45 protein-coding genes (2 of these 45 cut by a window edge) are annotated in these 57,671 nt (G+C 59.7%); 18 read left to right on the forward strand and 27 right to left on the reverse strand.

The genetic code is table 11. From position 1 onward, the window contains the following. Positions 1-723 carry the beginning of an urease subunit alpha gene (ureC, locus tag NW816_RS05070; protein ID WP_414351194.1) on the reverse strand. 996 nt of this gene lie to the left of the window's left edge, so only the first 723 of its 1,719 coding nucleotides appear in the window; it begins with the start codon at positions 721-723; the stop codon falls past the left edge of the window. A 327-nt stretch (positions 724-1,050) separates the two neighbouring features. Between ureC and psaA the strand changes: the two genes are divergently transcribed. From psaA to NW816_RS05090, 4 genes are all read left to right on the forward strand, one after another. Then, on the forward strand, positions 1,051-3,318 hold the full coding sequence (gene psaA, locus NW816_RS05075; RefSeq protein ID WP_414408447.1) for a photosystem I core protein PsaA: 2,268 nt from the start codon (positions 1,051-1,053) through the stop codon (positions 3,316-3,318). A gap of 21 nt (positions 3,319-3,339) precedes the next feature. After that, entirely contained in the window at positions 3,340-5,574 is a 2,235-nt protein-coding gene (psaB, locus tag NW816_RS05080) for a photosystem I core protein PsaB (protein ID WP_414408448.1), read from the forward strand. Positions 5,575-5,681: 107 nt separating this feature from the next. Continuing rightward, positions 5,682-6,263 carry a Uma2 family endonuclease gene (locus NW816_RS05085; RefSeq protein WP_414408449.1) on the forward strand — a complete coding sequence of 194 codons (582 nt, stop codon included), beginning with the start codon at positions 5,682-5,684 and terminating at the stop codon, positions 6,261-6,263. 81 nt (positions 6,264-6,344) lie between these two features. Beyond that, positions 6,345-7,901 carry a phytoene desaturase family protein gene (locus NW816_RS05090; protein WP_414408450.1) on the forward strand — a complete coding sequence of 519 codons (1,557 nt, stop codon included), beginning with the start codon at positions 6,345-6,347 and terminating at the stop codon, positions 7,899-7,901. A gap of 59 nt (positions 7,902-7,960) precedes the next feature. On the opposite strand, the gene NW816_RS05095 is transcribed toward NW816_RS05090, so the two are convergent. Further along, positions 7,961-9,295 carry a hypothetical protein gene (locus tag NW816_RS05095; protein ID WP_414408451.1) on the reverse strand — a complete coding sequence of 445 codons (1,335 nt, stop codon included), beginning with the start codon at positions 9,293-9,295 and terminating at the stop codon, positions 7,961-7,963. 404 nt (positions 9,296-9,699) lie between these two features. On the opposite strand from NW816_RS05095, the gene NW816_RS05100 reads away from it, so the two are divergent. Next, the gene (locus NW816_RS05100; protein WP_414408452.1) at positions 9,700-10,335 is read left to right on the forward strand and encodes a hypothetical protein; all 636 of its coding nucleotides are present in this window, start codon (positions 9,700-9,702) and stop codon (positions 10,333-10,335) included. Between the two features lie 66 nt (positions 10,336-10,401). Next, positions 10,402-11,496 (forward strand): hypothetical protein, encoded by a 1,095-nt coding sequence (locus tag NW816_RS05105; protein WP_414408453.1) that lies wholly within the window; start codon positions 10,402-10,404, stop codon positions 11,494-11,496. A 194-nt stretch (positions 11,497-11,690) separates the two neighbouring features. Here NW816_RS05105 and NW816_RS05110 read toward each other — a convergent pair whose 3' ends face one another. After that, complete coding sequence (locus NW816_RS05110) at positions 11,691-13,094, reverse strand: phosphoglucomutase/phosphomannomutase family protein (protein WP_414408454.1); 1,404 nt, start codon at positions 13,092-13,094, stop codon at positions 11,691-11,693. A 197-nt stretch (positions 13,095-13,291) separates the two neighbouring features. On the opposite strand from NW816_RS05110, the gene NW816_RS05115 reads away from it, so the two are divergent. Beyond that, on the forward strand, positions 13,292-15,817 hold the full coding sequence (locus NW816_RS05115) for a DNA gyrase/topoisomerase IV subunit A (RefSeq protein ID WP_414408455.1): 2,526 nt from the start codon (positions 13,292-13,294) through the stop codon (positions 15,815-15,817). A gap of 22 nt (positions 15,818-15,839) precedes the next feature. Here NW816_RS05115 and NW816_RS05120 read toward each other — a convergent pair whose 3' ends face one another. Next, positions 15,840-16,427: a hypothetical protein gene (locus tag NW816_RS05120; protein WP_414355549.1), complete on the reverse strand. Its 588-nt coding sequence runs from the start codon at positions 16,425-16,427 to the stop codon at positions 15,840-15,842. Between the two features lie 235 nt (positions 16,428-16,662). Here NW816_RS05120 and NW816_RS05125 point away from each other — a divergent pair, with 235 nt between their 5' ends. From NW816_RS05125 to NW816_RS05135, 3 genes are all read left to right on the forward strand, one after another. Further along, positions 16,663-17,538 (forward strand): SDR family NAD(P)-dependent oxidoreductase, encoded by an 876-nt coding sequence (locus NW816_RS05125; protein ID WP_414408456.1) that lies wholly within the window; start codon positions 16,663-16,665, stop codon positions 17,536-17,538. Between the two features lie 155 nt (positions 17,539-17,693). Then, positions 17,694-19,604, forward strand: a complete 1,911-nt coding sequence (gene ftsH, locus NW816_RS05130) for an ATP-dependent zinc metalloprotease FtsH (RefSeq protein ID WP_414408457.1) — start codon at positions 17,694-17,696, stop codon at positions 19,602-19,604. A gap of 105 nt (positions 19,605-19,709) precedes the next feature. Further along, positions 19,710-20,531 (forward strand): class I SAM-dependent methyltransferase, encoded by an 822-nt coding sequence (locus tag NW816_RS05135; protein ID WP_414408458.1) that lies wholly within the window; start codon positions 19,710-19,712, stop codon positions 20,529-20,531. 122 nt (positions 20,532-20,653) lie between these two features. Here NW816_RS05135 and NW816_RS05140 read toward each other — a convergent pair whose 3' ends face one another. Next, positions 20,654-21,337: a hypothetical protein gene (locus NW816_RS05140; RefSeq protein WP_414355545.1), complete on the reverse strand. Its 684-nt coding sequence runs from the start codon at positions 21,335-21,337 to the stop codon at positions 20,654-20,656. 155 nt (positions 21,338-21,492) lie between these two features. Further along, on the reverse strand, positions 21,493-22,896 hold the full coding sequence (gene dnaA / locus NW816_RS05145; protein WP_414408459.1) for a chromosomal replication initiator protein DnaA: 1,404 nt from the start codon (positions 22,894-22,896) through the stop codon (positions 21,493-21,495). Between the two features lie 225 nt (positions 22,897-23,121). Here dnaA and rpmH point away from each other — a divergent pair, with 225 nt between their 5' ends. The 5 genes from rpmH to NW816_RS05170 all read left to right on the forward strand — a co-directional run bounded on the left by rpmH (position 23,122) and on the right by NW816_RS05170 (position 28,834). Further along, complete coding sequence (gene rpmH / locus NW816_RS05150; RefSeq protein ID WP_011434477.1) at positions 23,122-23,262, forward strand: 50S ribosomal protein L34; 141 nt, start codon at positions 23,122-23,124, stop codon at positions 23,260-23,262. Between the two features lie 93 nt (positions 23,263-23,355). Next, positions 23,356-23,757 carry a ribonuclease P protein component gene (gene rnpA / locus NW816_RS05155; protein WP_414355543.1) on the forward strand — a complete coding sequence of 134 codons (402 nt, stop codon included), beginning with the start codon at positions 23,356-23,358 and terminating at the stop codon, positions 23,755-23,757. 83 nt (positions 23,758-23,840) lie between these two features. Further along, positions 23,841-27,401: a chromosome segregation protein SMC gene (gene smc / locus NW816_RS05160; protein ID WP_414408460.1), complete on the forward strand. Its 3,561-nt coding sequence runs from the start codon at positions 23,841-23,843 to the stop codon at positions 27,399-27,401. An 88-nt stretch (positions 27,402-27,489) separates the two neighbouring features. After that, positions 27,490-28,071 (forward strand): Uma2 family endonuclease, encoded by a 582-nt coding sequence (locus NW816_RS05165; RefSeq protein WP_414408461.1) that lies wholly within the window; start codon positions 27,490-27,492, stop codon positions 28,069-28,071. 181 nt (positions 28,072-28,252) lie between these two features. Beyond that, positions 28,253-28,834, forward strand: coding sequence for a Uma2 family endonuclease (locus tag NW816_RS05170; RefSeq protein WP_414382545.1), 582 nt, complete (start codon positions 28,253-28,255; stop codon positions 28,832-28,834). Positions 28,835-28,994: 160 nt separating this feature from the next. Here NW816_RS05170 and rsgA read toward each other — a convergent pair whose 3' ends face one another. The 11 genes from rsgA to NW816_RS05225 form a co-directional block, all read right to left on the reverse strand. Further along, complete coding sequence (gene rsgA / locus NW816_RS05175) at positions 28,995-30,038, reverse strand: ribosome small subunit-dependent GTPase A (RefSeq protein ID WP_414408462.1); 1,044 nt, start codon at positions 30,036-30,038, stop codon at positions 28,995-28,997. Then, complete coding sequence (locus NW816_RS05180) at positions 30,035-30,304, reverse strand: sulfurtransferase TusA family protein (protein ID WP_414349857.1); 270 nt, start codon at positions 30,302-30,304, stop codon at positions 30,035-30,037. Before NW816_RS05180 ends, rsgA begins: the two co-directional genes overlap by 4 nt. Continuing rightward, complete coding sequence (gene dnaJ, locus NW816_RS05185) at positions 30,301-31,485, reverse strand: molecular chaperone DnaJ (protein WP_414384069.1); 1,185 nt, start codon at positions 31,483-31,485, stop codon at positions 30,301-30,303. Before dnaJ ends, NW816_RS05180 begins: the two co-directional genes overlap by 4 nt. Before the next feature lie 130 nt (positions 31,486-31,615). Then, positions 31,616-33,424, reverse strand: a complete 1,809-nt coding sequence (gene dnaK / locus NW816_RS05190) for a molecular chaperone DnaK (RefSeq protein ID WP_414408463.1) — start codon at positions 33,422-33,424, stop codon at positions 31,616-31,618. A gap of 179 nt (positions 33,425-33,603) precedes the next feature. Further along, positions 33,604-34,341 (reverse strand): nucleotide exchange factor GrpE, encoded by a 738-nt coding sequence (grpE, locus tag NW816_RS05195; protein ID WP_414408464.1) that lies wholly within the window; start codon positions 34,339-34,341, stop codon positions 33,604-33,606. A 156-nt stretch (positions 34,342-34,497) separates the two neighbouring features. After that, positions 34,498-36,159, reverse strand: a complete 1,662-nt coding sequence (locus NW816_RS05200) for a bifunctional metallophosphatase/5'-nucleotidase (RefSeq protein ID WP_414408465.1) — start codon at positions 36,157-36,159, stop codon at positions 34,498-34,500. A gap of 41 nt (positions 36,160-36,200) precedes the next feature. Then, entirely contained in the window at positions 36,201-37,421 is a 1,221-nt protein-coding gene (locus NW816_RS05205) for a DUF445 domain-containing protein (protein ID WP_414408466.1), read from the reverse strand. Between the two features lie 88 nt (positions 37,422-37,509). Then, the gene (locus NW816_RS05210) at positions 37,510-38,430 is read right to left on the reverse strand and encodes a hypothetical protein (RefSeq protein ID WP_414408467.1); all 921 of its coding nucleotides are present in this window, start codon (positions 38,428-38,430) and stop codon (positions 37,510-37,512) included. A gap of 130 nt (positions 38,431-38,560) precedes the next feature. After that, on the reverse strand, positions 38,561-40,171 hold the full coding sequence (locus tag NW816_RS05215) for an S-layer homology domain-containing protein (protein WP_414408468.1): 1,611 nt from the start codon (positions 40,169-40,171) through the stop codon (positions 38,561-38,563). Positions 40,172-40,345: 174 nt separating this feature from the next. Continuing rightward, the gene (locus NW816_RS05220; RefSeq protein WP_414408469.1) at positions 40,346-41,386 is read right to left on the reverse strand and encodes an NADP(H)-dependent aldo-keto reductase; all 1,041 of its coding nucleotides are present in this window, start codon (positions 41,384-41,386) and stop codon (positions 40,346-40,348) included. An 84-nt stretch (positions 41,387-41,470) separates the two neighbouring features. Beyond that, positions 41,471-43,225, reverse strand: coding sequence for a hypothetical protein (locus NW816_RS05225; RefSeq protein ID WP_414408470.1), 1,755 nt, complete (start codon positions 43,223-43,225; stop codon positions 41,471-41,473). Between the two features lie 442 nt (positions 43,226-43,667). On the opposite strand from NW816_RS05225, the gene NW816_RS05230 reads away from it, so the two are divergent. Next, entirely contained in the window at positions 43,668-44,789 is a 1,122-nt protein-coding gene (locus tag NW816_RS05230) for a PP2C family protein-serine/threonine phosphatase (protein ID WP_414408471.1), read from the forward strand. A 171-nt stretch (positions 44,790-44,960) separates the two neighbouring features. Here the strand turns inward: NW816_RS05230 and NW816_RS05235 are convergent, their stop codons facing one another. The 4 genes from NW816_RS05235 to NW816_RS05250 are packed head-to-tail and all read right to left on the reverse strand — an operon-like array spanning position 44,961 to position 48,750. Next, the gene (locus tag NW816_RS05235) at positions 44,961-45,293 is read right to left on the reverse strand and encodes a BolA family protein (protein ID WP_414408472.1); all 333 of its coding nucleotides are present in this window, start codon (positions 45,291-45,293) and stop codon (positions 44,961-44,963) included. A gap of 28 nt (positions 45,294-45,321) precedes the next feature. Continuing rightward, on the reverse strand, positions 45,322-46,338 hold the full coding sequence (locus NW816_RS05240; RefSeq protein ID WP_414408473.1) for a DNA adenine methylase: 1,017 nt from the start codon (positions 46,336-46,338) through the stop codon (positions 45,322-45,324). After that, positions 46,290-48,320 (reverse strand): peptidase M3, encoded by a 2,031-nt coding sequence (locus NW816_RS05245; RefSeq protein ID WP_414408474.1) that lies wholly within the window; start codon positions 48,318-48,320, stop codon positions 46,290-46,292. The genes NW816_RS05240 and NW816_RS05245 overlap by 49 nt, the downstream gene beginning before the upstream one ends. After that, entirely contained in the window at positions 48,301-48,750 is a 450-nt protein-coding gene (locus NW816_RS05250; protein WP_414355528.1) for a response regulator, read from the reverse strand. Before NW816_RS05250 ends, NW816_RS05245 begins: the two co-directional genes overlap by 20 nt. A 370-nt stretch (positions 48,751-49,120) precedes the next feature. Between NW816_RS05250 and NW816_RS05255 the strand changes: the two genes are divergently transcribed. Then, positions 49,121-50,671, forward strand: a complete 1,551-nt coding sequence (locus tag NW816_RS05255; protein WP_414408475.1) for a YifB family Mg chelatase-like AAA ATPase — start codon at positions 49,121-49,123, stop codon at positions 50,669-50,671. An 87-nt stretch (positions 50,672-50,758) separates the two neighbouring features. Here the strand turns inward: NW816_RS05255 and recF are convergent, their stop codons facing one another. The 4 genes from recF to rppA form a co-directional block, all read right to left on the reverse strand. After that, positions 50,759-51,925 carry a DNA replication/repair protein RecF gene (recF, locus tag NW816_RS05260; protein WP_414408491.1) on the reverse strand — a complete coding sequence of 389 codons (1,167 nt, stop codon included), beginning with the start codon at positions 51,923-51,925 and terminating at the stop codon, positions 50,759-50,761. 164 nt (positions 51,926-52,089) lie between these two features. After that, the gene (locus NW816_RS05265; RefSeq protein ID WP_414355525.1) at positions 52,090-52,782 is read right to left on the reverse strand and encodes a DNA-binding protein; all 693 of its coding nucleotides are present in this window, start codon (positions 52,780-52,782) and stop codon (positions 52,090-52,092) included. Between the two features lie 49 nt (positions 52,783-52,831). Continuing rightward, positions 52,832-54,172, reverse strand: a complete 1,341-nt coding sequence (locus NW816_RS05270; RefSeq protein WP_414408476.1) for a sensor histidine kinase — start codon at positions 54,170-54,172, stop codon at positions 52,832-52,834. Positions 54,173-54,320: 148 nt separating this feature from the next. Beyond that, complete coding sequence (rppA, locus tag NW816_RS05275; protein ID WP_414355523.1) at positions 54,321-55,010, reverse strand: two-component system response regulator RppA; 690 nt, start codon at positions 55,008-55,010, stop codon at positions 54,321-54,323. Positions 55,011-55,102: 92 nt separating this feature from the next. On the opposite strand from rppA, the gene NW816_RS05280 reads away from it, so the two are divergent. Continuing rightward, on the forward strand, positions 55,103-55,486 hold the full coding sequence (locus NW816_RS05280) for a hypothetical protein (RefSeq protein WP_414408477.1): 384 nt from the start codon (positions 55,103-55,105) through the stop codon (positions 55,484-55,486). A 19-nt stretch (positions 55,487-55,505) separates the two neighbouring features. Here the strand turns inward: NW816_RS05280 and NW816_RS05285 are convergent, their stop codons facing one another. Next, positions 55,506-56,393, reverse strand: a complete 888-nt coding sequence (locus tag NW816_RS05285; protein ID WP_011434267.1) for an ABC transporter substrate-binding protein — start codon at positions 56,391-56,393, stop codon at positions 55,506-55,508. 32 nt (positions 56,394-56,425) lie between these two features. Further along, positions 56,426-57,671, reverse strand: partial view of an energy transducer TonB gene (locus NW816_RS05290; RefSeq protein WP_414408478.1) — the 3' portion only. Its footprint extends 74 nt past the window's final position; only the last 1,246 of its 1,320 coding nucleotides appear in the window; its start codon lies beyond the right edge, outside the window — the gene reads right to left on this strand; the stop codon is at positions 56,426-56,428.

Raw genomic sequence — 57,671 nt, forward strand, 5'->3', positions numbered from 1 at the left:
CGAGACTTGCAAACAGCTGTCGATCACCGCCGGCGTGGATCCCCAATCTTCATGGATCTTGAGGCCGCAGGCCCCCGCTTCCACCTGTTCCCGCAAAGCTGCGGGAAAAGCCGCGTTTCCCTTGCCAAAGAAGCCCAAATTGACGGGGAACCCCTCCGCCGCCTGCAACATCTTGCCCAAGTTCCAAGCTCCAGGGGTGCAGGTGGTGGCGTTGCTGCCTGTGGCCGGCCCAGTTCCGCCCCCCAAAAGGGTGGTCACTCCCGAGGCGATGGCAAACTCGCACAGCTGCGGACAGATGAAATGCACATGGGCATCGATCCCGCCCGCTGTCAGGATCAGGTTTTCCCCGGCAATCACCTCAGTGCTGGGGCCAACCACCATGCCCGGCGTCACCCCCGCTTGGATGTTGGGGTTGCCGGCTTTGCCAATGCCGACAATGTAGCCATCGCGAATGCCCACATCCGCCTTGACAATGCCCCACCAGTCCAGGATCAGGGCGTTGGTGATCACCAGATCCAAGGCCCCGTTGGCGCGGGTGGCCGTCGGCGATTGCCCCATGCCATCGCGGATGGTTTTGCCGCCCCCAAACTTAATCTCCTCGCCGTAGGTGGTGAAATCCTCCTCCACCTCGATGATCAGTTCGGTATCCGCCAGGCGCACCCGATCCCCTACGGTGGGGCCGTAGTTGCTGACGTATTGGCGACGGGGAATCTCTAGGGTCATAGGGTGGTATCTGCAAAAGGGCTGCCAGGGTTCTACCACATATCCCCACCCAGGGGATCCCTTGCTGCTTGTTGTCTGGTTTCAACCCTTCATTAGAACCCATTGGGTCGACTGAAAATTCGTTACATATATTTACATCTATGATCGAAAAAACAATTGCCAATCGACTCCAGCCTCGATGGGACAAGGGATCCCTCGTTTAATTATTGTGAAGCAACTGAGGGCTCACAAACCCTGACCTATAATGCCAGGTAAGTCCTGCCCTGGGGGAATCTTCTGCCAAGGGGTAGGGATGCTTCGTTCCTTGTCGCAAGAGAGGAGTTCTTGATGACAACTACGCCAAAGGAGCGAGAGCCGAAGGTCAAGGTGTCGGTTGATGTGGATCCGGTTCCCACCTCATTTGAGAAATGGGCTAAGCCGGGCCACTTCGATCGCAGCCTATCCCGTGGCCCCAAGACCACGACCTGGATCTGGAACCTCCATGCTCTTGCTCATGACTTCGACAGTCACACCAGCGACTTAGAAGACGTCTCTCGTAAGATCTTTTCCGCTCACTTCGGCCACTTGGCAGTGGTTTTCGTCTGGCTGAGCGGCATGTACTACCACGGAGCTCAGTTCTCCAACTATTCTGCTTGGCTGGCGGATCCGATCAACGTCAAGCCCAGCGCCCAAGTGGTCTGGCCCATCTTCGGCCAAGAGATCCTGAATGGGGATGTGGGCGGCGGCTTCGAAGGGATCCGCATTACTTCTGGTCTATTTCACCTCTGGCGAGCTGCCGGCATCACCAATGAGTTTCAACTCCTCTGCACCGCCATCGGTGGCTTGGTGATGGCCGGGTTGTGCCTGTTCGCCGGCTGGTTCCACTACCACAAGCGGGCTCCCAAGCTGGAGTGGTTCCAAAATGTGGAATCGATGCTCAACCACCACCTGGCGGGCCTGCTGGGGCTGGGTTCTTTGGCCTGGGCCGGTCACCAAATCCACGTGTCCATTCCCATCAACAAGATGTTGGATGCGGGCGTGCCGGCGGATCAGGTGCCCTTGCCCCACGAGTTCATCCTCAACCCCGCCTTGATGAAGGAGATGTTCCCCAGCGTGGATTGGGGCATCTTCAGCGGGGTGGTGCCCTTCTTTACCTTGGATTGGGGCAAGTACGCGGAGTTTCTCACCTTCAAGGGTGGCCTGGATCCGCAGAACGGTGCCCTCTGGCTGACCGACCAAGCCCACCACCACTTGGCCATTGCCGTGCTCTTCATCGTGGCCGGCCACATGTACCGCACCAACTGGGGCATTGGCCACTCCATTAAAGAGATCCTGGAAGCCCACAAAGGCCCCTTCACCGGCGAAGGCCACAAAGGTCTGTACGAAGTGCTCACCACCTCCTGGCATGCCCAACTGGCCATCAACTTGGCCATGGTGGGATCCCTGAGCATCATCGTGGCCCAGCACATGTACGCCATGAACCCCTACCCCTACATGGGCATCGACTACGCCACCCAGATCTCCCTGTTTACCCACCACATGTGGATAGGCGGCTTCTTCGTGGTGGGGGGTGCTGCCCACGGGGCCATTTACATGGTGCGGGACTACGACCCGGCGGTGAACCGCAACAACGTGTTGGATCGGGTATTGCGCCACCGCGACGCCATCATCAGCCACCTCAACTGGGTGTGTCTGTTCTTGGGCTTCCACGCCTTTGGCTTCTACGTCCACAACGACACGATGCAAGCCCTGGGCCGTCCGCAGGACATGTTCTCGGACACCGGCATCCAACTGCAGCCCATCTTTGCCCAGTGGATCCAGTCGCTGCACACTTCGGCCATTGCCAGCACAGCTCCCTATGTGGGCGCGTCGGTTAGCCCCATCTTCGGCGGCGACGTGGTGGCCGTGGGCGGCAAGGTCTCCATGATGCCCATGGTGCTGGGCACGGCGGACTTCATGGTGCACCACATCCACGCCATGACCATCCACATTACGGTGCTGATCCTGCTCAAGGGGGTGTTGTTTGCCCGCTCTTCCCGGTTGATCCCGGACAAAGGCAAATTGGGCTTCCGCTTCCCCTGCGATGGCCCGGGCCGCGGCGGCACCTGCCAGGTCTCCGGCTGGGATCACGTGTTCCTGGGGCTGTTCTGGATGTACAACTGCATCTCCATCGTGATCTTCCACTTCAGCTGGAAGATGCAGAGCGACATCTGGGGCACCGTCAACGCCGATGGCACGATTGAGCACATCACCGGCGGCAACTTTGCCACCAGCGCCATTAACATCAACGGCTGGTTGCGGGACTTCCTGTGGGCGCAATCGGTGCAGGTGATCAACTCCTACGGCTCGGCGCTGTCGGCCTATGGGCTGCTCTTCTTGGGCGCTCACTTCGTCTGGGCCTTCAGCTTAATGTTCCTGTTCAGCGGTCGCGGCTATTGGCAGGAGCTCATTGAGTCAATCGTTTGGGCCCACAACAAGCTGAAAGTCGCTCCGGCCATTCAACCCCGCGCCCTGAGCATCATTCAGGGTCGGGCGGTCGGTGTGGCCCACTACCTGCTGGGCGGAATCGTCACCACGTGGGCGTTCTTCCTGGCACGGTTCGGCGCACTCGGCTAAGGCAAGGAGGAAGAGAGAATCATGACAACTGCAACTCGTTTTCCCCAATTCAGCCAAGACCTGGCCAGCGATCCCACCACTCGACGTCTGTGGTATGGCATTGCCACTGCCCACGACTTCGAGACCCACGATGGCATGACGGAGGAGCGGCTTTACCAAAAGCTGTTCGCCACCCACTTTGGCCATCTGGCCATCATCTTCCTGTGGGCCTCTGGCAACGTCTTCCACATCGCCTGGCAGGGCAACTACGAGCAATGGGTGGCCAACCCCACCGGTGTGACGCCCATCGCCCACGCCATCTGGGATCCCCAGTTCGGCAAGGCAGCGGTGGAAGCCTTCACCCAGCCCGGTGGCGGCGGCCCCGTCAATGCGGCCTACTCTGGCCTGTACTACTGGTTCAACACCATCGGCCTGCGCACCAACGGCGATCTCTACGCCGGTGCCATCGGCCTGTTGTTGTTGGCGGCGGTGTTTCTGTTTGCCGGCTGGCTGCACCTACAGCCCCGTTTTCGCCCCAGCCTGAGCTGGTTCAAGAACGCTGAAGCCCGTCTCAACCACCACCTGGCTGGCCTGTTCGGCGTCAGCTCCCTGGCTTGGACTGGCCACCTGGTGCATGTCGCCATCCCCGAGTCCCGCGGGCAGCACGTGGGTTGGGACAACTTCCTCACCACGCTGCCCCACCCGGCGGGCCTGAAGCCCTTCTTCACCCTCAACTGGGGGGTGTATGCCCAGAACCCGGACACGGCCAACCACGTCTGGGGCACCGCAGAAGGGGCGGGCACGGCCATCCTCACCTTCTTGGGTGGCTTTAACCCCAACACGCAGTCTCTGTGGCTGACGGACATGGCCCACCACCACCTGGCCATCGCGGTGATCTTCATCGTGGCTGGCCACATGTACCGCACCAACTGGGGCATTGGCCACTCTATGCGGGAGATCATGGCGGCTCACAACCCACCCAAGGGCACGCCGTTCGGGGGCTTGTTGGGCCGTGGACATGAGGGCATCTACGACACCTACAACGAGTCTCTACACTTCCAGTTGGGCTGGCACCTGGCCTGCTTGGGAGTGGTGACCTCGCTGGTGGCGCAGCACATGTACTCCCTCAACCCCTACGTGTTCATGTCCATGGATCACACCACGGAGGCGGCTCTCTACACCCATCACCAGTACATTGCTGGGTTCTTGATGGTGGGGGCCTTTGCCCATGGAGCCATTTTCCTGGTGCGGGATTACAATCCCGAAGCCAACAAGGACAACGTGCTGGCTCGGGTGCTGGATCACAAAGAGGCGATCATCTCCCACCTGAGCTGGGTGTCGCTCTTCTTGGGCTTCCACACCTTGGGGCTGTACGTCCATAACGATGTGATGCAGGCCTTCGGCACGCCGGAGAAGCAGATTCTGATCGAGCCGTTGTTTGCCCAGTTCATCCAGGCCTCCCACGGCAAGATGCTCTACGGCATGAACGTGCTGCTGTCGGATCCCAACAGCATCGCCTCTACGGCATGGCCCAACTACGGCAACGTGTGGCTGCCGGGCTGGCTGCAAGCCATCAACGACCCCAATGGGTTCCTCTTCCTGCCCATTGGCCCTGGCGACTTCCTGGTGCACCATGCCATTGCCCTGGGCCTGCACACCACCACCTTGATCCTGGTCAAGGGGGCGTTGGACGCCCGCGGCTCCAAGCTGATGCCGGATAAGAAAGACTTCGGCTACAGCTTCCCCTGCGATGGCCCGGGTCGGGGCGGCACCTGCGACATCTCCGCCTGGGATGCCTTCTACCTGGCCATGTTCTGGATGCTGAACACCATCGGCTGGGTCACCTTCTACTGGCACTGGAAGCACCTGGGGATCTGGAGCGGCAACACCGCCCAGTTCAATGAGAACTCCACCTACCTGATGGGCTGGCTGCGGGACTACCTCTGGGCCAACTCTGCTCAGTTGATCAACGGCTACAACCCCTATGGGATGAATAATCTGGCGGTGTGGGCCTGGATGTTCCTGTTCGGCCACCTGGTGTGGGCGACCGGGTTTATGTTCTTGATCTCCTGGCGCGGCTACTGGCAAGAGCTGATCGAGACCTTGGTGTGGGCGCACGAGCGCACTCCCTTGGCCAAGCTGATCCGCTGGAAGGATAAGCCGGTGGCCATGTCGATTGTCCAAGGTCGTCTGGTGGGTCTGGCCCACTTCACGGTGGGTTACGTGTTGACCTACGCGGCCTTTGTTATCGCCTCGACAGCCTCTCAGTCGGGGTAGCAAGCCCATAACCTGCTGAATAGGGATCCCTTGGCTGGTCCAGGGATCCCTTTTTTGTGGGTTGGTAGAGTGGTGATATGAAGTTTAGGGTCTGATGAGTTTGGTCGATGACTCTAGCCGCCCGATTGGATCCCTATATCAGGCGATATACCTTTGAGGAGTTTCATCGACTGATTGAGTCTGGACAGATTGAAGAGCCCAATCAGTTGGAGCTGATTGACGGGCTCCTGGTTCAAAAGATGACGAAAGGGGAGAGGCACGCCGCCTACTGTAGCCGCCTGTACCGACTGTTGGTGGGCCTTGTGCAGGAGCAAGCTATTGTGCGCACCCAGGATCCGGTGCAACTGCCCCCCAATCACGAGCCGGAGCCCGACTTTGCCATTGTGCGCTTTCAGCAGGATGAGTACCGCTCTCGGCATCCTCAGCCCGAAGACATCTATCTCATCATCGAAGTGGCTGATTCTTCCCTTACCTATGATCGGGAAGTCAAACTCGGACTCTACGCCAAAGCCGGGATCCCCAACTACTGGATCTTGAACTTGCAAGAGAACTGCCTAGAGACGTACAGCTTGCCAATAGAGTCGGGAGTTTACCAGAAAAGAGAGGCTTACACCCCCGAGGAAAAAGTTGGGATCCCAGGGATCCTGGCTGGAGAGTTGAGTCTGGATCGGGTTTTTTCCATCGGTTAAGGCAGGGATCCCTTGCCGGCAGATCGAGTCTTGGCTGGCAGGAGTATTGTGGGTGGAGAAGCGTTTGCAGAAGGATTGTTGATGAGCTACGACGCGGTGGTGATTGGGGCCGGGCATAACGGGCTGGTGAGCGCTTGCTATTTGGCCAAGGCCGGGCAAAAAGTGCTGGTGCTGGAGCGCTATCACACCGTTGGTGGTGCTGCCATTACAGAAGAAATTCACCCGGGCTTTCGCGTGTCGGTGGCTTCCTACTCCTGTAGTTTGCTGCGCCCGGAGATCATCCGCGATCTGCGCCTGCCGGACTATGGCTTTGAGGTCTACGCCAAGCAACCTTCCTACTTCATGCCTTTCCCGGATGGGCAGCACCTCTTTCTGTATGCCGATAACCGTGCCAAGAGCAAGGCGGAAATTGCCAAGTTTTCTCGCAAAGATGCGGAAGCCTACGACCGCTGGGAGGAGTTTTGGGATCGGGTGAACGAGGTGGTGGAGCCAACCTTAATGCAGCCGCCGATTTCACTGGGGCAACTGGCGGATCGCTTTGCAGCTGCTGGCTATGAAGACGATTTCCGCCGCATCATGCTCCTCTCGACCACCGATCTTTTGGATGAGTTCTTCGAGTCGGAGCAGGTCAAGGCGGCGATGGCTCCCCAATCTTTGATTGGCACCTCAGCCGGGCCGATGACTCCAGGTACGCCCTACATCTGGCTGGTCCATGCGGTAGGTCGGGCTATTGGCTCGCGTGGGGTCTGGGGCTATGTGCGCGGTGGGATGGGATCCATTACCCAAGCGATGGCCAAGGCAGCTCTGGACTTAGGGGTGGAGATCCGCACGTCTGCTCCAGTGGCGGAGATCTTGATGGAGAGTGGGCAGGCCGCTGGAGTCGTCCTCGAATCGGGGGAAACCGTGCGGGCGCGGGCGGTTCTCTCCAATGCCCATCCCCAAATCACCTTTTTGCGACTCTGCTCCTCTTTGCCCCCAGACTTGCGTGACCGGCTAGAACGGCACTACCGCACCTCAGGCCCGGTGTACAAGCTCAACTTGGCCCTGGAGGAACTGCCCCGCTACACGGCGGCCCCTGCTGAAGTGCCCCCAGAAGTTGTCAGCTCTGCCACAGTGGATATTGCCCCCTCGGTGGCCTATCTGGAGCGGGCTTGGGATGATTGCAAATACGGGATCCCTTCCCGGGATCCGTTTATCGAGATCTACAGCCAATCCCCCACCGACCCGACGATGGCTCCCCCAGGCAAGCACATTCTCTCCTGCTTCTGCCAGTTTGTGCCTTACCAACCCAAAGGGCGAGACTGGAACGATGGCCTGCGGGAAGAATTTGCCGATCGGGTAATCGACAAAATTGCCCAATTTGCCCCCAACATTAAAAACGCCGTGATCGCACGGCAGATGTTGTCGCCCGTGGATCTGGAGGCCCGCTTCGGCCTTGTGGGGGGCAGCATTTTTCACGGGGAAATGACGCCGGATCAAAGCTACAACCTGCGGCCCATCTCCGGCCTGGCCGACTATCGATCCCCCATTCCCGGCCTTTACCTCTGCGGCTCAGGGGCGCACCCAGGAGGCGGAGTGACCGGGATCCCTGGCCACAACTGCGCACAGGTGGTGCTCAGCGATCTACCCAAGCTCTGACCGACGAAAAGGCCAAGCCAGAGCGGATCCCTGCTCTGGGATCAAACGGGTTGCCTGGGTTACAGCCGCACCTCAGTTCCCTCAAAGAACCCACGGATGATTAAGATAGTTCCAGTTGGGTCTGGAGTAAGAGTGTTAGTAGGGAATTGCTGTTCCAAAAACCACTGGCCGGAAATGCGCTCGGCAGAGGTCGTTGAATCGAAGACAAGGTTCAGATTTCCTCTTTGTGTTCCCCCACCAATATCAAGCCGGTTAAACGGCCCCGCTAATTGTGCTCCAGCCAGGGTGCGGAAGACGAAATCCCCCGTTGCAGGCACGATGCCCTGCAAAACAACTGGAGTATTCTCGCCTTCTTCCCTTTCAGTTCGTAATGAGAAAAAGTAATCAAAGGCTGTTGGGGCACCCGGACGATCAGGAACCGGCAATTGCGGTATCGGTGTGGGGAAAGGTCGTGGCGGCGGGCTGACCTGCACAAAGTTGAGAACTGTGCTGGTGTTGGCCGGATCAAACTCCGCTTGAACACGACCGTTCAGTAAGCGGCGGATGCGAACCAACTGATTGGGCAAGATGTTGGGTCGAGTCGGATCTGGAGCAAACAGCACTGACTGGGTACCCACCTGGGCGGGACGATAGACAATCTCCGCCTGGTTGGGCCGGAAGTTCAGGCGGGCAAAGAGAGCCAAGGCATCCTCAGGAGTGCCATCGCCCGCAACCCCCCGCTGCCGCACCACAAAGCTCGCGGAGAAACTGCCTGTTTGGAGAATAGCGACTACAGGACCTTGGGGTGGAGGAGGGTTGACAAAGGAGCCAGGCGCCAAAATCTCACCACCGGGGCCAGGGCCACCGTTTTCAAACAATACACCCACAGTGGGGACAATCAGGGAAGAATCTCCCTCCAGGACGACTTGATTACCATTTCTACTCACCAAAATGCGGCGCACGGTGAGCGTTAAAACAGTGCCGTCATTTCGGATAGCCCTGAAGGTGGTATTCACCCGAATGCGCTGGTCGTTGGGGAGGCTTGAAACTGCAACCAGCCCGGCGATATTAAATTGCGTAGATAGCCTGCCGTCATTAGGGCCGAAGGCAATGAGATTCACCAGCGGTGTGGTTCGCCCAATTTGGATGGCCAGGGTGCTGGAGCGAAGGGTGGAGTCAATCGTCAAGTCACTGGCTGGGATCTCGTTCACAGGCAAGATGCGGGCTTCAACATTGGCGATGCGAGCTTCACCGCTGCCTTGGAGGGGGTTGGTGCGCACAGGGATCCCGTTGTCAAACCTCGGATTGACATAGTCCAAGCGGAGGCTGGTGGTCTCCAGCACCGAGCCGGGGGTAAAGCGATACTCTTGGGCCGAGACAAAGGCAGCCGGATCTACCTGGACGGGTCCAGGCAAGGTCGGAGACTCATTAACTTCTCCGCAGCCGCCTAGCAGCAAGACTCCACACAAAACCGCCAAGGAGCGACTTTTGAAGTTCATACGGCACTTCCTCACACACCTTAAATCTGGGCAAATCCACACAAAATGGGGAGAAGGCACCCAACCCCTAACGCTACAGGTAAGCTGGCCGCCCCTGCTCGAGGCTATGATACCCCATATCTAGGGGATGGGCCATTTCCAGAACAATTTCTTGCATTTGCTCTGCCGCTCGCTTGACAACGCTCTAGGATGCAGTAGAACTAACAGCAGGCATCCCCCTTGAAATTGTGCAGATGCATAAGACTTGAGCAAGCTCGGTGGATCCCCGCTGGACGCTGCCTAAGACGTTTGCTGTGGTGTGAGTGAGTGGAGATTTTTCGATGAGACGACGTTTTGGCTCAGCCCTTGGCCGTGGCGGCCTCTCTCTTTGGGCAACCTGTGCTTCGGTTGCGCTGATTACCGGCTGCAGTAGCGAGACCACTAGCGGGGTGCCGCCTCTACTGGCTTCTAGCGGTGCCACGCCTCCTCCTGTGGCCGTTGCCCCCACGATTGCCCCCAATCTCACGCCCATCACCTTTCGCCCAGGGCCGGACTTTGCCCCCATCACCCCACCGCCGGTTCAACCCGACCTTCCGGATCCGCCTAGCTTGGCAAACCCTTTTCAGATCGGCCCAGTGAGATCCGCTTTCGTAACCATCACTCTGACAGGCTTGCGTGCTCCAGGAGTGATCAGGAGCGTAGAGGTTCAGTTTTTTAACATCAGTCGCGGCACGGATATTACCAGCATCTTTTTGCCGACGGCAATTGAGCAGTTTAGAAATACGCTGATAGGCAGAGGCAATAGCTACGACGACCGAATCAACGGGATCACGCTTACCAACGGCTTCACCTTCCCGGCGGATCTAGCCGCCTACAACACCAACGTTGCTGCGGGAGAAACGGTTTTGGTAATCGTGGTCATTCGAGATTCATTTGGTCAAGCTCTGAGGCTGGAAGCGAGCGCCCAAGCCACCTAAGCTGGAGCTGAGTAAGGCTGTTTGGGTTTGTGCCACGAGAGAGTTGAATGGCAGGAGGATGAGGGAATGAAAACGGGAAAAGTAGCTGGGGTTTTGGCTTGCTTGTGCTTGGGCTTGCTAACAGCTTGTCAACAAACTAAAGAGGGGAATCCAATCAGCTCGCTGCCAGGGCCGATTATCGGCGTGCAAAACCCAAACACAGAACCCGGAGGAACGGGGGTAGGGCTGCCATCCACTCCTCCGATTGGATCTGTTCCCCCAGGTCAACCCAGCCCTCTTGTGCCCCCTCCTGTGTCGGCGCCGACGATCCCGCCCCTGCCCACTCCCAATCCCTCTCCCAGCATCGTTGGCCTGCCTCCAGGCCCCTTGGCTGCCCCGACGTTTACTAAGAGCTTCAGTCCTTCCACAACTTCAGCAGGTGTTCCTGTTACTTTAAGTTTTTCAATCACCAACAACTCTGGCATCGAACTGACTGGCCTCAACTTTGCAGACAACCTGCCTACAGGGTTGCTTGTTGCCAATCCGCCCAACCTCACCAATACCTGTGACGGCACACCTAATGCGCCTCCAGGCGGGGCCCTAATCACTCTAAGCAATGGAAAACTGGCTGCCAATGCAACTTGTACAGTTACTGTTCAGGTTGTTGCTTCGGCTCCGGGTACCTATACAAATCCGCCAGTAACTCTCACCAGCGCTCAAGCTCCTGCTGTTCAAAGCGCACCTGTTAATCTGTCAGTGAACCCGGTTACTGCTCCAACGTTCACTAAGCAGTTTAGTCCTAGCTTGACCCCAAACGGCAACGTCGTAACTGTTGTCTTCACAATTACGAACACTGCAACTGTTCCCATAACCGGCCTCAGTTTCATCGACATTTTGCCCAGCACTCCGGCTTCAGGGTTACGAATTACGAATCCAGCAGTTACCTCAAACACCTGCGGTGGTATGCTTATGGCACCTAACGGTGGGACCGCGATTTCTCTCACGGGCGGAAGCCTAGCCGCAGGCGCCTCCTGCGTAGTTTCTGTATCGGTCGAGCAAGCTCCGCCCCTGCCTCCACCACCACCACTACCAGTGACCTACACCAACCCACCAGTTACTCTCTTGAGCAATGGCGCGCCGCCAGCGATTTCTGGTTCAGCTACTGTAACTTTTACACCGTAACTTTTAAGTAGAGTTCTTACCCTTGACCCAAGTAAAAGTGAGGCAGATGGGTCAAGCTGTGAGCATTCCTATGCTGCTCAGCAGAGCTTGGGGGGAGAGGCCAACCCTGTAGGCTGCCGCAGTTTGGCAGCCTCTCAGTCTCTGCACTCAAGAGTCAAAGGGATCCAGCTTTGCGCAAAAGATTATCTGGGATATTAAGCTGTTGTGCTGTTCAAGCCGGCTGCCCAATCCAGGAGGGCGTTCACTGCTTCTAGGTCTTTCGCTTCTGAGTACAACCTCAGCAGAGGCTCGGTGCCGCTGCCGCGAATCATCACCCAACTGCCGTCGGCGAGGGTGAATTTGTGGCCATCTTTGTCGAAATGTTTGATCACCTTCTGCCCCAAAATCTCAGCCGGGGGATCCTTTTGCAGCCGCTGGAAGAGCTGGGTTTGTTGATTTTGATCGGCGAGGTGGAGATCGCGGCGCAGGTAAACAGAGGTGAACCCTTCCCGTTCCTGCAAAGCCCGGTAGATGGTGCTGAGATCTTGGCCGGTTTCCGTAACCGCTTCGATGAGATACAGGGCCGAAAGCAGGGCATCCCGCTCGGGAATGTGGCCCAAGTAGCCGATGCCGCCCGATTCCTCTCCACCCAAGAGCACCTCTGTGCTCATCATGCGCTCGGCGATGTACTTAAAGCCCACCGGCATTTCCGTAACCGGTAGGCCATAGTGCTGTGCAACTTTAACAAACAGTTCGGAGCCGCTGATGGTTTTGACAATCTCGCCCCGCAAGCCGCGTCGCCCGGCCAGGTGGTCGATCAAGATGGGGATCAGGATCTGCGGGCTGAGGAAATGGCCTTGCCCATCGAGAGCCGCAATGCGGTCGGCATCCCCATCAAAGACCAAACCCATTTTCAAGGGGGCGGGATCCGCCGCGATGATCTGAGCAGAAGCCTGCAGGTTTTGGGGCAAGGGCTCGGGGGGAAATCCCCCAAACAAGGGATCCCGATGCGCCTGCAACTCAATGACCTTCTCCCCCAAGAGGCGCTTGAGGCCGCCAGCGCCAGAGCCAAACATGACATCCACCCAAATCTTGGCCGGGGATTCCTTGAGCTTTTCCAGATCCACAAAGCGGCTGAGCTGAGCCAGGTAGCCGGGCCAGGGATCCCAGGCGTGAACGGGGGCCTTGTGGGATCCAAGAGGCTGGAGGCTTTGCAGCTCCTGCTCGATGGCGGCGGTAACTTCCGACGGCACGGAGCCACCAAATCCTCCCTTGACCTTGAGGCCGGAATAGTGGGGGGGGTTGTGGCTGGCGGTGATCACCAAAGCGCCGTGGCAGCCCCGCTCCTTGGCACCCCAGCTAAAGGCCGGCGTTGGGGCCACACAGGTGGAGAGGTAAACTGGGATCCCCAGGCGGGCCACCACCTCAGCAACGTGGGCGGCAAAGCGTTCCGAAAGAAAGCGGTTGTCGTAGCCGACCAGGATCCCTTCGCCGGGGTAGGTGCGGGCCAAGACTTGGGCGCTGGCCTGGGCTGCAACGGTCAAGTTTTGGAAAGTAAAGCCATCGGCGATCACGGCTCGCCAGCCGTCGGTGCCAAAACGGATCGGGGTATCGGCCATAGTGGTGTTGCGGTGGGTGCTGCCGCTTCAAGTCATAGCACGAGGCGGGAGTTTCGGGGTTCGGTCTGCTCTCAACTTCTTCGCTTCTTCTCTATCTCTATTGAGATGGGATGTGAGATGGGATGAGATGGGATCCCTCTCGCAGGGGCCGCAGAAGCGGCTAGAGTAACCTGGAAAGCGTTCCGCTCCTGTGTGCCATGACTCAGCAACTGACTCTCGACGGACTGGGATTTGGCTCGGGTGGGGGATCCCGTCTGGGTCGGGTGATTGTGACCGATTTGCAGGGGGAGATGCAGCGCTCCTACCTGGAATACGCCATGAGCGTGATCGTGGGGCGGGCCTTGCCGGATGTGCGGGATGGCCTCAAGCCGGTACACCGCCGCATCCTCTACGCCATGCACGAGCTGGGCCTGACGCCGGATCGCCCCTACCGCAAATGCGCACGGGTGGTGGGGGATGTGCTGGGGAAATATCACCCCCACGGGGATCAGGCAGTTTATGACGCGCTGGTGCGCATGGCACAAGACTTTTCCAGCCGCTATCCCCTGGTGGCGGGACACGGCAACTTCGGCTCTGTGGATGATGACCCACCGGCGGCCATGCGCTACACGGAGTGCCGGCTGGCGGAGCTGAGCCACACAGCGCTTCTGGAGCAGGTATCGGAAGAGATCGTCGATTTCATGCCCAATTTCGACGGATCCCAGGCGGAGCCCACCGTTCTCCCGGCCCGCTTGCCCATTTTGCTGCTCAACGGCTCTTCCGGCATTGCCGTGGGCATGGCCACCAATATCCCACCCCACAACCTGGGGGAAGTGGTGGATGGCCTGTTGGCTTTGATCGACCATCCCGACCTCAGCCCTGAGGAGCTGTTGCGGTGGATCCCAGGGCCGGATTTTCCCACCGGCGGCCAAATCCTAGACAGCCAAGGGATCCGCGAAGCCTACCTCACCGGGCGCGGTTCCATCACCCTGCGGGGGGTAGCCCGATTTGAGGAGATCCAGCCGGGCAAAGGACGCCACCGGCGGCCTGCTCTAGTCATCAGCGAGTTTCCCTACCAGGTGAACAAAGCCGCCTGGATCGAAAAAGTGGCCGAGTTGGCCAACCAAGACCGCATCAGCGGCATCGCCGATCTGAGGGATGAGTCGGATCGCAGCGGCATTCGCGTGGTGGTGGAGCTGAAGCGAGAGGCCAACCCGCAGGCGGTTTTGCAGCAGTTGTATAAGCTCACCCCTTTGCAAAGCAACTTCGGGGCCATCCTGCTGGCTTTGGTGAACGGGGAACCGCGGCAGCTCAGCCTCAAAGAGATCCTGCAGCACTTTTTGCAATTTCGCGAGGCCACCCTCAACCGGATGTTCCGTGCCGAGTTGCAGCAGGTGCAGCGCAAGGCGGAAGAGGTGGCAGGAATGTTGCTGGCGTTGGCGGATCTGGAGGGGGTGATCGAGCTGCTGCGGCAAGCGCCCGATGGCACCACGGCCAAAGCCCAATTGCAAACTCGCCTGGGCTGTACCCCCCAGCAGGCAGAGACGATTTTGGCCATGCCTCTGCGTCGCCTGACGGGATTGGAGCGGGAACGGCTGCACCAGGAACACGCCCAGTTGCAGACCCGCATCGAAGAACTGCAGGGGCTACTCAGCGACCGCCGCAAGCTCTTGAATTATTTGAAAAAAGAGCTGCGACACCTGAAAAAGACCTTCGGGGATCCCCGGCGCACCCAGATCCTCTCGGCCTCGGAGCTGGAAGCGGAAGTGGCCCAAATCCCCAGCGGCGAAGAGACGGAAGAGACCCACTTCTTGCTGCAATTCACCCGCAAGGGCTATGTGCGCCGCCTGCCTCTGCCTAGCCGTCGCTCCCGCAGCAACCCGGCGCAACGGGAACTGGGGGAAGATGTACTGGTCGGCCTGGAATGCGTCACGCTGGAGCAGGAAATCTTGGTGCTCACCGCCGGCGGCAGAGCTTTCACCCTGCCCATCGCAGGGATCCCCCTCAGCACTGGGTCCTCACGGGGGGTGCCTCTGGTTACCCTTCTCCCCAACCCCGAGCCGATGGTTGCCACCTTCACGTTGGCTCCGGATCCGGGCAAGGCAAGTTTGGTGGTGCTCAGCCGGCAGGGGCGGATCAAGCGGCTGGCCCTGGCAGAGTTGATGGGCCTTACCCAACGGGGATCCACCGTCCTCAAACTAAAGGAGGGAGATGAGCTGGGCTGGGCAGCCCTTTGGGATCCCGGCCACCAAGGCTACAGCGTCGTCCTGGCGACTTCAGGAGGACGGGTGCTGCGGCTGGATGTCCAACAGATTCCCCTGATGGGTCGGGCGGCTATGGGATCGCCGGCCCTGCGTTTGGGGCGCGCCGAGCGAATAGTTGGTATGGCGCTGCTGCCCCCGCAAGGGATCCTGGTTCTGGCCAGCCGGTTGGGCCACCTGAAGCGCTTGCCCCTGAGCGAGATCCCCATCCTGGAGCGGGGTCAAGTGGGCGTGCCGGCCTTTCACTTCTCCGACCGAGGGGATGTGCTGGTGGGCTTGGTGGGTCTCCCCCCCGATTTGGAGCAGCATCCCCATCTGCAACTGGATGTGCTCACGGAGTCTGAACAGGTGTACTCCTTCTCTCCTGCCGAGATCCCGCTGCAAAGCCGCTCCGGGGGCGGATCCCTCCTGATCAAAGGGGAGCGGGTCAGGGAGTTGCGCCTGTTCTGGCCGCAGTGGCTGCCGGAAGGCGATGTGGGATAGCTCTTGGGGGAGCAGAAGATCCCTAGGACGAAGAGCCTTCCCCAGGCGAGGCCGAATCGGTCGGCGGGGAGCCGGGATCCGTCTCCGGCGCTTCGGGATGGCGAACGGGCTTGGGAAGGGTTCCACCTGCCTTGAGAACCAAACAGCGCACGGTTTGGTGCAGCTCCTCCAGCAAGATGCTGATGGCAGAGCGGAAGTCCCGGTGGTCATCTCGCATTTGCTCCAGCATGGCGCGGATGACTTCCTGACAATCCTTCAGGATGTGCTGCTGCTGGGCAACAATCTGCACCAGTTCACTTTGTTCCTTGAGCAACTCCCGCAGACAGGAGCGCAGCTCGTCCACCTGGTTCTGCCAAAGAGCCTGTCCTTCCCGCAGCTCCATTACGCTGGTGCGCAAATCGGCGGTCGAGTCTCTCAGGGCTTCGCTGTGGCGGCGCTCGGCTTCCAGTTGCTTTTGCTGCTCCTGCTGCTGCTGCCGCAGCTCAGAGTTGGCCTTGAGGTTGGCTTCCGCTGCCCTGAGCAATTGAGCCAAGCGGGCCTCGGTAACGGCCCAGCGCTCTTCCGGCGACAGAGATCGACCTCGGCCAATTCGTCTGCAGAAGTACTTCACAGTCGCTGCACCCTATACCCCATTCTCTACACTTTAGACTTTGGTCAAAGCGCCGCAAGACCTCAGCCCAAGAGGAAGCTTGTCCATCGGGCTTTGTCCCGGCTGTTTTTTGGGCTCACCCCATCATAGCCATAATACCGGATGCCGAATCCAGAAGTTCGGAAGGCGAGGCTGCCCCTCTCCAGGGATCCCGGTCGTTCTTCTAGGATGGTGGAGAGTTTGGATAAAAGAAACCATGCCTTCACTTGCAAATCAGGTGGTGCTGATTACTGGTGCCTCTGCTGGAATTGGGGAAGCAGTCGCTCTGGAGGCGGCCAAACGCGGGGCTCGCTTGGTGCTGGCGGCCCGCCGGGAAGGGCTGCTGCGAAACGTCAAAGACTTGGTGGAGAGTCGGGGAGCGGAGGCGCTGGTGGTGCCCACCGACATGGCCGATACGGCCCAGGTGGAGGCGCTGGCCCAAAAGGCTCTGGATCATTTTGGCCGGGTGGATATCCTGGTGAACAACGCCGGCTATGGCCAGATGGGGCCGGTGGAAGAGGTGGATGTGGCGGCCATGCGGCGCCAGTTTGAGGTGAATGTGTTTGGCCTGCATGCTCTCACCCGTGCCCTCTTGCCCCAAATGCGGGAACGGGGCAGTGGCCGCATCCTCAACCTCAGCTCGGTGGCCGGCCAGATGTCGATGCCCTTCAGTGGCGTTTACAACGCAACCAAGTTTGCTGTCGAAGCCCTCAGCGACGCCCTGCGGGTGGAAGTGGCCCCCTTCGGCATCAAGGTTATCTTGATCGAGCCGGGGCCGGTGGCCACCGAGTTTGGCCGCGTGGCGGAAGAAACCTTTGCCGCTGTTGTCAACCCCAACGGCCCCTACAAGGCGATCTTGGACAAGACCGCCGATCTGGCCAGCTCGTTCAGCAAAATGGCCTGGCCGGTGGAGAAGGTGGTGGAGCCGATCCTGAGGGCGATGACCGATCCTCACCCTTCCGACCGCTACACCGCTTTCACGGGGGGTAAGGTGGCGTTGGGGCTGATGCGGCTCATGCCCGCTGCTCTGGCTGACTCCATGTGGCGGCGCGTCTATGGGCTGGATGGTCTGGGATCCCCCGGCTCGGCCTAACTGCAGGCTTGTGGCGGGCATCGGATGGGGCAGGGATCCCTACAAGATCTCAAGCCCATTGAGTTCTCCTTGGTGCGGGGGCAGGGTTGTGCCTTCCAGGATGGACAGGTTAAGTTTGTTAAAGGACTTTTAATAACCGGGTGTTCCTCTTCCCTATGAACAAGCCTCTATCTCCCCAGCGCTGGTTGATCGCCCTCATGCTGGGCTTCTGTCTCTGGCAGGGATCCGGCCTGGTACCTGCCCATGCAGCCTTGGCCTCGGCCCTCACCTACGATCGCTTTTTGCGCTACGTCGAGGAGGGGCGGGTTACGGATGTGCGCCTCACGGACAACAATCTGGTAGCTGAAGTTACGGCTGTGGATCCCCAGACCCAGCATTCCACCCGCTACCGAGTGAACCTGCTGCCCAACACCGTACCGCAACTGGTGGACCGCCTCACCGAGCAGGGGATCGAAGTGGCAGTGGTACCCACCCGCAATGGCAGCGCCTTTTGGGCGCTTCTGGGCAACCTGGTGATCCCGCTGTTGCTGTTGGGAGGGTTGTTCTTTTTCCTGCGGCGTGCCGGTGCTGGAGCGGGCGGCCCTGGGCAGGCAATGAACTTCGGCAAATCGCGGGCCCGCTTTCAGATGGAAGCCAAAACCGGCGTTAAGTTCGACGATGTGGCCGGGATTGAAGAAGCCAAAGAAGAATTGCAAGAGGTGGTTACCTTCTTGAAGAAGCCGGAGCGCTTCACCGCTGTTGGGGCCAAGATCCCCAAAGGCGTGTTGTTGGTGGGGCCGCCGGGGACGGGCAAAACCCTTCTGGCCAAGGCCATTGCCGGCGAGGCAGGAGTGCCTTTCTTTAGCCTGTCCGGCTCTGAGTTTGTGGAAATGTTTGTCGGGGTGGGTGCCTCTCGCGTACGGGATCTCTTCAAGAAGGCCAAGGAGAATGCGCCTTGCATCGTCTTCATCGACGAGATCGACGCGGTGGGCCGGCAGCGGGGGGCTGGCATCGGCGGTGGCAACGACGAACGCGAGCAAACCCTGAACCAGTTGCTCACGGAGATGGACGGCTTTGAGGGCAACACCGGCATTATCGTGATTGCCGCCACCAACCGCCCTGATGTGTTGGATGCCGCTCTCTTGCGTCCGGGGCGCTTCGACCGCCAGGTTACGGTGGATCGGCCCAGTTTCAAGGGGCGCTACGAGATCTTGCGGGTGCATGCCCGCAACAAGAAGCTGGCGGAAGAGGTCAGCCTGGAGGCGATTGCCCGCCGTACCCCCGGCTTTGCCGGCGCGGATCTGGCCAACCTGCTCAATGAAGCGGCCATTTTGGCGGCCCGCCGTCAGCGCATGGCCATCACCAACCAAGACATTGAGGACGCCATCGACCGCATCACCATCGGCCTGACCAAGCCCCCGCTGTTGGACGGCAAGAGCAAGCGCCTGATCGCCTACCACGAGTGCGGCCATGCCCTGCTGATGACACTTTTGCCCCACGCGGATCCCTTGAACAAGGTGACCATCATCCCCCGTTCCGGCGGCGCGGGTGGCTTTGCCCAGCAACTGCCCAACGAGGAGCAGATCGACTCCGGCATGTACAGCCGCGCTTGGCTGCTGGATCGGGTGGTGGTGGGCTTTGGCGGTCGGGCGGCCGAAGAGATCGTCTTCGGCTACTCGGAAGTGACCACCGGAGCCAGCAACGACCTGCAGCAGAACACGAATCTGGTGCGGCAGATGGTGACCCGCTTTGGCATGTCCGAGCTGGGGCCCTTGATGCTGGATCCCCCCAACAACGAGGTATTCTTGGGCGGCGGCTGGATGAACCGCGTCGAGTACTCGGAGGATGTGGCCGCCAAGATCGACCGCCAGGTGCGGCAGATCCTGGAGAGCTGCTACCAGAAGGCCAAGCAGATTTTGCTGGAGCACCGCCCTCTGCTGGATCGATTGGCCGATACCTTGGTGGAACGGGAAACCCTGGATGGCGACGAATTCCGGGCGATTGTCTCAGAGTATGTGCCCATCCCGGAGAAGGTCGGCCTGCCCAGTCCACTTGCGGAAGCGGGACGGAGTCCAAAGCTGGTCTAAGGGATCCCATCTCCATTGCCAGATAGACAACTGGGGGGGTTGTTGGGGCTGGATCCCGGCAACTGCCCTTTTTTTAGCGGGTTTTCTGTTGCGTCGGGTTATCTCATGCGCTCTTCTCTCTCTGCTTTGCCGGTTCACCTCTATCGCTGCCTGAGCTGCGGTCGGGAAGGGCTGACCCAAGCACCAGGGCGGGAGCAGGGATCCGCGGCGGATCGGGTTTATTGTCCCAGTTGTGGCCAAATTTACCCCATCACCGCTTCTGGGGCTGTGGATTTTATCGGCAGCTCATCGGACCTGCATCTCACGCCGGCCCAAGCCATTGCCCATCTGCCTGGGTTTGCCTGGGGCTACGATCGCCTCTGGCGGCCCTGGTCCCTGTCGCTGCTGACGGGAGAGAGCTTTGGGAGCGAGCGGGAGAGTCAACTGCTGGCCGAGTTGGTGGGGGAGGGGGATCCCATCTTGGATTTGGGCACTGCCGGGGGGTACTGGAGCCGCTTGCTCCTGGCCAAGGATCCACAACGGACGGTGATCGGCCTGGACAATGCAGCAGGGGTATTGGCGGAAGCCGCTCAACAAGCGCAGCCCCACTGGCAGCACTACAGCCTGATGCGGGCCCGAGCCGAACAGCTTCCCCTCGCCTCTGGAACTTTTGGGGCGGTGATCAGTGGGGCGACCTTGAACGAAGTGCCTTTGGATCCCTGTTTGCGGGAAATTGCCCGCGTCTTGAAACCGGGAGGGGCCTTTGTCTCGATGCACAGCCAGCAGGTACAGGGATGGGGGCAGATGGTGCAGCAATGGCTGGAAGCCACCGGCCTTCATTTTTTCTCGGAAACCCAGTTGCGCGAGCACCTTCAACAGGTGGGGCTGCAGTTGGAGCGTTATCTCAGCTTGGGTTGGGTGGCCTTTGTGCGGGCAGTGCGCCTCTGATCTGGGCTGGGTTGAGGTGGCCATTCATTGAGTCCAGAGCGGAGCCATCACCCAAATCCAAGTCGCGTCGATCCCTGGCTCCCCTCTTCCACCAAGAGAGAGACTAGGAGTGAGGGCGCACTCTATGGGATCCACTCCAGCCCAACGCCAAAGCTAAACTCCCGATCCAAGGTCGAGTTGCGCAGGCTATAGCGAGCAGAAAGACGAAAAGAAGGGCTAATGGCATAGGCAGCGGTGATCTCCGCCAGGGTGGCCTGTCCTTCTTCCGGCTCCTGGGGGGCAACCCAACTGTAGCTACCGGTCAAATCTGCAGCTCCGGGAGCCAAGGCCAAAACGGCAAAAGCCCCATAGCTAACTCCGCTGAGGCTGCGGTTTTTTTGTTCCAAAGCCCGATACCCCAGTTGTGGCGCCAGATTAAAAGGGGATCCCAGGGGGGCCAGAAAGTAGCGCATCTCCGACCCGTACTGGCGCACTTCGGGATGTTCGGAAGATTGGCGATAGTCACCGCTGAGGGTGAGGCGATCTCCCAGGCGCAAATCCTGCAGGCTGATTCGCCAGTGCGAAGAGGACTCAAAGCCGGCCTGCAAGCGGGTGGGCAAGACGGGCGTGTTGCGGATTTCTTCCAGGAGATTGGGCGGGTTTTGCAGCCAGCGGCGCAACACGGGGCTGTCTTCTAAAATTCGGTCATCCAAGCCCAAATCCAAAGCGGCTGAGAGCGTGGCCGGCACCGGATCTGGAATAGGGGCTTGCTGGGAATTGGCCCAAACCGGCCGCTCAGGCACCAGTCCAGCCCAGAGGAGCAGCATACCCAGGCGAAGCCCTTTGCCAGACTGTCTCACCACCTGCAACCACATTCATTGCGTCCCTACTGTAGCTGCTTTCCGAGAGATTCTCCACGCAGACGGGCAGAGCCAAAGGGCGGCAACAACACCTCAAAGACGGCTCAACGACAACAGAAAGCCTAGCTGTTCCGGCTGTTGGCAACCACCCGCAAGCGCTCGACCAATTTTTGCAGTTGCCGTTCAAACTGCAGACTTTCCCGCTGTAGCTGACTGACTTTCTCACAGCTATAGAGGACGGTGGTGTGATCTTTTCCCCCAAAGTAGTCGCCAATTTTGGGCAGGCTGAGGTTGGTGTAGTGGCGCATCAAGAACATGGCAATTTGCCGTGCTTGGCTGATGTCGCGCTTGCGGGAGGATCCCAGTAAACTTTCTCGGTCGATGCCGAATTCTTCACAGACCACATCGGTAATCATGTCGGCGGTGATCTCTTTCGGCTCGCTGGGGGGATTGAGGATGGGCTGAATCGTCTCTACACTCATCGGCAAGCCAGAAATGGAAACATAGGCGACGGCGCGGATCAGGGCACCTTCCAGCTCGCGGATGTTGCTGGTGTAGGTGGTGGCAATGTACTCGATCACGTCGGCGGGCAGGTTCATCCCCTCGTACTCGGCTTTCTTCTTGAGAATGGCCATGCGGGTTTCGATATCCGGCGATTGAATTTCCGCAATCAAACCCATGGAGAAACGAGAACAAAGCCGCTCCTGCAGACGCGGGATCAGATGAGGAGAGCGGTCGGCGGCCAGTACGATCTGTTTGCCGGACTCGTGCAGCGTATTAAAGGTGTGAAAAAACTCCTCTTGGGTGTACTCTTTGCCTTCGATAAATTGAATGTCGTCCACCAATAAAATATCTACATCTCGATAGTGCTCCCGGAAAGACTGCATGCTGTCTCGCCGGATGGCATCGATTAAATCGTTGGTAAACCGTTCGGTGGACACGTAGAAGACCTTGGCGCGTGAATTGGCCTCCAGTTGGTAGTGGCCAATGGCCTGCATCAGGTGGGTTTTGCCCAGACCCACCCCACCGCAGAGAAACAGGGGGTTGTAGGCGCGCCCAGGCTTGTCGGCCACAGCCAGAGCTGCAGCGTGAGCCATGCGGTTGTTGGGGCCAACCACAAACCGCGAGAAGGAATACTTGGGGTTGAGATCCGGCGCCCGCATGGGCAGGCTGCCGCCGACTTCCAGTCCTAGGGTGGTGGAGGCAGGTAAGCTGCCGGCTCTGCCCGATGTTGGGGAAATCGCCCTTGAAGGGGGTTCTGCCTCGACAGAAGCGTGGGGGGAAACGGAAAACTCCACCTGCAAAGGGATCCCGGCTACCCGCTGCACCACCTCGGTGATGGTGGAAGCGTAGTGCTTTTGCAGCCAGCCCCGTGCCCATTCGCTGGGGGTACAGATGGTGAGGCGGTTGTCCACCAACGATTCAGCCCGCGCCGTTTTGATCCAAGCCTCAAAGGTTGGGCGGCTGAGCTGCACCTGCAGATGACACAGGGCTTCATCCCAGAGCTGATCCAGGGAAATATCCACACCACACACTCAGAGCGACACAGCAGAAGCCCAGAGGAAACAGCGGCGGCTTCCTCGACAGGAGCTTCGGGATTCCCAATTTAACTGCTCGGCGCGGGGTGGCCAATCTAGCAATTTTCCATTGAGTCTGCTAAGATTAAGCGTCTGCGATCAGTTTCAAGCGGGCTAATTTCGGTCTGGTCAGCTCTGGCAAATGATCTTGGATTCATAAGTTGGCTTCTCACCATGACTCAGCGTACCCTTCGTGGCACCAATCGCAGACGCATTCGGGTTTCTGGGTTTCGGGCCAGAATGCGAACGGCAACTGGGCGTCAGGTCTTGCGGCGACGGCGGGCCAAGGGGCGTTATCGCCTGGCGGTTTCCTAAGCCCTTTGGTCAGAGATTTGATTTGTCTTGGTTTTTTGGAGCGTTGCAGCCCAAAACTCGCTGACTTCTGGGGCAGACTCTCCTCGGTGCCCAATGTTGCCGGCTCCTCATCGATTGCGGGACCGACGAGCTTTTCAGGCGCTCTACCAGGGGGGCCAACGTCGTTCCGGTGCAGGCTTGACCCTGCTGTTTCAGCCGATGCCCGCAGGGTGCGAAGGGATCCCCAGCCAAGTGGGGCTGGTGATCGGCAGAAAGGTGAGCAAATCTGCCGTAAAGCGGAATCGGCTGCGCCGCCAGTTGCGAGAAATCTTGCGCCCCCTGTGCCCAAACCTGAAACCCGGCTACCGGCTGCTGTTCATCTCCAAGGCAAACCTGCTGACCTACCGATGGCCGGAGCTGAGGGCAGAGGTGCATCGTCTTTTACAAAAGGCCGATCTGCTCGTCGGCACAGATGTAGACTCAACAGGTGCAGACTCAGATGCCAAGCCGTCCTAAGAAACTTGAGCTGCACAGGTTTTTGCTACCCATGCTAGCCTGTTGCCATCATCTGCCGGTGGTCACGCTAGATATGGGGTGTCATGTACGTCAAGCGGATTGAGCTGACCCGATTTAAGTCCTTTGGTAGCACAACCTCGATACCCCTGTTGCCGGGGTTCACGGTTATTTCTGGCCCCAATGGCTCCGGTAAGTCTAACATCCTGGATGGGATCCTGTTCGCGCTGGGTTTATCGTCCTCGCGGGGGATGCGGGCAGAGAGGCTTTTGGATCTGGTGCATTCCGGCAGCCTCAACGGCAATCGGCAGGTGGAAACCCATGTTTCTGTCACCTTTGAGCTGGGGCCGGGAGAAGATGGTCAGCCCAGGGAATGGAAAGTCAGTCGCCGGCTGCGGGTCAAGCCCGGAAAGGCTGAGGATCCCACTCGCGATAGCGGGACGGATTCTCTCCCCTACACCAGCACTTTCTACATCAACGATGTGCCCTGTACCCTGAGCGAGCTGCACGAACAACTGGAGGCGATGCACATCTACCCCAACGGCTACAACGTCGTTTTACAGGGGGATGTCACCAGCATCATTTCCATGCACCCCAAGGAACGGCGGCAGATCATCGACGAATTGGCGGGGGTGGCCACCTTCGACCGCAAGATCGCCCAGGCCAACAGCAAGCTGGAGGCGGTACGGGAACAAATTGAGCGCTTTCGGCTCATCGAACAAGAATGGCAAGCTCAAGGAGAGCGGCTGCTCAGAGAGAGCGAAAAGGCCCAACACTATCAGCAACTGCGGCTGCAGTTGCAAACGCTGGAGCAGCAGCAACAGGTGTTGCTTTGGCGGCATTTGCAGGCCCAAGTGGAAGAAACCCAGGCGGCCATTCAGCGGTTTCTGGAAACTCAGGAGCAGGCCACTGCTCAGGTGCAGACCTTGAACGATCATTTGCAACAGGCCGAAGCCGCCCTGGCCGAGTTGCAAAGCCGCATCCATGCTCTTGGAGAGGAGGAATACCTGCACCTGCAAGCCCAAATCGCCGCCGCCGAAGCACAGCGGCAACAGGTCAGCCGACAGATCGCAGCCTGGCAGGAGGAGATCCAGCAAGCGCAGCGCCTACATCAGGAGTGCCAAGCCCAACAGCAGCATCTGCAGGCGGAGCTGGAACACCTGCACAGCCAACAAGAGCAACTGGCCCAAGCCCAGGGATCCCTGCAGGCCCAGGTTCAGAAAGCCCAAATTAGCTTGGAACAGAGCCGCGAACAGCTGCGCGCCCTAGCCCAATCCGCCGATGCCTGGGTGAAACAGCAGCGCTACCTCACCCGCCACATTGAGGAACTCCGCGCTGAACAGGAGCCTCTCCAACAGGAGCAAATTCGCCTGCAAGAGCGACAACGGCAACTGGAACGACAAAGCCAAGAGATCCAAGCGGAGATTGCCCAGATCGAGGCGTGGCTGGGATCCCACCTGGCCCTCACCGCCGAGCTGGAACACACTTGCCGACAGTCGGAAGCTCAGGTTCAAACTTTGGCCCAAGAGCTGGCCCAACTGCAGGCCAGCCTGGAGTTGGATCGCGCCACCCACGAACGCCTGGCCGCCGAGCTGCACGCCAAGCAGCGGCAACTGGACAAATGGGAAACCCGCCGCCAGGTGTTGCAAGAATCCCAGGGATCCCGGGCGACCCAAGCCATCCTGAGTGCCCGTCTGCCGGGGGTTTTGGGGTTGGTGGCCCAGTTGGGGCAGGTGGATCCCCAGTATCAACTGGCCCTGGAGGTTGCAGCAGGCAACCGGCTGCACTTTGTGGTGGTGGAGGATGACACCGTGGCCGTGAGCGCTGTCAACTTTTTGAAACGGGAAAAAGCCGGACGCGCCACCTTTTTGCCCTTGAATAAGCTCCAGCCCACCCGCCCACCCAGCCCCCTAAAACTAGACGGCCTGATCGACTACGCCATTCGTTTGGTGCGTTTTGAAGAGCGCTACCGGGATGTGTTCGGCTTTGTGTTCGGCTCCACCCTGGTCTTCCAGAGCCTGGAGCTGGCCCAGCCCCACATCGGCAAGCACCGCATGGTTACTCTGGAAGGGGAATTGCTGGAAACCTCAGGAGCCATCACCGGCGGCAGCGGCCCACAGCGAGCTGGGATCCACTTTTCTGCCGGCGAACCTTCCGAGGAGGCCGCCTTGCGCTCCCGCTTGGCCGAGCTGGAGGAACTGCTGGCCGCCCTCACCCTGCGCCTACAAGCAGCCCAAGCCCGCGAAAAACAACTGGCCCAAGCCCTGCTGCTCGCCCGCCAGGACGCCTTACAAGCCCAGCAATATCTGGAGCGTCACCAAGCCGACTGCCAAAAGCAACAGGCCCGCCTGCAACACCTGCAGGGATCCCTGGCACAACTGCAAGCCGAAAGCCAACAAGCCCAGCAGCGGCTCGACCAGATTCAACTGCGTTGGGATCCCTTGCAACAGCGCCTGGCCGATCTCACCCTCAAGCTCAGCCAACTGGAGGGATCCCCGGTGAACCAACATTGGCAGCAACTGCAGCAGGCGGTGCAGCAGCAAGAAAGTCGCTTGGCAGAGCTGCAGCAGCAACTGGCCCAACTGGAGCGGCAACAGCAGGAGAACTCCGGCCAACAACACCTGAAACAGGCCCAAATCCAGCACCACCAGGAGCGCCTGCAAGAGAGCGAACAGCGCCAAGCCCATCTGCAGGAGCAGATCGTCCAAGCCCAAGCCACCCTTGGTCACATCCAGCAGCACCTTGCCGAGCAACGGCAACAGATAAGCCAGATCGAGGCCCGCCTCGCCCACCTGCGCCAAGAGCGAGATCGGCAGGAATTTCAACTGCGGGCTCAACAACAGCAGATCCAACGCCTGGAGTGGGAACGCTACAACGCCCTCACCCAACAACAGGAAAAAGAGGCCCTGCTGGCCCAACTGCAAACCCAACTGCAAGCGGTGGCCCAAGAGCTGCCGGATCCGCTGCCCAACTTGCCCGCCACCCTGACCCTAGACGAGCTGCAACGGCAAAAACGCAAAACCGAAGATCAACTGCGTTCCCTAGAGCCGGTGAACATGCTGGCCATCGCCGAATACGAACAGACCCAAGCTCGCCTGCGGGATCTCAGCGCCAAACTGGAAACCCTGCACCAAGAGCGCACCGAGTTGTTGCTGCGCATCGAGAACTTTTCCACCCTGCGTCGGCAAGCCTTCTTGGATGCCTTTCATGCCGTCAACAGCCATTTTCAGACCATCTTTGCCCAACTTTCCGATGGGGATGGCCATTTGGAATTGGAAAACCCAGAGGATCCCTTCGCAGGCGGTCTAACCTTGGTGGCCCACCCCAAAGGTAAGCCGGTGCGCCGTCTCAGCGCCATGTCGGGAGGAGAAAAATCGTTGACAGCCCTCAGCTTTATTTTTGCTCTGCAGCGATTCCGCCCTTCCAGCTTTTACGCCTTTGATGAAGTAGATATGTTTTTGGACGGGGCCAATGTGGAAAAATTGGCCAATATGATCTGGCAGCAATCTCGTCAGGCGCAGTTTTTGGTGGTCAGTTTACGCCGCCCCATGATCGAAAAAGCTGAGCACACCATTGGTGTAACCCAGGCCCGCGGTGCATACACTCAGGTGATCGGCCTGACCAAACTCGCCCCTCACCCCAGTTAAGATGTGGCTTGGTTAAGAGCAGAGGGCAAATCCTGAGGTCCCATTAGACTCATTCTAAGAATGGTTTAGGAGTGTCCAAACGCCTGCCATGGTTGCTCTGACTCTGAATCTATCCCCCCTGACAACCCTGAGCCGAGCAGATTTTATTCGGCTTTGTGCCGCCAATCCTGACCTGAAGCTGGAGCGTACCGCTCAAGGAGAATTGGTTATCATGTCTCCAACCGGCGGGGAAACCGGCCACTGGAATGCCGAAATCACCACAGACTTAACCCTTTGGAATCGGCAATCGGGCCGAGGGAAAAGCTTTGATTCTTCCACCGGATTTTCCTTGCCTTCAGGCAGCGACCGCTCCCCTGATTTGGCCTGGATCCCGATTGAAAAGTGGGAAGCTTTGGATCCCTCAGTCCGTCAAGGATTTTTGCCCTTGTGCCCCGATTTTGTGGTGGAGATCCTCTCGCCCACCGATTCTTGGATCCAAACTCAGGCCAAGATGCAAGAATACATGGACAACGGCTGCCGGCTGGGGTGGCTGCTGGATCCCAAGGCCAAGCGGGTGATGATCTACCGACAAGGGCAAGCGCCGGAATTGGTCGAAGATCCGGAAACCCTATCAGGAGAGGACGTGCTGCCGGGCTTCACCTTGCCCATCCGCAACATCTGGTCTGCCTAACGTTAGTAACTTTCACGGATTCACAATCCCTGATACAGATTTTTTCCACACCCTTAACCCAGCTAACTCAGATGGATCTCTTGCATGACAGGGATCGGAATTGCAGAACTCTCCCAACCTTGGAAACAGCTGCAGTAAAAATGTTGAGCGATAGGCCAAAAACAGGCGGAGTCACACTACCATGGCTGCTCTGACTCTGAATCTATCTCCCCTGATAACCCTCAGCCGAGCAGATTTTATCCGGCTTTGTGCCGCCAATCCTGAGCTGAAGCTGGAGCGTACTGCCCAAGGAGAATTGGTCATCATGTCTCCAACCGGTGGGGAAACGGGCAATCTTAACTTTGAAATTGCCGGGGAAGTTTATGTTTGGAACCGGCAATCGGGCCGAGGGAAAAGCTTTGATTCTTCCACCGGATTTTCCTTGCCTTCAGGCAGCGACCGCTCCCCTGATTTGGCCTGGATCCCGATTGAAAAGTGGGAAGCTTTGGATCCCTCAGTCCGTCAAGGATTTTTGCCCTTGTGCCCCGATTTTGTGGTGGAGATCCTCTCGCCCACCGATTCTTGGATCCAAACTCAGGCCAAGATGCAAGAATACATGGACAACGGCTGCCGGCTGGGGTGGCTGCTGGATCCCAAGGCCAAGCGGGTGATGATCTACCGACAAGGGCAAGCGCCGGAATTGGTCGAAGATCCGGAAACCTTATCGGGAGAGGACGTGCTGCCGGGCTTCACCTTGCCCATCCGCAAGATCTGGTCCACCTGACATTCTACGGTCGTTTTATAGTCATTTTAGACAGGAATGAAACATTTGTGTATTGGTTCCTAACTCCCCTCTCCCAAAGGAAGAGGGGCTGGGAGTGGTCGCAGAAGCTGCACGGAATGCTTGAGGAGTGTCTCAATCTAGTTTGGAATGACTATAGTCCTCAGATTGGGGTCTTTCGCGCAATTCTGGCGAGACTGGGATCTTGGCCAGGCTGGATAAGGCCCACCGATGCCTTTTGCACCTGCTGGACTTCTTGCAAAAGCTGCAAGTAAAAAGTCCGTCGTTCCCAATCCAGATCTCGGAGCCCACAGCCCGGCTCTCGATGGTGCAGGCAATCGCGAAACTGACAGGCGCCCAAGCGATCCCTTACTTCGGGGAAGCACCGTATCAACTGCAAAGGATGCACCGGCGGGATCCCTTCGCCAGCATTGAATCCCGGCGAATCGGCGATCCAACCGCCTTCCGGCAAAGGAAACAGCTCCACATGGCGGGTGGTGTGCCGACCATGGCCCAAACGTCTGGAGACGGCCTGAGTGGCCAGCCGAACGTCCGGCAGCAGCCGATTGAGCAAGCTGGATTTGCCCACCCCGGAAGGGCCTGTCACCACCGAGATCTGATCTCGACAGCACTGTTGCAACTGGGGGATCCCAGCTTGGGTGTGGGCACTGACCAACAGAGGCTCATATCCCCACCTCTGCAGGCGTCCCACCCAGGTTGTCGCTACCTCGGGATCCACGCAGTCGCATTTGTTCAGCACCACCTGAACCCGCAGTTGGCTGGCCTCGGCTTGCACCAGCAGACGGCTGAGGGCATTGGGCTCAGGGTCGGGCTCGGCTAGGGCCACCACCACCAGAACTTGGGTTGCGTTGGCAATAGCAGGTCGAGGCAGTTGAGTGCGCCGCGGCAGGATCACCTCGATCACCCCCCGCTCCGGCCAGAGGTCGGCGGCAGCAGGCGGCAAGCGCACCTCCACCCAGTCCCCCACCATCACCTGCTGGCCCGTTTTTTTCAGCTTGGCCCGACAGGTACAGAGAATCTCCGCCGGGGTGGGCTTTTGAGCCGGAAACTGAGCCGGGATCTCGGGAAAAAGGGCGGCCAAACTCGGATCGATCCGCACGCGATAAAAGTTGGCCTGCGCTGCGCGCACCCAGCCGGTACAACTGGATCCCGGATCCCCCTTTCCTTCTGGTTTCACCGGGCTCATGCCGACTCAGGCGTGCCGCGACGCACCCAGAGAATGTGATGGCCTTCGGGGGAAGCTGCCTGTCCCTCAATCCGATGCCCGGCCATGGCTAGACTGTTGGGCACCTGCTCCAGGGGTTCTCCTGCATCCAGCCACAGCTCCAGCAGTTCTCCAGGAGCCATGCGCTCCAGGCGCAGCTTCGCCCGCACGTAGTTGAGTGGGCAAGGGATCCCGCGCTGGTCAAGGATAAACTTGACCTCTTCCGACGAAACAGCCTCTGCAGTCATTCTTCCTCACGCTCCCGGTTGCCAGGCATCTGGGCCAGCCCCCGCAACAACCCGCCCAAGAAACCATCCCGCTTGTTGATGCGTTCTCCGTGCAGCTCAGCCAGGCGCATGAGCAATTCCCGCTCTTCTGAGCTGATGCGGGTGGGGATCTCCACCACCAAGGTGATTTGGTGGTCGCCCCGAGACATCGGGTTGCCAATGCGAGGTACCCCCTTGCCCTCCAGGGTCAGCACTGTACCCGGCTGGGATCCGGCTGGGATGGTCAGCTCCACCTCCTCCTCCAGGCCGGCTTTCGAGTCCACGGTGGGCACAGAGACCTTGGCCCCCAAGATGGCCTGCAAATAGCTCACCCGCACCTCCGAGAGAATGGTCAGGCCATCTCGCTGGAAGTCGGGATCCGGTTCCACGAATAGGTAGACGTAGAGATCCCCGGGCGGGCCACCGCGTCGACCGGCATCGCCTTCCCCAGAAACCCGCAAACGGGTGCCACTATCCACGCCGGCTGGGATGTTAATGCGCAGTTTCTTCGTGGTTTGGGCCAAGCCCTCGCCATTGCAGTTGTGGCAGGGCTCTTCCAACACCTGACCGCTGCCACCACAGGTGGGACAAACCGAGACCTGGGTAAAGTTGCCAAACGGCGTGCGGGTTGCCCGCCGCACCTGACCACCGCCCCCGCAGGTGGGGCAAGTTTTCACCTCCGTACCGGGCTTAGCCCCGCTGCCTCCACAGACGTTGCAGACTTCCAAGTGGCTGATGCGAATCTGCTTTTCGCCGCCGAAGATGGCTTCCAGAAACTCCAGTTTTAGGTCAAAGCGCAGATCATCGCCCCGTACCGGCCCCTGGCGACTGCGGGCATAGCTGGCTCCTGCCCCTGCAAAGTTGGTGAAAAAGCTCTCGAAAATGTCGGCAAAGCCACCCATCCCCGCAAAATCCTGGAATCCACTTGCTGCCGCAGCAGCTCCACTCAAACCCGCTTCTCCAAAGCGATCGTAGCGAGCTTTTAGCTCATTATCAGAGAGCACCTCATAGGCACGGTTGATCTCTTTGAAGCGCTCCTCGGCGCCTGGCTCCTTGTTGACATCCGGGTGGTACTTACGAGCCAACCGTCGATAGGCGCGCTTGATCTCCTCTTTGGAGCTATCGCGGCTAACCCCCAAGATTTCATAGTAGTCGCGAGCCATAGAAGCGCTTCAGAAGAGGTTAAAGATCAAAACATCAGACACACTTGAGATGCAACTTGTCAGGCAGCACAACCGAAGCAGACCTACAAGGCACCGGAGCTGGGGGAGAGCAAGCAGTTGCCTAGAATCCTCAGCGAGCTCCATAGATCTCGCTACCCATCTCCAGCAGGACAGCCCGCAGTTCTTCCATTGCGTTCCGTAAAGTTGCTAAGTCTACGTTATCATTTGCCAGCAATGCCCTCAATGTGCCCGCCACTTGAGCCCCCCGCTGGATTCGAGCTTCGCTGAGGCGATTGCCATGCTCCTGCAGGGTTTTGTCGTAGTTGTAGAGCAGGCTATCTGACTGGTTGCGGGCTTCCACCAACTGCCGCCGGCGCTGATCTTCTTCGGCATAGGCCTCCGCTTCCCGACGCATTCGCTCGATCTCGCTGCTGCTCAAGCCACCGTTGTTGGTGATCTTGACGCTCTGCTCGATTCCTGTCCCCTTTTCCCGAGCCGAGACTTTCAAGATCCCGTTGGCATCGATGTCAAAAGAAACCTCGATCTGGGGCACCCCACGGGGAGCCGGCGGGATCCCGGTCAGCTGAAAGCGGCCCAAGGTTTTGTTGTCTTTGGCCATGGCCCGCTCTCCCTGCAGGACGTGAATCTCCACCACACTCTGGCCATCGGTGGCAGTGGAGAAAATCTGGGTTTTACTGGTGGGAATGGTGGTGTTGCGCTCGATGATGCGGGTGAAGACTCCCCCCAGCGTCTCCACCCCAATGGAGAGGGGGATCACATCCAGCAGGAGCAGATCTTTCACTTCTCCCCCCATCACCCCCGCCTGAATGGCAGCGCCGAGGGCCACCGCCTCGTCGGGATTGACGGAGCGATCCGGGTTTTTTTTGAAGATTTGCCGAATCTTCTCCTGGACAGCGGGAATACGAGTGGAGCCGCCCACCAGCAGCACACGGTCGATGTCTTGGGGAGAGAGGCCGGCATCCCGCAGCGCCTGCTCTGTAGGCTCCACGGTAGCCTCCACCAGATCCCGCACCAACTCCTCAAACTTGCCGCGGGTCAGCTCCACTTCCAGGTGTTTGGGCCCCGAGTCGTCAGCGGTGATAAAAGGCAGGTTAATGAGCGTAACCTGGGTGCTGGACAGCTCAATTTTGGCCTTCTCGGCAGCCTCCCGCATCCGCTGCAGGGCCATGCGATCCCGCGAGAGGTCGATCCCTTCCGTCTCCAAAAACTGACGGGTGAGCCAATCGACAATTCTTTGGTCGAAGTCATCCCCCCCTAGGTGGTTGTTGCCGGCGGTCGCCTGCACCTCGAACACCCCGCTGCCCAGTTGCAGCACCGAGACGTCGAAGGTGCCACCACCCAGGTCGAAAACCAGAATGCGCAGGTCTTGATCTTGTTTGTCTAGGCCATAGGCCAGGGCGGCTGCCGTCGGCTCGTTGATGATGCGCAACACCTCCAGCCCGGCAATAGTGCCCGCATCTTTGGTGGCTTGCCGCTGGGCATCGGTGAAGTAGGCGGGAACGGTGATCACGGCTTGGGTCACCGGCTCCCCCAGATAGGCCTCCGCATCGGCCTTCAGCTTTTGCAGGATCATGGCGGAGATCTCCTGCGGAGTGTAGGCGCGATCTTGCACCGCCACTTCCACCATGTTGTCTCGACCGGGGATGACCTTGTAGGGAACCCGCCTCCGCTCATCTTCGGTCTCGGCAAAGGTGCGGCCAATGAAGCGTTTGATGCTGAAGATGGTGTTTTCAGCATTGGTAACCGCCTGGCGCTTGGCCAGTTGGCCTACAAGGCGGGTGTTGTTCTTGGCAAAGCCGACAATGCTGGGGGTAGTGCGCCCTCCCTCGGCGTTGGTAATCACAACGGGCTGACCACCTTCCAAAACCGCCACGCAACTGTTGGTGGTTCCCAGGTCAATCCCGATGACTTTACCCATAGCCCCCTCTTCCCGTGCGCCAAGTCTCAACCCAAGAACGCAATTCCACGGATCTTAAAAGCATTCTGCCCAGAATCCCGCAGAAACCTTCAGACGGTGCTTTCGTCTCCGTAGCTCTACTGTAGCGTTTCTGAGACTGCTCCGGTTCTGTTTGTCAAGGTTCAAGTGAGCAAGTTTGGCTAGGAAGGTTGGGGGTTTTGGGGAGAGGCAGGAGTGCTCTCCGGGCCGGGTTCGCTGGTGGCCTGGGCAGAGGGGGAAGGTTCAGCGCTGGGGTTGCCTGCCGAGACGGCTACCATGGCATGACGGATCACCAAGTCCCCCAACTTGTAACCCGGCTGATATTCGACGGCTACCACATCTTCAGGATAGTCTGGGCTGGGCTGACGGGCTATGGCTTCGTGCAGGTTGGGGTCGAAGGGTTGCCCCACCGATTTCATGCGGGAGACGCCCATCTTCTTCAGGCATTCCACCAGCAGGCGGTAGACGCTCTGGTAGCTGTTGTGCAACTCCCGCTCGCGGTCGGTTTCCAGCTTCAGCTGCTGCTGAGCCCGCTCAAAGCTGTCCACAACAGGCAAGATCTCCAGCACAAATTTCTGCCGTTCTTTTTGGCTGAACTCTTCTTTTTCCCGCTGGGTACGCCGCCGGTAGTTTTCAAAATCGGCGTAGAGGCGCAGGTAGGCGTCTTCTTTCTCTTTGAGTTGCTGGCGGACAACTTCCAACTCGTGCTGGAGCTGCTTGAGAGCTTCACCGGGATCTGGAGAAGGCTCAGCTGCGGTTTCTCCGGAGGAGGTACCGGCTTCTGCTTCGCTATCTTCCAAAATCAGCTTCTCCAGCTCTGCCTCTACGTCGATCTCTTCTTCCTGTAGTTCAGGATAGGTATCTTCTGGGGCCATCGGTTGCTTCTCTTCGGCAGTCATGGGCGATGTCGGCAAGTGTTAGCAATGAGCAGTGACTCGGATATCCCCAGTTTGGCAGTTTCAAAACCGCCGCTGCACTCAGCCAAACCAGGCTCTGTGTTGATCGTATTCTACCGGGTTCTCTTTCAGCCAGTTGAAGTCAATATCTTTTCTTTCCTAGCCGACCAGCAGATGTTCCCGTGGCCGGCCCAGGCAATCGGGGAAGTAGATCTTGGCCAAGTCGGGGATTAGGCGCCAGTTGGGGCTGTAGATGGGTTGGATGGGGGAGTGGGTGTGAATGTAGTAGACCAGAAAATCGCGGATGCTATCGGCTGAGATCCATAGGGTCTGGGCTTCTTGGAACATGCTGTAGCCGCCGCCACCACCGGCCCGATAGTGGTTGATGGCCAGGCGAAAGGTCTGGGTTGGTTCCACCGGCTGTCCGCGGAATTGTAAGGTCACCAGACGCTTTCCCACAGGACGGGTGAGATCGAAGCAGTAGTCGATGCCGTGGTAGAGGTCGAAGGTGTAGCCGCGGGCTTCGGGGGCCACGACGGCAGCAGGATCGGCGGGAAGGTGATTGGGATCCAACTGGCGAAAATAGCCGGCAGTCTGTTCCAGGGCGCGCCGCAGAATATCTCCGGTGATCTCCAAAACGCAGAGGGTGTTGTCGTAGACGGTGAGGCTGTAGGCATCTTGCAGGGAGATGGGGCCTGCTGACAGGCCGGCGCTGCTGCAGATGTTGACCAGGGAGAGCTCTGCGGGGAATCCTGCCTCCCGCACTGCTTGCAATTGGGCCTGGTGGAGCAGCTCTGCCAGAGGGTTGGCCCCCAGACGGGCTGCCAGACCGCCGCTATAGGCAGAACGGGCTTGGCCAATGGGCTGACGGATGTAGCGCAGGGTGGCTTGATGATAGGGCTCTGTCAAGGCCAAGAGTTCGGGATCGGGAGGGATCCCTTCGGCGGAGAGGAGCTGTGCGCTTTTCCCGAGAATTTGCCAGCGGCTGCCCTGGCGCTCCAGCTCCAGGGATACCTGGGAGAGGTGGCTGCCCCAATAGCCGGGCTGAACTACCAGAGCTTGGGATCCCCCCAGACCGGCGATGGTCTGGTGGGTATGGCCGGAGAGAATGACGTCAATGCCGTCCAGTTCGGCCAGGGCCAACAGTTCGTTTTCCCCTGCCAGGCTTTTGTTGCTGCACCAGCCGGAGCGATCTGGGTTGTGCCAATGCTCAGGGGTGCGCAGGGGGGGCAATTGGTTGGGGCCGCTGTGCAGGATCAAGATCAAGACATCCACCTGAGGTCGCAGCAGCGATAGGTAGTGTCGGGCGGTCTCCAACAAGGGGGCAAAGCGCAGCCCCGCAATGTAGTCGGGTCGCTCCCAGGTGTCGATGCGGGGGGTGGTCAGCCCTAGCAAGCCAACGCGAACCCCGGCCAATTCCCGGATCAGGTAGGGCTGGAAGAGGGGATCCCCATTCTGGCGGAGGATGTTGGCACAGAGAACCGGACAGCGGAGATCACGCACAAAATCCTGGAGAACCTGAAGCCCAAAGTTGAAGTCGTGGTTGCCGGGGGTAAAGGCGTCATAGCCCAAGGCGTTGAGGGCATGGGCCAAGGGGTGAGGAGAGACACGCTCCACTTGCGCATAGTAGGTGCCCAAGGGGGATCCCTGAATCGTGTCGCCGCTATCGATGAGCAAGACGGGATCCTCGCTGGCCGCTCGCACGCGCTTGATGAGGGTGGCCAGCTTGGCTAAACCGTGCTCCGCAGGGATCCCGGTGAAGTAGTTCCAGGGATGTAGATTGGCATGGAGATCCGAAGTGTGGAGAATTGTTAATCGCATTCTCCTATCATAGCCAAAGCGAAAGCCGCAACCCAAACTCGTCAACCCAGCAAAAACAGCACCTGTACACAGCCCACCAAAAAGCCCAAAAGGCCGCCCAAGTTGACAATAGCCTGAAGCTCTTGGCGCACGATCTGCTGAATGGCCTGCTCCAGGTCGGCGGGGGAGGTGGCGTTGACTTTATCGGCAATGACTTGATCCAAGTTCAACACCGGGATCACCTGCATCATCAGGGATTCGAGATCCCGTTCTAGGTAGCGCTCCAAGACCAAAGCCAGGTCGGCGCTGATCTGATCGATGGAGGTGATCAACGCCTTGGAGTTGCGCAGGCGTCCCAACACCAAGCCGGCTACCTTTTCCCAATCGATGCTCTCCCCCAACCCCTTGATGACCTCTGGCCCTTGGCTGCGCAGGTAATCTTGGATCCCGTCGCGGAGGGCACGGCGCAACTGACGCACGGCGGAAACCGGCAGGTTTTGCAGAGAGAGGTTCTGCAGGATCTCGGTCAGGCGGCGGGGAGCGTTGATGTCTTTGAGCAGATCTTCCAAGACGGCTTCTGCCCCTTCCGGCTCTTCCAGACAATAGGTGCGCAGGCGCAGCAGGGCATTTTTGAGGCCGAACAAGTTGGCCACCACCCAGTAGGAGCCGGTCGCTCGTTCGCGAAATTCCTCATCCAGGGATTCGATGTTGCGATCGGTGAGAAAGTCCACCAAGTTCTGCCGCAACACCTTTGGGGGCAGTGCCTGCTTCAAGATCCACTCCGAGAGCTGCTTGGCCTGCTCGGCACTGAGGCGCAGCTCCAGCAACACCTGGTCGAACAGTTGGTTAATCGGCCCTTCCAAAAAGGTTTCTTGGCGGGCCAGCACCTTTACCAGGCGGGGCAACGACTCGTTAAACAGATCGGCCAAAATGCGCGCCAACACCTGCGCGGTTTGCTGCTGTTGCTCGGGGTTTTGCAGCCGATCCAGAGCTACCCCCAGCAGCCAGCGGATCCCAGCTTGCATGCGCTCGGTTTGCAGCAGCTTACGGGCCAGATTGTGCAGTTCCTCCGGCGTGAGCAGGGATCCCATGATGGTCTTGGCGATCTGCTTGGCCAGACGGGGCTGGTTCTGCGGGATCAAGCCGGGGGTGAAGGGGATGCGCCAGCCGAAAACCCGATAGGGGCGATAGGGCCGGAACAGCATTTTGATGGCAATGTCGTTGGTGAAATAGCCGATCACCAGCCCGGCCAGCGGGGGCACAACGTAGATCCAGAAGGCCATGGAACCAATCGAGGGGGCTCTCTTCCTACTCTACCGGCCTGCCCCAGGTCGCTTCAGCCGACCACAGCGCAAGAGAGCGTTGGCCAGTTCATTGGATGATCAGGCTGTCGGTCAGCTCCAGCTCCACCAGCGTATTGGGCTGCAGCGTCACCACCCGGTCGATATTGGTACTGCCTGCCGCAGCGCCCACCAAGCTACCGGCCAAGATCGGCAAAAAACCCCATCCCCCTGTGAGAACCCCCAAGGCCAACCCACCTGCTGCCCCATAGCCTGCCCCGCGGGCTACAGTTGTGCCGACATCGGCGTTGCGATCCAACCCGACTGATAGCGGCGCAGATTGGCCTCTCACCAAGTAGGTGGAAGACCCAATGGTGAGGCGGTTGGCCACAAAGCGGCTGCCGACGACCCGCTCTTGGGGATCGGCGCTCTCCGCCTCCCGGCCAGACAACTTCAGTTCTCGGTAAACCGGCTCAAAAGTGCCCCACACCACACTCCCTGCCGGGATCACCACCTGGCCAAAGCGATCCGCCACCGGCTCGGAGACTTCCAGGTGGCCGTTAATGGCCTGGTAGGGCTGGAAAGTGATGGGGCGGTAGACCGTGAGGAGAATACGGGTGCCGGCAGGCAGCTCGCCCCGCGTGGCTCCGGAGAGATCCCCACCTGGACTGAGGTCGGGCCGACGTTGATAGGAATAGGCCTCGCCTTGGGGGAGTTGTCCACCTGGGGCCGCTTGAACGGGCACCACCGGGATCGGATCCAAGGCCGGAGCTGTGGGATCCAGCGGCATTTGCGGCACCTGAGGTACCGGTGGCAGGGCCGTGGCAGAGCCGGGGGAGGGCGGAGGGCTCAGCAAGGGCAGGGTAGGGACGGGATCCCCCCTGGGGGGCACCGGCTGAGGGGTGAACTCGAACTGCTGAGCAGCAACCGGGGTAACGGCACCGGCTATCAACACCCCCCAAAAGGAACTCCTCTGCAACAAATGCAGGAACGGCTGCAAGGTTGAGCTCATGGATCCCATCCGGTCACAACTGGCAGTAGCTTAACATCCTGACCAGCTCATGCCCACTAGGGGTAGTGCCTAGCGACGACTCGATCGCTCTTAAAACACTATTAAGAAGCGTTGATGGGATCCCTCTTCCCTAGGGGCTAGGAGAAGGTGAAGGCTCCCCGCCAGGCTGTGGAGTCGGAGTGGGTGTGGGGGTCGGTGTTGAAGTCAGGGTGGGTGTAGCTTCCGGCGTGGGTGTGGGAGTAGGCGTAGCTACCGGTGTTGGGGTTGGCGTTGGGGTCAGAGCTGGAGTCGGCGTTGGGGTCGGTGTGGGTGTCGCTGCTGGTGTCGGGGTTGGTGTTGGAGTTGGTGTGGGAGTGGGCTGGGCGGCCTGCACCTGGAAAGACCACTGCTGGATGGTGGTGTTGCCGCTGGTATCGGCAATTTGGACGGCAATTAAGGTCGGCCGATTGGTGGGCAGCGGCTCGGCAGGGGTGTAGGTAAAGCCGGTGCGGGTGAGCTGGGCTTGGGCGGTGACATCCACATTGTTCACCAGCAAGGTAAAGCTATTCAGGTCAATTCCTTGGTCATCTTGGAAACGGGCTGAGATGGAGGGGCGAGAGTTGTCGGTTAGGGATCCATTGGGAGGGGCCAGTTCGCTGATGGTGGGGAAGGTGGTGTCGGTCACCCGCCCGATGGTGATGGTCTTATCCGGCAGCTGCACCAGGGTTACCAGTCCATCCCGCTCCAAGCGGGCAAAAACAGGCGCTTCTGAGGCCCGGTCTTGGCTGCGGAAGGTGTAGCTGCCCTCGTATTGCCCTGGGCGGGTTTCCTGCAGTGGCAGGTTGTAGGCAATGCCGGGGATGGAAAACGATCCCTGCGCCCCTGGGGATCCCAGCAAAAACACGGTAACGGTATCCCCTGGGTTTACGGATCCCAGCTCTTCGCGGGCGAAGAAGGTTCTCACTTCTGGGGCGGCGGGCAGCGTTTCTACCAGAGGCTCAATGGGAATGTCTGGCGTGGTCAGGGGTTCGGGCGTAGGGGTGACCTGGGCAAGGAGCTCGGTGCGGATCCCAGGGCCGGGAATGGCAGCCCCCACCGGCGGATCCAAATTGGGCACCCGGCCCACCTTGGCCAGCGCTTGGTAGGTAAGGGCAGCCACTTCCCCCCGCGTGGCCACCGCCTGGGCATTCAATTGGGTGGGGTTGGGGTAGAGCACCAACAGCCCTTCCTGAACTGCTGTCGCGATGGGGGCGCGGGCAAAGTTGGGAACCAAATTGGCATCGCCGAACGCGGATAGGATCGCGTCAATTTGGCCGGCATCTTCGATGAGCCTGCCGTTGGTGGCTGCACGGGTTAGGACGGTGATGGCTTGTGCACGGGTGAGCACATCGTTGGGACGAAAGGTGCCGTCCGGGAAGCCGGAAACAAACCCTGCCGCTGCCGCTGCGCCGATGGAGGGAGCCGCCCAACTGGGAATCGGATCGGCAAAGGAGCGCACAGGAACGTTGGTATCTAGGCCAAAAGCTTTGGTGACAATGACGGCAAATTGGGCACGGGTGATGGACTCGTTGGGGCGAAAGGTGCCATCCGGGAAGCCACCGATGATCTGTCGTTCATTCAACCCGGCAATGTACTGGGCACCCCAATAGGTGCTGATATCGGACAGTTGGGCCCAAGCGGGATCCCCAAGCCAGGCCAAGCTGCTGCAACTGATCACCAAAGCGGCGGTTTTCCAGCCCTGCCAAAGGGAAAGCTCACGCATCGTTCACACCTCAGGTTCTGGGTACGGGATTTACAGTCTTGGATCCCCACTCTCGGTTGGGAGGGGCCCTGGAAGTTGGCCGGACAGAAGTGTAGGAGAGGATGATCCAAACCGCACATCCAGACGAGGAAACCTTCCGAAAAGTTCTATTTGGCCGTCGGTTTCGCCAACCTCTTAAGGGGCAGGATTGGGGTAGCGCTGGTGCACCGCCTCGATCTCCGCCAGGAGCTGCGGGGACAGTTCCACATCCAGGCAACTGAGGTTCTCTTTGAGTTGGGTCAGGCTGGTGGCCCCGATGATGGTGCTGGTAACAAACCAGCGGCTGCGCACAAAGGCCAAAGCCAACTGGGCCGGTGTCAGACCGTGCCGGCGGGCAATTTGCACATAGGCGGCCACTGCTTCTTCCACATTGAGCTTGCGGTACCGCTGGCCAAAGCCTTCAAACAAGGCCAAACGGGATCCCGGCGGCTTCACCCCCCCCAGATATTTGCCCGTCAGCAGCCCAAATCCGAGCGGGCTGTAGGCCAGCAAGCCCACCTGCTCGTGGCGGCAGACTTCCGCCAGGCCCATTTCAAACGTGCGGTTGATGAGGCTGTAGGCATTCTGAATCGAGACCACCTTGGGCAACCCCAGTTGCTCGGCCACCTGGCAGAACTTGCTCACCCCCCAAGGGGTTTCGTTGCTCAGGCCGATGTAGCGAATGAGACCCTCTTGCACCAATTCCGCCAGAGCCTGCAACTGCTCGGCAATGGGAACGGTGGGCCGCTCCTGGCTGGGATCGTAGGCAACGCCCCCAAACAGGGGCACGTAGCGATCCGGCCAGTGGATCTGGTAGAGGTCGATGTAGTCGGTCTTCAGGCGTTTGAGGCTATCGGCCACCGCCTGCTTGAGGTTGTCGCGGGTGATGGACAGGGATCCGTTGCGAATCCAATGCCAGGGCCGACCGGGGCCGGTGATCTTGGTGGCCAGGATCAGGCGATGCCGCGGTTGGTGTTGTAGCCACTCGCCGATGTAGCGCTCGGTGGATCCCTGGGTTTCCGCCCGCGCCGGCACCGGATACATCTCGGCGGTATCGATGAAGTTGATCCCGTGCTCCACCGCGTAGTCGAGTTGTTCAAAAGCCTCGGCCAAAGTATTTTGCTGCCCAAAGGTCATGGTGCCCAGGCAGATCTCCGAAACTTGCAAAGGGCTGTGGCCAAGCTGGCGGTAGCGCATGGGGAATCTCCATCTAGACAGCACGCCAGTCCCCATTGTGCCCAAAACCTGTCGGCCCACGGGATCCGCCGCTCTGCCCCCCTCCTACCTCGGTGCGGATCCCAGCAGGGGAACGTACTCGCGGTAGAGCTGACCCAAAATTTCCAGACCAATGCGGGTGCGGCTATCGGGGGGGCGAGCCTCAATGGCCGCCTTGACTTGTAAAATCGTGCCCACCGGATAGGGGGAGCGCAGCTCCTCCCGCTTGCCCAAAAACACATCGGTGAAGTAGTCGATCAGCCGCTTGACTTCTCCCACGTCCTTGCGGGAAATGTCCATATCCAAAACAGTGGTCAACTTGGCCCGCATGGCCTGAAAACTTTGCTGGCTGGTATTGAGGGCCACCCGTTTGGCCAGGCTATCCACCACAATTCGGGTGATTTTCTCTACATTTTGAGTCACAATTTCTCGGTGGCGGGCGGCAAAGCGCAACTGAACCTCATCCAGAAATCGTTCTCGTTCCAGAATCTGGATGCCCTGTTGCTCCAAATCCACCCCATAGCTCTGCAATTGCTTATACTGATTCAAAACCCATTGGTTGTAGAAGGAATCCGCCAAAACTCGCCAATAGCCGATGAGGGTGGCCTCGGCAAAGGGAACGCTGACCAAATAAGCTTCGCTGGTGATGTGGCGCAAATGCTCTGTCAGCTTGTCTCGCTCCTTCTCATCCAAGTAGGAGGTGCGCGGCACCCAAACTGCCCCGTACTCGCTTTTCACCTCTCCGGGCAGGGATCCGAAGAGGGTGTCAAAAAACTGATGAATGCTGAAGAGAAGAAACTTTCCCGGATCCTGAAGGCGGTTGAGCAGTTCCTGTTTTTTCTCCTCCTGATATTGGGCCACCAATTGCTGGGCCTCGGTGATCTGGCCGCGGGCCACCTCCACATCTTGCCGCAGCTTTTCAATCTCTTCTGAGCTCACCATCTCAACGCCGGCAGGCTCCCGTTCCCCGCTGAAATAGCTGCCCCCCGGCCCGGTGCCCCCAATCCCCACCAGGGGAGCGTCGCTGTCATTGTTCAGAGTTAAGAGGCGAGAAAGAGCCTGGAGACGAACTCGCCCACTGGCAGAGCGCAGGGATCCCAGCTCCACCGGATCCCCACTTTCCCAACCGTCCAACCCACCAATGCGGTAGAGCGTGTAAAAATACTTGCTGAGTAGAAGCGCCAGCAGATGCCTGTTCTTGACCTCGTTGTACTCTAAGTAGGCCCGCAGACACAGTTGGAAAGCGATGTTGGGCAAGCTGCGGCACACCCTCATAATCTGGGTGTAGACCCTCTGCAGGTGAGGCCGAAAGCTGCGTGGGATCGCCTCGGGCCGCAGGCCACGCAACAGAAACTCCTGCTGGCGCAGATCCTGAGGGGTGAAGTAAAAGCTTTCTTGCCAAAGCAGCTCATCCAAGTCGCGGGCAAAAATCGGTTTTAAATGATCGATAATCTGCACCACAACCGACTCGGTGAAGGCCGGGATAACCTTTTCGATGTGAAGCTGATCGTAAACGGAGCGCAGCCGCTCGCTGCGGAAGTCTTCGATGGAGATCAGCCCCTTCATAGTCCCGATCCGACCGTCGCTCAGCAGGAACTTATAGACCACTTCGGCAGTGGCCCCTGGGGAGACAACGGGAGTTCCTGTCAAGTCGGGGCAGATTTGCAGGGGGCGTAGCAGGCGGCTGGTTTCACTGACGCTGAAGCAACTCCAAGCTGCCGGGTTTAACACCACCGACGATAGGGAGGCCAACAATTGCTTCTCGTCCAAGTCCTCCAGCCGAATTTCTCCCCTGTGAGCTTCGCTAGGTCCCGGAGGCAAGCTCGCCCGCGAATCCTGAACGGCGGAAGGGGATAAGGATGGGGGAGATGTGCTCATGCGGTAAAGGCTATTGAATCTTAACGTTCACTCTAAGTCGGCGAAGGATGGATGAGTGTGATCTGTATCTCTGTATCCAATGAAAGTCTCTCAAGAAGAATCTGCCCAGAATCTGCCTCGAATTGTCTCCCGCCACCAGTATCTGGAAACGGTTAGCTTTTGGGTAGCGTGCAACCACGGTTTTGAGGATCCACAAATCGATACGCACCTTCAGCTCCGATGGATGAAGCTGTTGAGGCCTTCCCCGTTGTCGTGAACTGCTTGCCGAGCCGGTTTTCCTGCTGCAACCCCTAAGCTAGGATGAAAGATCTGCCTATCGGTATGGGATATCGGGCTGGAGTTGGGTTTGAATGCGTTTTGACTTTGGGATTGGGGTGCAGCGGTCATGACGACCATTTTGATTGTTGACGACGATCCGACGATTCGGCTGGTGTTGAAGCGATCCCTGGAGCGACAGGGCTACACCGTGGAGATGGCCAGCAACGGTTCCGAGGGACTGGAGCAAGCCCACCTGCTGGTGCCGGGGCTGATCATCTGCGATTGGATGATGCCGGACATGGATGGACTAGAGGTTTGCCGACGCATCAAAGCCGATCCCAAGTTTTCCACGACGTTTTTTATTTTGCTCACCGCTCGCACCGAGGTCGAAGACCGCATCCAGGGCCTGGATGCCGGAGCAGATGAATTTCTAAGCAAACCCATCGACCCCAATGAGTTGCGGGCACGTGTGCGGGCCGGGCTGCGCTTACACCAGCTCAGCTATGACCTGCAGCAGCAAACGGCCAGGTTACGGGCAGAATTGGCAGAGGCGGCCAGCTATGTGCGTTCCCTCCTGCCGGAGCCAGCCTATTTCCCCGACTGCAAAGTGGCTCTCGAGTGGCGCTTTTTGCCCTCCCAGGAATTGGGGGGAGATTCGTTTAACTATCATTGGCTGGATGAGGAGCACCTGGCCATCTATCTGCTGGATGTGTCGGGGCATGGGGTGGGATCCGCTTTGTTGTCGGTGTCGGTGATGAACCAGTTGCGCACTCAAGGCTTGGCCGATGCCGATCCCCGCCAGCCGGACGCGGTCTTGCGTGCCCTCAACCACTCTTTTCAAATGAGATCCCACCATGAGATGTACTTCACCCTTTGGTATGGGGTTTATCAGCCGGGATCCCGTCTGCTCTCTTTTGCCAGTGCCGGCCACCCACCTGCCCTGCTCATCCAGGGTCAGGATTCGCTCCTGCTGAAGACTGCCAACTTGCCCATTGGCATTTTGCCCGACCTCACTTTTCAAAGGGATCAGGTGCGGATCCCGGAGAACAGCCATCTCTACCTGTTCAGCGATGGAGTTTACGAAGTCATAAACCCGCAGAGAGAACTCTGGGGGCTGAACAGTTTGATAGCCCTGCTGAGCAAGAGCGCTGACGGTGGCCTGGATCAGGTGATCCATGAGGCCCAATCCTTTCAGGGGCGGACGGACTTTGAAGATGATTTTTCCCTGCTCCGCGTCAGCTTTGGTTAGAGGTGGGTTGTGGCTGTTTCAAGCCGCTTTGAGGCGATCCCTTGAGGATTCCCGTTTGCGACAGCTCCAGCCCCTTTCCCAAAGGAAGAGAGGAGCCGGGAATCGAGGCGATGCCCAGCGCGACCGGAAATGACCCTCTTGGCTCAAGGGGACTCTGTCCTGCTGTCGCGATCAGCCATCCGGCTCCTGGAGTTGCTCCCACTGAGCGGGGGTAAAGGTGCGCAGGGCCAAAGCATGTAGGCGGCCATCCTGCAGGTAGGCTTTCAGGGCCTCATTCACCAGCCGGTGCTGTTTGATCAGGGGCAAGCCCTGGAATTGTTCCGCCACCACAATGGCCTGGAAATGGTGGCCATCGCCGACCGTGTCTTCCACCTGTACTCTCGCACCGGGCAGGGCGGCCCGTACCAACGCCTCAATTTCTCGTGGATCCATGCGCTGTTGTCCCCGTGGTCTCACTGTGTCCAAGCTCAAGATCCCGCCTCGGATCTCGACCTGCTCATCCATTGTGCTCCGCACCGCTATCGCGTCCACCTTAGACGGTTCTGGGGCAAAACGGGATCCCTTCCGGCCCACTACGGGCAGAGGCCAGGCTGGGATGGCTCAGCACCAAGACCTCGGTGATGGGGCCGCGTTTGTGGCCCTGGGCGTTGATGGCACGGCTGGCGGAGATGGTCTGGATGGGGTAATCCCGGTACAGTTCCCGCACGAAGGGGCAATCGGAATTGGAGAGCAGCACCTGCACGCCTCGGTCGGCCAATGTTCCAAACACTTCTCGCAGGCGGATCTGTTCCGCTTCGCCGAAGGCAAACCGGCTGTAGGCTGTGAAGCTGCTGCTGGCAGAAAGGGGATAGTAAGGGGGATCCAAATAGACGAAATCCCCGGGTTTGGCTCGTTCGAGCACCTGCCAAAACGGCTGCACCGCGATCTCCACGCCTTGTAAAACCCGTGCCACAGCCCGTAGGTTCTCCGCGTCGCAAATGCGGGGATTGCGGTAACGGCCCAAAGGAACATTGAACTCTCCCCGCGAGTTTTCCCGGTAGAGGCCATTAAAACAGGTCTTGTTCAGATACAGCAGGCGGGCAGCCCGTTGCGCCGGATCTTCAAATCGAGCCGCGCGGATGGTGTAGTAATAATCCCGGCTGTGGTGGGCTTGGTGGTGGCTGAGCAGGGCGATAAGCTCCTCCACGTGATCCCGCACGCAGCGATACACATTCACCAGCTCAGGGTTGATATCCGACAAAACAAAGTGTCGAGAACCCGATGGGATCCCTTGGGCCAGATGAAAAAAGACCGCTCCACCCCCCAAAAAGGGCTCGTGATAGGTGTTCCAGGTGCGAGGGAAAAAGGGTTCGTATTGGCTCAGCAGTTGCCCTTTCCCCCCTGCCCATTTCAGGAAGGGACGCGCTTTAATGGCTGGTGCTGCCGGAGTGGGTTCGCAGGAGTCGGGCGCAGGATCTTCCCGCCGCAGGGCATGCCTACGTCCAAGAGAACAAGGGTGGGTCAGCGATCCGGATCCTCTTCCAGCAGCTTTTCTAGCGTCTCGATCCAATGCTCCAGCTCCTCCAGCGCCTGCAACACTCCCTCTGGGTCGCTCAGATCCGCCTGCAGCATCTGGGTGGTTTCTGCCAAAGTCAGGGATCCGGGCGGGCTGGCCAACCAACGAAGGTAGTGGGGCAGAAAGTTGCGCGGAGAATCATGATAGCGGCGGTGACAGGCCAAGGCCACCAGGCTGGCAAGGCTGGCCTGATAGGCACTGAAGGGGCGGAGAAACAGCTCCGGCATCCCCACCCAGTAGAACTGGTGTTCCGGCAACAGTTCCACCGCATCTCCGCACAGCTCCTGACACAGCTTCAACCACTCTTCGCTCACCCAGGAGGAGTAGGTTACACCGTTTTCCCATTCGGGGATCCCCGACCGATAGAGGAGCAGCTCCAGCCGACCGATCAAACCCTGGTAAAACACCGCCTGCAACTGGGCTTCCAGATGATGTATCAACAGGGCCTGGGCCAACTTGAGGCTGCCGGAGCGTTCCCGCCAGCGGTGCGGAACAGCTTGCCCCTCCGGGTCGTAAAGAGCAGGCCTGCCCATGCGGGGGGATCCCACTGCTGAGGCAACCAGGTGATCCAGGAGTATCTGCTGCAAAAAGATGGTGTGGGCCTGCACTCCCCACGTTCGCGCTGGAGGTAGAGAGCACCACGGCTGAGTAGCCCCTTGCATCTCCTCTAGATCCAGCCAAACTTGGGGATCCTCAGGCCGGAGCCGCCGGCTGAGGGTGGCAAGGGTCTTCAACAAGAGCTCGCTCCCGCCGGATCCCGTTTCTCCTGGTCTAGACGAGGACTCTGTTTCGCTGACGCGAGTGGGCTTGTCTGCCTCGGTTGCGATAGCGCCGACTTCCAGCAGCCAGGGTTTGGCCTGGGCAGCACACTCAGGGCAAAAGTCCTGCAAAGCAGCCCAGATTAGAGAGGTGGCCTCAGCAGGGGTCAGGGGTGGAACGGGATCCCGCCAGGGCGCACGCAAGTCGCAGATGCGAATGGAACGCCCCATGTTTCGGCTTTTGAGGCGGTAATAGCGCTGGAACAGATCCAACCGATCGCGGATCCCTTCCAGGAGGTTCTCCAAAAAAGTTTGAGTCAGGCCGTGGCGGGCCAGATACAGGTCGGCAGCAGAGTCATAGCCCCGCCATTGGGCCTCCCACAGGTGGTCGCGGATCAGGGTGCTGAGGATAAACCCACCCAGATCTGCATGGGCCTCCAGGTGTTGGCCCAGCCGCTGATAGGCAGCCCAACGGATTTCGGCGCTGGCGTGGGTTGGTAAGCTCTGTTCGCGCCAGTGGGACGGAGTTCCTAGCTGGACAAGGGTGTGATCTGGGAGCGCGGCAGGCGAGTTCAGGGTCACTTGCCACAACTGCCGCCAAGCCAACCTTCCTGTTAAGTACTGTTGGTGGAGCAGGCGCTCCAGAGGCTCAAGCTGTTGGTGACTCTGCTGTTCGTGCCAGGGGGACGGAGTCCTTTGAAGAAGGCGACACAGGAATTGGCGAAAGGGTTGCAGCTCAGGCTCGACGTGGGCATCGACTAGGCGTTCGTGCCAGCGGTGCAGTTCCCGACAGGGTGCCGTAGGCATAGCACCATCCTGACCCTCGTGGGGAACACCTTCCTCCGGGCCACCAGCAGCAACGGCAGGCAGGGATTGCAACTCCAGGAGGAAAAACAGCAGTTGGCTTTGTAAGGCGATGATCCGCTCCAGCCTCTGCCAAGCTGCCTCTGCCGAGTCGGCAGTTGGGATCCCTTGCATCCTTTGCGTCAGCTCGGCCAACTCCTGCAGTGCCACCGCCAGCTCCGGCGGGCTGAGTTGCGCCACCTGCCCCCGGTAGCGTTGGGCAAACTGCTGCACCTGCTTCCCAAGATCGTCCAGATTGTCGAACTCAGGGCTGCGCAAGGACTCCGTCTCGCTAACGTGATTAGAGCCCGTTGGCAGAAGCGTCGCGTAGCGATAAGGAAGACCAAAAGAAGGTTCAGAAGCAGGAAAGACCACCGGGATCAGCCTCCTGTCGCGTCAGCGTTGCGGTTCCCGCCAAGGTGCCGTAGGCATAGCAACAAAGATGGGGGTTGCCCCTCTGCAGAAGGACACACCTGCTTTTCTCCCCCACCAAAGCGCGAATGGTGTTGAGAAAATCTGGATTGGAGGTGTGGGCCTTGACCAGAGTGGCCTGGATCCCTGCTGTACACACCTCTGAGCCCCTATCTTGGGCAGAAAACACCATGACCGGCGTGCTGCTCACCGTTCGCGTCAGCAGGCCGGAGACCTTATGCAGCAGTGGCAACAGATCTGAACCCAAGCCATCTGGCCAGTTCAGATCCAGGATCACCAGTTGAAAGGTCTGGGTTTGCAAGGGCTGGCGCGCCTCCTCCACGGTGGGGGCAGGGAAAACCTGAGCCATATCCTGCAAGATCTGAGCCACCACCTCAAGATATTGGGATCCTCCTCCGCCCGCTTGCGTTTGTGGATATCTTGAACCCTCGAATAAGTTGACGCAGGCAGCCTTCCCAATCCTTGCCAGACGCCTATCCCCCCCAGCACATAGAACAGCTTTGGCTCGGAGAGGGATCCCGCCAATCCATGCGTAATTTCCACGCGATCCTATCCTATCCTTATCGAAGACAGCAGGGAGCACTTTGGGCGGGAAGGCTTCTCAACGTTCACGGAAGCGTCGCGTAGCAATTTGTAACATTCTCCTCTTGGAAATGCAGCTAAGGGGGAAGGGGGATGCGTCGGCCAAAACTTCTGCCAGGATGAGTTGAGATCTTTACTTATCTTTGGCGGAGGCGCTCTCTTTGTTTGCCCAAGTCACGGCTGCCGCTCTGCTGGGACTCAAGGCCGTGCGGGTCACGGTGGAGGTGGATGTGGGCGGTGGCTTGCCCCAGATCACCTTGGTGGGACTGCCCGATGCCGCCGTTCAGGAAGCCAAAGAGCGGGTGCGGGCGGCGATCAAGAACTCCGGCTTTGCCCTGCCACAACGGCGGATCACTGTCAATTTGGCCCCTGCCGATCTGCGCAAAGAAGGCCCCAGCTTCGATCTGCCCATCGCCATTGGGATCCTGGCGGCCTCAGGGGTGATTGAGCGGGAAGCTCTGGCCAACACCCTGATGGTGGGGGAATTGGCCCTAGACGGCGCCCTGCGCCCGGTGGCCGGGGTTCTGCCCATTGCCGCCAGTGCTGCTGAGATGGGGATCCGCCGCCTGGTGGTGCCCCAGGAAAATGGGCCGGAAGGAGCAGTGGTGCAAGGGATCCAAGTGTATGGGCTGCCCTCCTTGGCGGCGGTGGTGGGCTGGCTGCAAAACCCAGAGGGAGTTGAGCCGGTGCGGATCCAGCCAGAACAGATGTTGCCAACCGAAACGGAACCCCTGCTGGATTTGGCCGATGTGAAGGGGCAAGAACATGCCCGGCGGGCTCTGGAGATCGCGGCAGCCGGCGGGCACAACCTGTTGCTGGTGGGCAGCCCGGGAGCGGGCAAGACCATGCTGGCGCGGCGACTGCCCGGCATTCTGCCCCAGTTGCAGTGGGAAGAGATGTTGGAGATCACCCGCATCTACTCGGCAGCCGGCCTGTTGCGGCAAAACCTGCACCTGGGACGCCAGACCCCCCTGATCGCCCAGCGGCCCTTTCGCGCTCCCCACCATTCGGCTTCGGCAGTGGCGCTGGTGGGTGGCGGCCCCTACCCCAAGCCCGGGGAAATCTCGCTGGCCCACCATGGCATCCTGTACCTGGATGAGCTGACGGAATTCCGGCGGGAGGTGCTGGAGGTGCTGCGCCAACCCCTGGAAGATGGCAAAGTCACCATCTCCCGCGCCCGCGTTTCCCTAGAGTTTCCCGCCCAAACCACCCTGGTGGCCTCCACCAACCCCTGTCCCTGCGGCTTCTACGGGGATCCCGTTCACCCCTGCACCTGTACGCCGCAACAGCGGGAGCGCTACTGGTCCAAGCTCTCCGGCCCGCTGCTGGATCGCATCGACCTGCAGGTGCGGGTCAACCGCCTTAAGCCGGAAGAAATTGTCCGCGCCCAGGGCGGCGAATCTTCCCAAGCGGTGCAGCGGCGGGTGGAGCGGGCACGACAACGGCAGCGGCAGCGCTTTCAAAACGAGCCTGGGATCCACTGCAACGCCCAGATGCAATCCCGCCACCTGCGGCAGTGGTGCTCCCTTTCGGATCCCTGTCGCAAGCTCTTGGAAAGCGCCATCCAAAAGTTGGCCCTGTCTGCGCGGGGGAGCGACCGCATCCTCAAGGTGGCCCGCACCATCGCCGATCTCGAGGGCGCGGAGGCCATTGCCCCCACCCACATTGCCGAAGCGATTCAATACCGCAGCCTGGATCGCGCTCGGCTGTAGAGCTCAAGCGCTCCGCGCCGCTGACGCGACCACCCCCAGCCCCTCTCCCAGAGGGAGTTTCCCTTACCGCCAGAGCTCCGGCCTGCCCTACGGGATCCCACCCCCTGTTTTGTCGGGAAAAAGCTGTCCCCCCTGCACCTGAAGGATTTGGGCGGCTTTGAGCCAGCCGGCGTCAAAGGATCCCAGATGGGTGGTGGTAACCAAGGTTTGCACGCGCTCCTGAATGGCTTCCAAGAGCTGGTTTTGCCGGTGCAGATCCAGCTCGGCCAGCACATCGTCCAACAGCAGCAAGGGCGGATCCCTGACCACCTGCTCGATCAGCTCCAGCTCCGCCAATTTCAGAGCCAAAACCAGAGTGCGCTGCTGGCCTTGGGATCCATAGGCGCGGGCGGCAACTCCGTTAATGCACAGCTCCACTTCATCCCGATGGGGGCCCACCAGAGAGCTGCCCAGGGAGTGTTCGGCGGCGGCTTTGGCGCGGATCTCGGCCAAAAACTGGGCTTGGATCACTTCGGGGCTGGCCTGGGGATCCGGCAGGGGCACTTGGGGTCGATAGGTAAGGGTCAGGGTTTCCCGTCCACCGCTAATGACCCGGTGCCAGTGAGCAGCCAAAGGCTCCAGCCGTTGCAGCAGCCGGGCGCGGCGGCGCATAATTCGGCTACCGGTGGTGGCCAGTTGGGCATCCCAGAAGGCCATCTGCGAGAACTGAACGCCAGCAGCCGCTTGCGTTAGCGGGACAGAGTCCTTGGGATCCTGCTTCAAAAGGGCGTTGCGCTGCCTGAGGATCTGGCGATATTGCTCCACCAGGCCGAGATAAACCGGCTCCAGTTGCAGCAACACCCCGTCCAACCAATGGCGCCGCGTCTCCGGAGCGCCCCGCACCAGCTCCAGATCCAGGCTGGAGAACACCACGGCATTCACCTGTCCCAAAAAGTCCGCCTGGCGGCGCAGCACCTGCCCGTCCACCTTCAGGGATCGCCTGCCGCTGCTGCGCAGCTCCATCACCAGCTCATGGGCCACACCCAGCCGTTCAACCGTGGCGGCAATCTGGGCTTGTCGCTCCTCTTGGTATACCAGCTCCCGATCCCGGCTGGCCCGCCGCGAGCGCAAGGTGGCCAACAGCTCCACCGCTTCCAGCAGGTTGGTCTTGCCCTGGGCGTTCTCCCCCACCAGGATGGTTTTGGGCGCGTCAAAGGTGATCCCTTGCTCCCGGTAGTTGCGAAAGTGGCGCAGGTGCAGAGAACGCAGGTACACTAAGGGCAGATGTAAAGACGCGATCAATATCTAACCAAGAACAGCCCCCGCTCTGGGGGCTTTCACTTTAACCCAACTCCAGCAGGGGCCAGAGAAGATAGAGGTTAACCCCGGAAACTCAGCCAGCAGGGATCCCTTCTATCCCCAGTTCCGGGTAGGCCAGATCAGCGCCTGGTCAGGGTAGTCATCCCCCCGAGGCGCTCAGCCGCCAACAGGTGTAGGGCAGCGCGGGCGGAGTAGAGGGCAGCTTTGCTACGGCTGTAGTCGGCGAAGGTGTAGCTGCTGGGATCCGTACTTACGTCGCCCAACAGGTTCTGCACTTGATTCTGCAGGTCAGAGACGCTGCCGGAGTTGATGTTGGCGAAGGCCATCTCCGCTTGCAGCCGGCTGAGGTACTCCTGAGCCCGGAAAGGGGCCTCGAAGAAGGAACGGCCAGGGCGGCCCATGAAACCCAGCTCCGCTTCGTAGAGAACTTTGGCTGCTTTGGCTAAGTTTTCCGCTGCTTTGGCCTGCTCGCGGGCGGCGAAGAAGTTCCCCGCCTCAAGTGAGGCTTGGGCGTTGGTGAACCTCTCCTGGCCGTGTTCCAAAAGGCGGGCAGCCTCTGGGGAAGACCCCCGCTGAGAGAGGAAGCTGGCTTCGGCCAGGTGTCGCTGCGCCTTAGCCAGATCGCGGCTGGCTCGCTCAAGATCCCGCGGGCGCTGCCAAGTTGGCTGTACCTGAAGGGGAGCTGTGGCTTCAGGAGCAGAGCGTCTGCCCCGCTGGGCTTGCGCCGGGGATCCCAGCACCAGGGGGGTGAGCAGAACCAAAATCGGCAGAGAACAACCCAGAGCGCGAGCAAAAGAGGAACGAATCGTCATTGGTCATAGACTCCAATCGACAGGACAAGCCGGTTTGGGTTATCGCGGCTCATCTTGAGAATGGCGGAGAAAAATGACGTGAAGATGACAAGGGCAGCTCTACCGTAAATATCGATCCCTCTCCCACTTGGCTGGCCACTCGCAGGGATCCCCGATGGGCGGTGACGATCTGCTGGGCCAAGGCCAGGCCCAGACCGAACCCACCCGTATGGCGAGCACGGGTTTCATCCACCCGGTAAAACCGCTCAAACAGATGGGGCAGATGCTCGGGGGGAATGCCAATGCCTGTATCCTTGACGTGGAGGTAAGCGCGCTGGCGCTGGCTTTCCAGGCTCACCTGCACTGTGCCGCCTGCAGGGGTGTACTGCAGGGCATTGCGCAGTAGGTTCTCGATGGCCTGCCGCAGCAGGGCAGCGTTCCCCCGCACAAGCCAACCCCCAGAAAGATCCGTCTCAGGCAGGTGGCATTGCCAGTGAAGGCCAAGGGCCTCAGCTTGGGGGCGGTATTGCTCGCTCAGCTCCTGCAACAGCGCTCGCAAATTCAGAAGCGGCAGATCCTCCAGGGGCAGGGATCCCTGCTGGCGGGCCAACTGCAGCAAGGTATCGATCAGCACGCTGAGGCGGCGGGCACCGCTCACCACCTTTTCCAGGCGAGGTTGAGCTTGTTCCGGGGCCAGCAGAGCCATTTGAGCATTGCTCATCAGGGCGGCCAGGGGGGCGCGCAACTCGTGGGAAGCATCGGCAGTGAAGCGTTGCAACTGCTCGTAGGAGCGACGAATCGGCTGCATCGCCAGCCCCCCCAAGATCCAGCCGGCCCCGCCGATCAACGCCAGCGTCAGCGGGATCCCGATCCCCAACCCCCAGCGCAAGCGACCCAGGGTAAGTTGCAGCGGTTCCAGGGGCACCGCCAGTTGCAAGTAGCCCAGTAGCTTTTCCTCCTGCTGCACCGGCAGCGTGAGCTGGCGCAACAGTAAGCCGCTCTCTCCTTCCACCGTTTGGAAACCCAGTTGGAGATGGTGAGGCGGGCCATCCAAGTCAAACAGCTCCAGAGGAGGCCGGGATCCCGTGTACTGGCGCAGGGATCCCAAGCTTTCCCTTCCGGTGCCGGGAGCAGGATCGAACCAGCGCACATAGGCCAAGTGATGGTCGAGGGGTTGGGTTTTCCCCCCCAAAAAGGGCACCTCGTTCAACACCAACCGCCACTGCCCCTGGCGCAGCTCGTACTTAATGGCTGCCGCCATGATCCCGGCCTGAACCTGCAGCTCCTCGTCAAAAGCCTGCAACTGGTTCTCCACTTCCAAGCGGTAGAAGACGGCGGCAAACACCAGCAGGATCCCCCCCATGACCCCGGCAAAGCTGCGGGCCAAGCGACGGCGGCTGTGGTGAAACACCAGGGATCCCGTCCCTCTTGTCGCAGCCTTCTGCCCCAGGTGCGGCTGAAGGGGGTGTGCCAGGGAAACCCAGTTCCAGCCCAGCCATGGGAGAGAATGCTTGTGTTCAGCTCTTTTCACCTCCATCGCCACCCCCTAGAAACTGCTTTCATGGGTTCTCTTCTGGAGAGGCTATGCGCAGCCGGTACCCCTGGCCATACACCGATTCCAGCCAATCTTGGGCCTCCACCTCTTTTAACCGTAGCCGCAACCGCCGCACCAACGCAGCCACGGCATTGCTCTCCGGCTCACAGCCCCATTCCCACACCGCCTGCTCGATCTGGCCCCGACTGAGCACCTGGTTGGGATGGCGCATCAGGTATTCCATCAATTGAAACTCCTTGCCCGAAAGCTGTACCTGCCTCCCCTGCCGCTCTAGGGTCAGGCTGGCCAAGTGCAAGTGCAGGGATCCCAGGCTGAGGCTGTCTCCTTGCCATTGGGGGGAACGGCGTCCCAAAGCCCGCACCCGTGCCAGCAGCTCCACCAGATCCACCGGCTTGACCAAATAGTCGTCCGCCCCCGCATCCAACCCCTGCACCACATCCGATGTTGCGTCTTTGGCAGTTAACATCAGCACCGGCGCACATCCCCCCGATTGGCGGTATTGCCGACAGAGCTGGATCCCGCTTGGCCCCGGCAGCATCCAATCCAAAATCAGGAGATCATAGGCTTTCTCCTCCATCAGCCAGGCAGCCATCTCCCCTTCCTTGGCACAGTCAACCACGTGGCCGCACTTGGACAGGGCAGCCTGTAAAGGCTCCAACTGTTCCGGGTCGTCCTCCACCAGCAAAATTCGCATCGTCCTGTGCGCCGTTGACCAAGACGGCCAGTTCCCACTGCCCAGGCTAGGATGGATCACGGAAATAGCCCTCTGCAAGGGAGAGAACAACGGTGGGGTGGCCCAAAATCCATCGGTGGCAAGATCTAGGGTTTGATTTTTGGCTGGTGCTGCCCTTGGCAGGGCTTCTTTTTGTGGCGGGGGGAGAGTGGGTGAAGGGCCAAGCGCTGAGCCGTCCTCGCCGGCTAGAGCAACCTTTGGCGATTCGCAGCCAGCAACAAGCCACCTTGGCTCTGGATATTCTTTCCATTCAGGCGGAGATCCGCCGCTCCCGTGGCTACACCAAGGTGGAGGTGACTACCACCAATCCCCACCTGCGCAAGCTGGAATTTGAATTTCCACAACTGGATCCAGACCAGGTGTCGGCTCAGATTGCCCAAGAGCTTGGCCTTGCTCCCGAGCAAGTGCAGCGCCTGACCCGCTATAGCTTGGACTAGAGAGACACTCCAAGTCCGTTCAAAAAATGCGGGCTAACTGCTCGCAGGCAACTCTAATTTTCTCCAAGCTACCGGGATTGACCAAGCCGTAGTAGTCAAATCCATAAACTTTCCCAGTTTGGACGGCTTGCAACCGATTCCAAAAGGGGCGGGAACGGAAAAACGCCAAGGGATCCGCCGCCTCCGGGTTGACCACCAGCAGAACTTCTGGGTTGGCTTCCAGGATGCGCTCTGCCGAAAGGGTGACGTAGCCCCGAAAAGGCCCTTGGCTTTGCAAGGTAGCGGTGAGATTGTCCGCGCCAAAGCGTTCCAGCAGATCCCCGGCCCAGCTTTGCCGGTTGGGAGAAAGAATCGGCTGGGTGCCCACCAAGAGCAAGGTTTTGGGTCGAACGCGGGGCAGTTCCTGGGGCAAAAGGGATCCATACTGCCGCAGCAAGGGATCGGGATCCGCCCCCAAAGCAGCAGCCAGGGTGGCAATCGTCTCTTCCAAAGCAGCCCAACTGTCCACGCGGGTGAGGTAGGTGGGGATCCCCAGCTCCTGCAGCCGTTCTGCCAGAGCCTCGTGAAAGCCACTGGCCCCCACCACCCAGTCCGGTTGTAGGGCCACAAGCTGCTCCAGGTTGGGTTGGTTGCCCAGCCCCAGGCGGGTCAAGCCTTGGAAGCGGGGATCCTCCTCCAACAAACGACCGGCAGGGATCCCCACCAACCTATCGGGGGCCAAGCGATAGAGGATATCGGCAGTCAAGGTGGTGAGGCTGGCTACCCGACGAAAAGGACTCTGTCTCGCTGACAGGAGTGGCTCCTGAGGGATCCGACCTTGGGCTTGGGCCAAACGCCCCATTCCCCAGGCCCCCACGCTGGCCAGACCAAAGGCGAACAGTTGACGGCGAGAAAGACGAGACAGCATAGACAATCTCCAAAACAATTCCCAAACAGCAATCAATTGAGGGTGAACTGGATGGGCACCACCACCCAAGACTCGATGGGGGCGTTGTTTCTCAAGGCCGGGCTGAATTCCCACCGCTGCACCGCCTCCTGCGCTGCCCTATCCAGGGCGGGAAACCCACTGGAAGAGGCGATCTCCACCTGCTGCACCTGCCCCTGGGCATTGACCTTGGCCCGCAGCAGCACCTGCCCCTGTTGGCCGAGACGGCGAGCTTGAGGAGGGTAGGGGGGCGGAGGATTGCGACCGGGGATCGGGCGGGCCAGGATGTCCGGCTGGGGGTTGGCAGCCACTGTCGGTGGGGAGGAACTGGGGGTGGCAGGTGTTGGGGCAGAGGAATGGGGTTGGGCTGCACCTATACCGCCAGGTGTCCCAGTTTCAGGATCCCTTGGCCCCAATCTGCTCTCGCTGCCGGGGGAAGGCGGAGCGGCGGCAGTCTTTACGCTGGAACGGATCCCTTGGATCAAGGGGGTAAAGCGGGGCAGAGGGGTGCTTGAGGTAACCGGGGCGGAGGTGAGTGGAGTCGCTGTAGAGGTGGGGGTAACCGCCGGAGTTGGGGTGGGCTGTTGTGGCGGAGGAGTGGGTTGCGGGGTGGCTGTCGGTAATGGGGTCAGTGGAGGAGTAGGGGTGGGTTCTGGCTTTGCCGTGGGAATGGGTGTAGGGGTCGGTGGAGGCGTAGGGGTCGGAGTTTGCAGGGCCAGCAAAGATTCAGCCTCCGGGATGGCTGGCATCTCGATCTCTTGGGGCACAGGCTCCGGTGGGGATAGATCGTCTGCAGGGGGCGATTCCGGGGCCGGGCCGGGCGGCTCTGCTGTTGGCTCTGGTGGGAGAGATTCTATGGATTCTGAATCCGGTTCGAGCAACTGTGGCTCGGGATCCTCCAGCAAAAGCGTGACTGGGATCCGGAGTTCTGCGTCTGATAAAGGCCGGGATCCCCACCAAGCCAGCCCCAGCAGCGCCATCAGGTGCAAGAGGAGGGAAATCAACCCCTCCCGGCGCAGCGGTCGGGGATCCCTGGCTCGCAGGTGGAGGACGGTCCCCGGCGGATCTTCCCCCTCCTGGCAAGCTGTCCAGAGGGCAGCCCAGCTATAGCCGGCCACCCAAGCCTCTTGCAGCAGCTCCTCGGCACACTCCAGCCAGCCGCTCTCTCTTGCGCCAGCCCAAAGCCACAACGCCAACCAAGCCAGCCCCGCCTCCCAGGCCATGCCCGCCTGCTGCCAATACCACCCCTGCAGTCGCCAC

Origin of the sequence: Synechococcus sp. W55.1 (genome assembly GCF_047461655.1) — a bacterium.
Taxonomy (GTDB): Bacteria; Cyanobacteriota; Cyanobacteriia; order Thermostichales; family Thermostichaceae; genus Thermostichus.

Bases quoted from the DNA above. Each gene is read 5' to 3' on its own strand.
- NW816_RS05210 (WP_414408467.1), bottom strand. From the start codon at position 38,430: ATGAGCTCAACCTTGCAGCCGTTCCTGCATTTGTTGCAGAGGAGTTCC.
- NW816_RS05220 (WP_414408469.1), bottom strand. From the start codon at position 41,386: ATGCGCTACCGCCAGCTTGGCCACAGCCCTTTGCAAGTTTCGGAGATC.
- rsgA (WP_414408462.1), bottom strand. From the start codon at position 30,038: ATGAGCCCGGTGAAACCAGAAGGAAAGGGGGATCCGGGATCCAGTTGT.
- rnpA (WP_414355543.1), top strand. From the start codon at position 23,356: ATGTTGCCGGCTCCTCATCGATTGCGGGACCGACGAGCTTTTCAGGCG.
- NW816_RS05285 (WP_011434267.1), bottom strand. From the start codon at position 56,393: ATGCTGTCTCGTCTTTCTCGCCGTCAACTGTTCGCCTTTGGTCTGGCC.
- NW816_RS05135 (WP_414408458.1), top strand. From the start codon at position 19,710: ATGCGCTCTTCTCTCTCTGCTTTGCCGGTTCACCTCTATCGCTGCCTG.
- dnaK (WP_414408463.1), bottom strand. From the start codon at position 33,424: ATGGGTAAAGTCATCGGGATTGACCTGGGAACCACCAACAGTTGCGTG.
- NW816_RS05140 (WP_414355545.1), bottom strand. From the start codon at position 21,337: ATGCTGCTCCTCTGGGCTGGACTGGTGCCTGAGCGGCCGGTTTGGGCC.
- NW816_RS05215 (WP_414408468.1), bottom strand. From the start codon at position 40,171: ATGCGTGAGCTTTCCCTTTGGCAGGGCTGGAAAACCGCCGCTTTGGTG.
- NW816_RS05205 (WP_414408466.1), bottom strand. From the start codon at position 37,421: ATGGCCTTCTGGATCTACGTTGTGCCCCCGCTGGCCGGGCTGGTGATC.
- grpE (WP_414408464.1), bottom strand. From the start codon at position 34,341: ATGACTGCCGAAGAGAAGCAACCGATGGCCCCAGAAGATACCTATCCT.
- NW816_RS05180 (WP_414349857.1), bottom strand. From the start codon at position 30,304: ATGACTGCAGAGGCTGTTTCGTCGGAAGAGGTCAAGTTTATCCTTGAC.
- NW816_RS05170 (WP_414382545.1), top strand. From the start codon at position 28,253: ATGGCTGCTCTGACTCTGAATCTATCTCCCCTGATAACCCTCAGCCGA.
- NW816_RS05110 (WP_414408454.1), bottom strand. From the start codon at position 13,094: ATGGCCGATACCCCGATCCGTTTTGGCACCGACGGCTGGCGAGCCGTG.
- NW816_RS05115 (WP_414408455.1), top strand. From the start codon at position 13,292: ATGACTCAGCAACTGACTCTCGACGGACTGGGATTTGGCTCGGGTGGG.
- rpmH (WP_011434477.1), top strand. From the start codon at position 23,122: ATGACTCAGCGTACCCTTCGTGGCACCAATCGCAGACGCATTCGGGTT.
- NW816_RS05200 (WP_414408465.1), bottom strand. From the start codon at position 36,159: ATGCGATTAACAATTCTCCACACTTCGGATCTCCATGCCAATCTACAT.
- NW816_RS05105 (WP_414408453.1), top strand. From the start codon at position 10,402: ATGAAAACGGGAAAAGTAGCTGGGGTTTTGGCTTGCTTGTGCTTGGGC.
- ftsH (WP_414408457.1), top strand. From the start codon at position 17,694: ATGAACAAGCCTCTATCTCCCCAGCGCTGGTTGATCGCCCTCATGCTG.
- smc (WP_414408460.1), top strand. From the start codon at position 23,841: ATGTACGTCAAGCGGATTGAGCTGACCCGATTTAAGTCCTTTGGTAGC.
- NW816_RS05230 (WP_414408471.1), top strand. From the start codon at position 43,668: ATGACGACCATTTTGATTGTTGACGACGATCCGACGATTCGGCTGGTG.
- psaB (WP_414408448.1), top strand. From the start codon at position 3,340: ATGACAACTGCAACTCGTTTTCCCCAATTCAGCCAAGACCTGGCCAGC.
- dnaJ (WP_414384069.1), bottom strand. From the start codon at position 31,485: ATGGCTCGCGACTACTATGAAATCTTGGGGGTTAGCCGCGATAGCTCC.
- NW816_RS05165 (WP_414408461.1), top strand. From the start codon at position 27,490: ATGGTTGCTCTGACTCTGAATCTATCCCCCCTGACAACCCTGAGCCGA.
- NW816_RS05265 (WP_414355525.1), bottom strand. From the start codon at position 52,782: ATGACGATTCGTTCCTCTTTTGCTCGCGCTCTGGGTTGTTCTCTGCCG.
- NW816_RS05085 (WP_414408449.1), top strand. From the start codon at position 5,682: ATGACTCTAGCCGCCCGATTGGATCCCTATATCAGGCGATATACCTTT.
- psaA (WP_414408447.1), top strand. From the start codon at position 1,051: ATGACAACTACGCCAAAGGAGCGAGAGCCGAAGGTCAAGGTGTCGGTT.
- rppA (WP_414355523.1), bottom strand. From the start codon at position 55,010: ATGCGAATTTTGCTGGTGGAGGACGACCCGGAACAGTTGGAGCCTTTA.
- NW816_RS05090 (WP_414408450.1), top strand. From the start codon at position 6,345: ATGAGCTACGACGCGGTGGTGATTGGGGCCGGGCATAACGGGCTGGTG.
- NW816_RS05125 (WP_414408456.1), top strand. From the start codon at position 16,663: ATGCCTTCACTTGCAAATCAGGTGGTGCTGATTACTGGTGCCTCTGCT.
- NW816_RS05100 (WP_414408452.1), top strand. From the start codon at position 9,700: ATGAGACGACGTTTTGGCTCAGCCCTTGGCCGTGGCGGCCTCTCTCTT.
- NW816_RS05235 (WP_414408472.1), bottom strand. From the start codon at position 45,293: ATGGATGAGCAGGTCGAGATCCGAGGCGGGATCTTGAGCTTGGACACA.